Source organism: Streptococcus plurextorum DSM 22810 (genome assembly GCF_000423745.1).
GTDB lineage: Bacteria > Bacillota > Bacilli > Lactobacillales > Streptococcaceae > Streptococcus > Streptococcus plurextorum.
This window is the reverse complement of record NZ_AUIO01000001.1, coordinates 1-57671: the sequence shown is the minus strand read 5'-3', so window position 1 is coordinate 57671 and position 57671 is coordinate 1. Positions and strand designations below refer to the sequence as shown.

The 57671-nt window shown below is 40.1% G+C and carries 53 protein-coding genes (1 of these 53 running past the window's edge); 50 read left to right on the top strand and 3 right to left on the bottom strand.

Features of this window, described 5'->3' with window-relative positions:
- From G575_RS0100265 to G575_RS0100150, 24 genes are all read left to right on the top strand, one after another.
- Positions 1-935, top strand: the 3' portion of a protein-coding gene (locus G575_RS0100265; protein ID WP_027970932.1) for an ABC transporter substrate-binding protein. The gene continues 133 nt to the left of window position 1, outside the view; the window shows 935 of its 1068 coding nt (coding positions 134-1068); its start codon lies beyond the left edge, outside the window; its stop codon occupies positions 933-935.
- Between the two features lie 265 nt (positions 936-1200).
- On the top strand, positions 1201-2757 hold the full coding sequence (locus G575_RS0100260) for a 2-isopropylmalate synthase (protein ID WP_037622387.1): 1557 nt from the start codon (positions 1201-1203) through the stop codon (positions 2755-2757).
- A 103-nt stretch (positions 2758-2860) separates the two neighbouring features.
- Positions 2861-3901 (top strand): 3-isopropylmalate dehydrogenase, encoded by a 1041-nt coding sequence (gene leuB / locus G575_RS0100255; RefSeq protein WP_027970930.1) that lies wholly within the window; start codon positions 2861-2863, stop codon positions 3899-3901.
- Positions 3898-4164 carry a DUF1294 domain-containing protein gene (locus tag G575_RS0100250; RefSeq protein ID WP_027970929.1) on the top strand — a complete coding sequence of 89 codons (267 nt, stop codon included), beginning with the start codon at positions 3898-3900 and terminating at the stop codon, positions 4162-4164. The genes leuB and G575_RS0100250 overlap by 4 nt, the downstream gene beginning before the upstream one ends.
- A gap of 15 nt (positions 4165-4179) precedes the next feature.
- Positions 4180-5568 (top strand): 3-isopropylmalate dehydratase large subunit, encoded by a 1389-nt coding sequence (gene leuC, locus G575_RS0100245; protein ID WP_027970928.1) that lies wholly within the window; start codon positions 4180-4182, stop codon positions 5566-5568.
- 8 nt (positions 5569-5576) lie between these two features.
- A complete protein-coding gene (gene leuD / locus G575_RS0100240; protein WP_027970927.1) occupies positions 5577-6164 on the top strand; it encodes a 3-isopropylmalate dehydratase small subunit in 588 nt (195 codons plus the stop codon).
- Positions 6165-6245: 81 nt separating this feature from the next.
- A complete protein-coding gene (locus tag G575_RS0100235; RefSeq protein ID WP_027970926.1) occupies positions 6246-7031 on the top strand; it encodes an L-threonylcarbamoyladenylate synthase in 786 nt (261 codons plus the stop codon).
- A 177-nt stretch (positions 7032-7208) separates the two neighbouring features.
- Entirely contained in the window at positions 7209-8087 is an 879-nt protein-coding gene (gene truB / locus G575_RS0100230) for a tRNA pseudouridine(55) synthase TruB (protein WP_027970925.1), read from the top strand.
- Between the two features lie 2 nt (positions 8088-8089).
- Positions 8090-9022: a bifunctional riboflavin kinase/FAD synthetase gene (locus G575_RS0100225; RefSeq protein WP_027970924.1), complete on the top strand. Its 933-nt coding sequence runs from the start codon at positions 8090-8092 to the stop codon at positions 9020-9022.
- Between the two features lie 77 nt (positions 9023-9099).
- Positions 9100-9513: a Spx/MgsR family RNA polymerase-binding regulatory protein gene (locus G575_RS0100220; RefSeq protein ID WP_027970923.1), complete on the top strand. Its 414-nt coding sequence runs from the start codon at positions 9100-9102 to the stop codon at positions 9511-9513.
- Positions 9506-9784 (top strand): UPF0223 family protein, encoded by a 279-nt coding sequence (locus G575_RS0100215; RefSeq protein WP_027970922.1) that lies wholly within the window; start codon positions 9506-9508, stop codon positions 9782-9784. Before G575_RS0100220 ends, G575_RS0100215 begins: the two co-directional genes overlap by 8 nt.
- Positions 9774-10538, top strand: coding sequence for an inositol monophosphatase family protein (locus G575_RS0100210; protein WP_027970921.1), 765 nt, complete (start codon positions 9774-9776; stop codon positions 10536-10538). The genes G575_RS0100215 and G575_RS0100210 overlap by 11 nt, the downstream gene beginning before the upstream one ends.
- A gap of 241 nt (positions 10539-10779) precedes the next feature.
- On the top strand, positions 10780-16842 hold the full coding sequence (locus G575_RS0100205; protein WP_027970920.1) for a ZmpA/ZmpB/ZmpC family metallo-endopeptidase: 6063 nt from the start codon (positions 10780-10782) through the stop codon (positions 16840-16842).
- A 127-nt stretch (positions 16843-16969) separates the two neighbouring features.
- The gene (locus G575_RS0100200; protein ID WP_027970919.1) at positions 16970-18277 is read left to right on the top strand and encodes an RsmF rRNA methyltransferase first C-terminal domain-containing protein; all 1308 of its coding nucleotides are present in this window, start codon (positions 16970-16972) and stop codon (positions 18275-18277) included.
- Between the two features lie 113 nt (positions 18278-18390).
- Positions 18391-19269, top strand: a complete 879-nt coding sequence (locus G575_RS0100195) for a phosphate ABC transporter substrate-binding protein PstS family protein (RefSeq protein WP_037622384.1) — start codon at positions 18391-18393, stop codon at positions 19267-19269.
- Between the two features lies 1 nt (position 19270).
- Complete coding sequence (pstC, locus tag G575_RS0100190; protein ID WP_027970917.1) at positions 19271-20188, top strand: phosphate ABC transporter permease subunit PstC; 918 nt, start codon at positions 19271-19273, stop codon at positions 20186-20188.
- Complete coding sequence (pstA, locus tag G575_RS0100185) at positions 20178-21065, top strand: phosphate ABC transporter permease PstA (protein WP_027970916.1); 888 nt, start codon at positions 20178-20180, stop codon at positions 21063-21065. Before pstC ends, pstA begins: the two co-directional genes overlap by 11 nt.
- A gap of 11 nt (positions 21066-21076) precedes the next feature.
- On the top strand, positions 21077-21880 hold the full coding sequence (gene pstB, locus G575_RS0100180) for a phosphate ABC transporter ATP-binding protein PstB (RefSeq protein ID WP_027970915.1): 804 nt from the start codon (positions 21077-21079) through the stop codon (positions 21878-21880).
- 9 nt (positions 21881-21889) lie between these two features.
- The gene (gene pstB / locus G575_RS0100175; protein WP_027970914.1) at positions 21890-22648 is read left to right on the top strand and encodes a phosphate ABC transporter ATP-binding protein PstB; all 759 of its coding nucleotides are present in this window, start codon (positions 21890-21892) and stop codon (positions 22646-22648) included.
- 34 nt (positions 22649-22682) lie between these two features.
- Positions 22683-23336: a phosphate signaling complex protein PhoU gene (phoU, locus tag G575_RS0100170; protein WP_027970913.1), complete on the top strand. Its 654-nt coding sequence runs from the start codon at positions 22683-22685 to the stop codon at positions 23334-23336.
- Between the two features lie 59 nt (positions 23337-23395).
- A complete protein-coding gene (locus G575_RS0100165) occupies positions 23396-25930 on the top strand; it encodes a M1 family metallopeptidase (RefSeq protein WP_037622381.1) in 2535 nt (844 codons plus the stop codon).
- Between the two features lie 126 nt (positions 25931-26056).
- The gene (locus G575_RS0100160; protein WP_027970911.1) at positions 26057-26731 is read left to right on the top strand and encodes a response regulator transcription factor; all 675 of its coding nucleotides are present in this window, start codon (positions 26057-26059) and stop codon (positions 26729-26731) included.
- 85 nt (positions 26732-26816) lie between these two features.
- The gene (locus G575_RS0100155; protein ID WP_281168236.1) at positions 26817-28031 is read left to right on the top strand and encodes a sensor histidine kinase; all 1215 of its coding nucleotides are present in this window, start codon (positions 26817-26819) and stop codon (positions 28029-28031) included.
- Between the two features lie 11 nt (positions 28032-28042).
- On the top strand, positions 28043-28579 hold the full coding sequence (locus tag G575_RS0100150) for a GNAT family N-acetyltransferase (RefSeq protein ID WP_027970909.1): 537 nt from the start codon (positions 28043-28045) through the stop codon (positions 28577-28579).
- A 258-nt stretch (positions 28580-28837) separates the two neighbouring features.
- Here the strand turns inward: G575_RS0100150 and rpsT are convergent, their stop codons facing one another.
- Together rpsT and coaA are read right to left on the bottom strand one after the other, a co-directional pair.
- Positions 28838-29086: a 30S ribosomal protein S20 gene (gene rpsT / locus G575_RS0100145; RefSeq protein ID WP_027970908.1), complete on the bottom strand. Its 249-nt coding sequence runs from the start codon at positions 29084-29086 to the stop codon at positions 28838-28840.
- Positions 29087-29138: 52 nt separating this feature from the next.
- On the bottom strand, positions 29139-30059 hold the full coding sequence (gene coaA, locus G575_RS0100140; RefSeq protein WP_027970907.1) for a type I pantothenate kinase: 921 nt from the start codon (positions 30057-30059) through the stop codon (positions 29139-29141).
- A gap of 83 nt (positions 30060-30142) precedes the next feature.
- On the opposite strand from coaA, the gene G575_RS0100135 reads away from it, so the two are divergent.
- The 9 genes from G575_RS0100135 (at position 30143) to nox (ending at position 39472) form a co-directional block, all read left to right on the top strand.
- A complete protein-coding gene (locus tag G575_RS0100135; protein ID WP_027970906.1) occupies positions 30143-30742 on the top strand; it encodes a class I SAM-dependent methyltransferase in 600 nt (199 codons plus the stop codon).
- Positions 30729-32006 (top strand): pyrimidine-nucleoside phosphorylase, encoded by a 1278-nt coding sequence (locus tag G575_RS0100130; RefSeq protein WP_027970905.1) that lies wholly within the window; start codon positions 30729-30731, stop codon positions 32004-32006. Before G575_RS0100135 ends, G575_RS0100130 begins: the two co-directional genes overlap by 14 nt.
- 19 nt (positions 32007-32025) lie before the next feature.
- Positions 32026-32688, top strand: coding sequence for a deoxyribose-phosphate aldolase (gene deoC, locus G575_RS0100125; protein WP_027970904.1), 663 nt, complete (start codon positions 32026-32028; stop codon positions 32686-32688).
- Positions 32675-33067 (top strand): cytidine deaminase, encoded by a 393-nt coding sequence (locus tag G575_RS0100120; RefSeq protein WP_027970903.1) that lies wholly within the window; start codon positions 32675-32677, stop codon positions 33065-33067. Before deoC ends, G575_RS0100120 begins: the two co-directional genes overlap by 14 nt.
- Positions 33068-33140: 73 nt before the next feature.
- Positions 33141-34205: a BMP family lipoprotein gene (locus G575_RS0100115; RefSeq protein WP_027970902.1), complete on the top strand. Its 1065-nt coding sequence runs from the start codon at positions 33141-33143 to the stop codon at positions 34203-34205.
- Between the two features lie 139 nt (positions 34206-34344).
- The gene (locus G575_RS0100110) at positions 34345-35865 is read left to right on the top strand and encodes an ABC transporter ATP-binding protein (RefSeq protein ID WP_027970901.1); all 1521 of its coding nucleotides are present in this window, start codon (positions 34345-34347) and stop codon (positions 35863-35865) included.
- 14 nt (positions 35866-35879) lie between these two features.
- Positions 35880-36941, top strand: a complete 1062-nt coding sequence (locus tag G575_RS0100105) for an ABC transporter permease (protein ID WP_027970900.1) — start codon at positions 35880-35882, stop codon at positions 36939-36941.
- A 1-nt stretch (position 36942) separates the two neighbouring features.
- Positions 36943-37887, top strand: coding sequence for an ABC transporter permease (locus G575_RS0100100; RefSeq protein ID WP_027970899.1), 945 nt, complete (start codon positions 36943-36945; stop codon positions 37885-37887).
- 217 nt (positions 37888-38104) lie between these two features.
- Entirely contained in the window at positions 38105-39472 is a 1368-nt protein-coding gene (gene nox / locus G575_RS0100095; protein WP_027970898.1) for a H2O-forming NADH oxidase, read from the top strand.
- A gap of 99 nt (positions 39473-39571) precedes the next feature.
- Here the strand turns inward: nox and G575_RS0100090 are convergent, their stop codons facing one another.
- Positions 39572-40555: an L-lactate dehydrogenase gene (locus G575_RS0100090; protein ID WP_027970897.1), complete on the bottom strand. Its 984-nt coding sequence runs from the start codon at positions 40553-40555 to the stop codon at positions 39572-39574.
- A 196-nt stretch (positions 40556-40751) separates the two neighbouring features.
- On the opposite strand from G575_RS0100090, the gene gyrA reads away from it, so the two are divergent.
- The 17 genes from gyrA (at position 40752) to G575_RS0100010 (ending at position 57521) form a co-directional block, all read left to right on the top strand.
- Entirely contained in the window at positions 40752-43205 is a 2454-nt protein-coding gene (gene gyrA / locus G575_RS0100085) for a DNA gyrase subunit A (protein ID WP_027970896.1), read from the top strand.
- A complete protein-coding gene (locus tag G575_RS0100080) occupies positions 43192-43920 on the top strand; it encodes a class A sortase (protein ID WP_027970895.1) in 729 nt (242 codons plus the stop codon). Before gyrA ends, G575_RS0100080 begins: the two co-directional genes overlap by 14 nt.
- 476 nt (positions 43921-44396) lie before the next feature.
- Positions 44397-44705, top strand: a complete 309-nt coding sequence (locus G575_RS0100075) for a TIGR04197 family type VII secretion effector (protein ID WP_027970894.1) — start codon at positions 44397-44399, stop codon at positions 44703-44705.
- The gene (locus G575_RS0100070; RefSeq protein ID WP_027970893.1) at positions 44698-45042 is read left to right on the top strand and encodes a DUF3958 family protein; all 345 of its coding nucleotides are present in this window, start codon (positions 44698-44700) and stop codon (positions 45040-45042) included. The genes G575_RS0100075 and G575_RS0100070 overlap by 8 nt, the downstream gene beginning before the upstream one ends.
- A complete protein-coding gene (locus G575_RS11605; protein ID WP_051176855.1) occupies positions 45032-46591 on the top strand; it encodes an LXG domain-containing protein in 1560 nt (519 codons plus the stop codon). Before G575_RS0100070 ends, G575_RS11605 begins: the two co-directional genes overlap by 11 nt.
- Positions 46585-47268 carry a hypothetical protein gene (locus G575_RS0100060; RefSeq protein ID WP_027970892.1) on the top strand — a complete coding sequence of 228 codons (684 nt, stop codon included), beginning with the start codon at positions 46585-46587 and terminating at the stop codon, positions 47266-47268. The genes G575_RS11605 and G575_RS0100060 overlap by 7 nt, the downstream gene beginning before the upstream one ends.
- Positions 47269-47277: 9 nt before the next feature.
- Complete coding sequence (locus G575_RS0100055; protein ID WP_027970891.1) at positions 47278-47589, top strand: DUF4176 domain-containing protein; 312 nt, start codon at positions 47278-47280, stop codon at positions 47587-47589.
- 252 nt (positions 47590-47841) lie between these two features.
- The gene (locus G575_RS11770; RefSeq protein ID WP_083958793.1) at positions 47842-48042 is read left to right on the top strand and encodes a TIGR04197 family type VII secretion effector; all 201 of its coding nucleotides are present in this window, start codon (positions 47842-47844) and stop codon (positions 48040-48042) included.
- Positions 48035-48379, top strand: a complete 345-nt coding sequence (locus G575_RS0100050; RefSeq protein ID WP_027970890.1) for a DUF3958 family protein — start codon at positions 48035-48037, stop codon at positions 48377-48379. Before G575_RS11770 ends, G575_RS0100050 begins: the two co-directional genes overlap by 8 nt.
- A complete protein-coding gene (locus tag G575_RS0100045) occupies positions 48369-49787 on the top strand; it encodes a glycine zipper domain-containing protein (RefSeq protein ID WP_027970889.1) in 1419 nt (472 codons plus the stop codon). The genes G575_RS0100050 and G575_RS0100045 overlap by 11 nt, the downstream gene beginning before the upstream one ends.
- Entirely contained in the window at positions 49769-50467 is a 699-nt protein-coding gene (locus tag G575_RS0100040) for a hypothetical protein (RefSeq protein WP_027970888.1), read from the top strand. The genes G575_RS0100045 and G575_RS0100040 overlap by 19 nt, the downstream gene beginning before the upstream one ends.
- A complete protein-coding gene (locus G575_RS0100035) occupies positions 50460-50765 on the top strand; it encodes a DUF4176 domain-containing protein (RefSeq protein WP_037622378.1) in 306 nt (101 codons plus the stop codon). The genes G575_RS0100040 and G575_RS0100035 overlap by 8 nt, the downstream gene beginning before the upstream one ends.
- 231 nt (positions 50766-50996) lie before the next feature.
- Complete coding sequence (locus G575_RS11600; protein ID WP_051176854.1) at positions 50997-52361, top strand: hypothetical protein; 1365 nt, start codon at positions 50997-50999, stop codon at positions 52359-52361.
- 28 nt (positions 52362-52389) lie between these two features.
- Positions 52390-53109, top strand: a complete 720-nt coding sequence (locus tag G575_RS12405; RefSeq protein ID WP_245562357.1) for a DUF6572 domain-containing protein — start codon at positions 52390-52392, stop codon at positions 53107-53109.
- 281 nt (positions 53110-53390) lie between these two features.
- Positions 53391-53687 (top strand): WXG100 family type VII secretion target, encoded by a 297-nt coding sequence (locus G575_RS0100020; protein ID WP_027970886.1) that lies wholly within the window; start codon positions 53391-53393, stop codon positions 53685-53687.
- A 60-nt stretch (positions 53688-53747) separates the two neighbouring features.
- Positions 53748-57047, top strand: a complete 3300-nt coding sequence (gene esaA, locus G575_RS0100015) for a type VII secretion protein EsaA (protein WP_027970885.1) — start codon at positions 53748-53750, stop codon at positions 57045-57047.
- Between the two features lie 33 nt (positions 57048-57080).
- Positions 57081-57521 (top strand): type VII secretion EssA family protein, encoded by a 441-nt coding sequence (locus G575_RS0100010; protein ID WP_169365879.1) that lies wholly within the window; start codon positions 57081-57083, stop codon positions 57519-57521.
- Positions 57522-57671 lie beyond the last annotated feature (150 nt).

Sequence of the window (57671 nt, the reverse complement as noted above, 5' to 3'; positions counted from 1 at the left end):
TTGATCCGGACTTGATTGAGCAATTTACGGATGAGACAGGGATTGAGGTACAGTACGATACCTTTGACTCCAACGAAGCCATGTACACCAAAATCAAGCAAGGTGGGACCATCTATGACTTGGCTGTTCCTTCGGAATACATGATTTCCAAAATGAAGGAAGAAAACATGTTGATTAAGCTGGATAAGTCAAAGATTGTTGGTTTTGACAATATCGGAGATGACTTTAAAGGCTTGTCCTTTGACCCCAATAACGACTATTCTATCCCGTATTTCTGGGGAACTTTAGGGATTGTTTACAACAAGACCATGGTAGAAGAAGCTCCTGAACACTGGGAAGACCTTTGGCGAGAAGAGTATCGCAATGATATCCTACTTGTCGATGGGGCGCGTGAGGTCATGGGACTTGGGCTAAACAGCTTTGGCTACAGCCTTAATAGCAAGGACAATGTGGAGTTAGCGGTTGTTAAAGCCAAACTCAATGAGTTGACACCTAACATCAAGGCTATTGTTGGAGATGAGCTCAAAGGCTATATGATTCAAGGAGATGCGGCAATCGGAGTGTCCTTCTCTGGAGAAGCCAGTGAAATGCTAGATGGCAACGAAGACCTGGTCTATGTGGTGCCAAGTGAAGCTTCGAATCTTTGGTTTGACAACATTGTTATTCCAAAAACAGCTAAGCATATTGAGGAAGCCTATGCCTTTATCAACTTTATGCTTCGTCCTGAAAATGCAGCTCAAAATGCTGAGTATGTCGGCTATTCCACGCCAAATGCTAAGGCTAAGGAACTTTTACCAGAAGAAACCACATCTGATCTGGCTTTTTATCCTGACCAAGAAACCATGAAAAATCTTGAGGTTTACGATAATTTAGGTAAGGAATGGCTTGGCATTTACAACGATCTCTACTTACAGTTTAAGATGTATCGCAAATAAGATGACATAGAGTGGGAAATCCCACTCTATTTTTGTAAAAATCTTGAAAATTTCACTTGACAGAATTGTCAGAAAATTGTAGAATGTTCTATAAATTAACTAAAGGAGAAGTCAAATGGTATTCACGACAACAACTTTGCTATTGTGGATAGTGGGCTAGTGCAGAAGCATTAGTCCTGTTTGGCTTACCAAGCGGGTCCAAAACATCTCGCTTGGTGACCAGCGAGGTGTTTTTTAGTTAAAAAATAGAGAAAGTGGTATTGACATGCATCATAAAGTGGAATTTCTTGATACAACGCTTAGAGATGGTGAACAAACACCAGGTGTTAATTTTTCAATCAAAGAAAAAGTTGCTATCGCTAAACAGTTAGAGAAGTGGGGAGTCTCGGCGATTGAGGCAGGGTTTCCAGCGGCAAGTCCAGATTCTTTTGAAGCGGTGAGGCAAATTGCTAAAGCAATGACTAAAACAGCTGTTTCAGGCTTGGCACGTTCTGTGAAGTCTGATATTGATGCCTGCTATGAGGCGATAAAAGAGGCCAAGTTTCCTCAGATCCATGTTTTTATAGCAACCAGTCCTATTCATCGTGAGTTCAAGTTGAAAAAATCCAAAGAAGAGATTTTGCAGCTGATTACAGAGCATGTTTCTTATGCGCGAACAAAATTTGAGGTGGTCGAATTTTCACCAGAAGATGCCACGCGTACAGAATTGGATTATTTGCTAGAAGTCGTGCAAACAGCAGTGGATGCTGGTGCAACATATATCAACATCCCTGATACGGTTGGCTTCACAACTCCTGAAGACTATGGTTACATCTTTAACTATTTAATTGAAAATGTTAAGTCAGATCGCAAGATTATCTTTAGCCCTCACTGCCACAATGACTTAGGAATGGCGGTTGCCAATACGCTTTCTGCCATCAAAAATGGCGCAGGTCGCGTTGAAGGCACCATCAATGGTATTGGTGAGCGTGCTGGTAATGCTGCTTTGGAAGAAGTGGCGGTAGCCCTAAATATTCGTTCGGACTTTTATGATGTCGAAAGTCCTATTGTTCTGAGAGAAACGGTGAACACATCTGAAATGGTCTCCCGCTTTTCTGGGATTCCTCTTCCAAAGAATAAGGCTATTGTGGGGGGCAACGCCTTCTCACACGAATCAGGCATTCACCAAGACGGGGTCTTGAAAAATCCTCTCACTTATGAAATTATCACACCAGAGTTGGTCGGTGTTCAAAAAAATGCCTTGCCTTTAGGCAAGCTATCTGGACGACATGCCTTTGTTGAAAAATTAAAAGAACTCAATTTCAACTTTGAAGAATCCGAGTTAACCTTGTTATTTGCTAAGTTTAAAAAATTGGCAGATAAAAAACAAGCTATCACCGATGCCGATATTGTAGCCATTGTTAATGGTAATGACATTGAAAATCCAGAAGGTTTCCACTTCAATGACCTAAAACTGAGTTCAAACCTTGATGATTCCATCACAGCTCATGTTTCTATGATCAATATGGAGGCTGAGATTGTCAATGTCACTGCAGATGGTAAAGGCTCCGTAGAAGCGATTTACAATGCTATCGATCATTTCTTTAATCAGAACGTTAAGCTTTTAAGTTATAGCATGGATGCTGTGACTGATGGGATTGATGCTCAGGCTAGAGTATCAGTATCTATTGAAAATAGTGATACAGGAACTATTTTTAATGCCTCGGGTATTGATTTTGATGTGCTCAAAGCAGGGGCTATTGCTTATGTCAATGCCAATAGCCTGGTTCAAAAAGAAAATGCAGGTGAAATCAGTCGCAAACTCTCTTATCGAGACGTCTGATAAAAATATATTAGAAAGGATTGTTCAACCTTAGCTTAAGTGTTGAACAGGGAGAAATGTAGGCTTTAAATGGTCTTTATCATCTCTTCTCATTCTGACAAAGATGACAAAAAACATTATAAGTTTAGCTGGTGATGGTATCGGACCAGAAATTATGGCGGCTGGTCTGGAGGTGCTAGCAGCAGTCGCAGACAAGATTCATTTTGATTATCAGGTTCAAGAAATGCCATTCGGTGGGGTAGGTATTGATTGTGCTGGGCATCCTTTGCCAGATGCTACGCTAGCAGCTGCTAAGTCTGCGGATGCCATTCTATTGGCAGCAATTGGTGGTCCTAAATATGATACAGCATCGGTACGTCCCGAACAGGGGTTGCTTGCGATTCGTAAGGAATTGAATCTTTTTGCCAATATCCGACCTGTGCGCATTTTTGATGCCCTAAAGCATCTATCACCTTTGAAGCCTGAATACATTGAAGGGGTTGATTTTGTGGTGGTGCGAGAGTTGACGGGGGGAATCTATTTTGGTGACCATATCCTAAACAGCTCCTCTGCTTCTGATACGAATCATTATTCTTCAGATGAGATTCGTCGTATTATGCATAAAGCTTTTTCGATAGCGCGTGGTCGTCGTCAAAAGGTGACCAGTATTGACAAACAAAATGTGCTTGCTACGTCAAAATTGTGGCGTCAAGTGGCAGAAGAGGTCGCCAAAGATTACCCAGATGTGACTTTGGAGCATCAGCTAGTAGATTCTGCTGCTATGATTATGATCACGAATCCTTCTCGTTTTGATGTGATTGTCACAGAAAATCTTTTTGGTGACATTTTATCCGATGAAGCAAGTGTCTTACCTGGTACTCTAGGGGTTATGCCATCTGCCAGTCATTCAGAGACTGGGCCAAGCCTTTACGAACCTATCCATGGGTCAGCGCCAGATATTGCTGGGCAGGGCATTGCTAATCCTATCAGTATGATTTTATCTGTAGCGATGATGCTAAGAGACTCTTTTGGAGAAGAGGTTGGCGCAGACATGATTGAAAAGGCTGTTGAAAAAACGCTGGCACAAGGTGTCCTCACTAAAGATTTGGGAGGGAGTGCGATAACGGCGACGATGACCGCTGCTGTTATTGGGAATTTATCATGAGTCTTTTACTATATAGTCTTCTTTTCTGGAATCTCTTGGTTTTTCTCGTTTATGGCATTGATAAGCGTCGAGCCATTCGCCATTCTTGGCGCATTTCAGAGAAGGTGTTGTTGGTTATTGCCTTTTTCTTTGGAGGTTTGGGTGCTTTCACAGGAGGGGTAGTTTTCCATCATAAAACGCGTAAGTGGTATTTTCAGGTCGTCTGGCACCTGGGGATTATGGCAACCTTGCTACTTATCTATTTTGCTAGCAAGCATTTTTAAGAAAGGAGTGATCAGATGGCTTCTGGAAAATCGATTTTCGATAAAGTGTGGGAGCGACACGTTGTTACTGGTAAAGAAGGCCAGTCCCAGCTGATGTATGTGGATCAGCACTATATCCATGAAGTGACAAGTCCGCAAGCCTTTGATGGCTTACGTCAGGCGGGACGTAAGGTCAGACGGCCAGATTTGACTTTTGGAACTTTTGATCACAATGTTCCAACGGTTGATATTCACAATATTCGTGATGTCATTTCCAAGGCTCAAATGGATGCCTTAGCTAGAAATGTTATAGACTTTGGTATTCCTCATGCACCGCATGGTTCTCTGAACCAAGGTATTGTCCATATGGTCGGTCCAGAGACTGGTCGCACGCAACCAGGTAAGTTTATTGTCTGTGGTGATAGTCACACAGCGACACACGGCGCTTTTGGGGCTATCGCCTTTGGGATTGGGACGACAGAAGTGGAGCATGTTTTTGCCACACAGACCCTTTGGCAGGTTAAACCTAAAAAACTATTGATTAGATTGACGGGAACACCGCAAAAAGGGGTTTACGCTAAAGATTATGTTTTAGCCCTTATTGCAAAACATGGTGTGGCTCTAGGTGTTGGTTATGCTGTAGAATATGCTGGTTCGGCTATAGATGCCCTTAGTATGGAAGAGCGTATGACAATCTGTAACATGTCTATTGAGTTCGGTGCCAAAATTGGGATCATGAACCCGGATCAAAAGACCTATGATTATTTGTCAGATAAAGAATGCCGTCCAAGGGATTTTGCAAGTGCGGTAGCTGATTGGAAAACCTTGGTATCTGATAACGATGCTAGCTATGACAAAATGATTGAGATGGATGTCTCAGACTTAGCTCCTATGGTGACTTGGGGAACAAACCCTTCTATGGGGGTTGCTTATGGTGAGCCCTTTCCAGACATTAGGGATATCAATGATAGTAGGGCATATGACTACATGGGGTTAAAACCAGGCCAGACAGTAGCTGATATCACGATTGGTTACGTCTTTCTAGGCTCTTGTACCAATGCCCGGTTATCAGATTTAACCATTGCCGCAAAGATTATTCAGGGCAAAAAAGTGGCTGACGGTGTGACTGCGATTGTGGTTCCTGGTTCTCGTCCTGTTAAGCGAGCTGCCGAAGCTTTGGGATTGGATAAAATTTTCTTGGAAGCAGGCTTTGAATGGCGAGATCCAGGCTGCTCCATGTGCCTAGGAATGAATCCAGATAAGGTTCCTAAAGGAGTGCACTGCGCTTCAACAAGCAATCGGAATTTTGAAGATCGACAAGGTGTCGGTGCCAGAACTCATCTCTGTAGTCCAGCTATGGCAGCGGCAGCAGCCATAACAGGGCGTTTTGTAGATGTTCGATTATTAGCAAAAGTAAATGGGTAGGTGTTAAGGTGGAGCAATTTACAGTTTTTACAGGAACAACCGTTCCTCTCATGAATGATAACATCGATACTGACCAAATCTTACCCAAACAGTTTCTCAAATTGATTGATAAAAAAGGTTTTGGCAAGTACCTCATGTATGAATGGCGTTACTTAGATGACGCCTATACAGAGAACCCTAATTTCATTTTCAATCAAGCAGCCTACCGACATGCTAGTATTTTAATTACAGGTGATAATTTTGGAGCAGGTTCTTCCAGAGAACACGCTGCTTGGGCGCTAGCTGATTACGGTTTTAAGGTTATTATTGCGGGTTCCTTTGGAGACATTCATTACAATAACGATCTCAATAATGGCATTTTACCGATTGTACAACCGCTAGAGGTGAGAGAACAGCTAGCTAAGCTAGAGCCTACCCAAGAGGTAAAGGTGGATCTTTATGAGCAGAAGATTATTTCACCTGTTGGAGAATTTTCTTTTGAGATTGATAGTGATTGGAAGCATAAACTCTTGAACGGTTTAGACGATATCGGGATTACTTTGCAGTATGAGGAGTTGATTGCTGCTTATGAGAAACAGAGACCAGCATATTGGTGATTATTGTTTTGAATATTCAGAAAATTTCTTGAATTTTCTGCTCTGCCATGTTACAATAAATAATAGAAATGGAGAATCATTATGACAAAACAAGTACATTGGGATGGAAACCTTAATCAAGAAGGTTTTGACATTTTGAAAGGTGAGGGAGGATGTATCGTAACCCCAACTAAGGTCGGCTACATCATCATGACCAGTGACCGCAAAGGTCTGGAGCGAAAATTTGAAGCTAAAGAGCGCAATCGTAACAAGCCAGGTGTGGTTCTTTGTGGTAGTATGGAAGAGCTGCGTGCCTTGGCTCAGTTGACGCCTGAAATTGATGCTTTTTATCAAAAACATTGGGATGAGGATATCCTTTTGGGCTGTATCCTTCCTTGGAAAACAGAAGCTTATGAGAAGTTAAAAGCCTTTGGTGATGGCCGTGAAGAGCTCATGACAGATGTGCGAGGCACCTCATGCTTTGTCATCAAATTCGGTGTGGCAGGAGAACAAATTGCCAAAGAAATGTGGGAGAAAGAGGGCAAAATGGTCTATGCTTCCTCTGCTAATCCATCTGGAAAAGGTAATCGTGGTAAGGTCGACGGTATCGGTGAGCGCATTGCATCAATGGTGGATCTCATTATCGAAGCTGATGATTACGTGGCATCTATTCAACCAGATAAAACCATTGAAACACGCTATGAGCAAGGTGTGATGGTATCAATGGTCGATGCAGATGGTAAACTAATTCCTGAGCAAGGTGAGGGTAGTCGTTCTATCAGCAACTGTCCGGTAGTTATCCGTAAAGGGTTAGACATTGATAAAATTATGATGCATTTGTCTGACCACTTTAATTCATGGAACTATCGTCAGGGAGAGTACTATTAATCATAATCGCTCGTCAAATGGATGATTGATATGTGACGCTTCTTATGGAGCGTGGTGGATTGAATATGGTAGAATCAAAAAGCGCCAATTGGCGCTTTTTAGTGCTTATATCTGTTAGAGTGGGGGGCAAATAGTTTACCCTCGCTATCTCTAAAGATTTTTTGTATAATAGTAATTATGATTTCAGGAATTATTAATCTAAAAAAAGAGGCTGGAATGACTAGCCACGATGCGGTTTTTAAACTCCGTAAGCTACTGAGAGAGAAAAAAATTGGTCATGGTGGCACACTTGATCCGGATGTGACGGGTGTTCTCCCTATTGCTGTGGGTAAGGCTACGCGAGTCATTGAATATATGACAGAAGCAGGAAAAGTCTATGAAGGACAGATTACGATTGGGTTTTCCACGACGACTGAGGATACTTCAGGAGAAGTGCTTGATAGAACGCCTATTGATGGCTTAACAGAAGCAGACATCGATGAAGCCATGAAGAACTTTGTCGGAAACATTACTCAAGTACCTCCTATGTACTCGGCGGTCAAAGTTAATGGCCGTAAACTTTACGAGTACGCTCGCGCAGGGCAAGAAGTCGAGCGTCCCAGTCGCCAAGTGACCATCACTGAATTTATTCGAACTTCACCGCTTATTGTAGAAAATGGCAGAGCTGTTTTTGATTTTCGTGTTGCTTGTAGCAAAGGGACCTACGTTCGGACCTTGTCAGTAGACTTAGGGGCAGCGCTTGGCTATGCCAGTCATATGTCAGCACTCAAAAGAACAGCTTCAGCAGGACTAGAACTCCACTCTGCCCTGACTTTAGAAGAGATTGCTCAAAAAATCGCAGCAGATGAATGGGATTTTTTGTGGCCTATTGAATATGGCCTTTCTGATTTGCCTAAAGTTGAATTGACACAAGAACAAGTGACCGAAGTCTCCTTTGGGCGTCGTGTCTGTTTGGAAATTACAGCCCCCCTTGTCGCAGGATTTTATCAAGGTAAGGTCATTGCGATCCTAGAAGTCCGAGAGGATTACTATAAACCTAGAAAAGTATTGATTTGAGTATGGATATTAGATATATTAACGATTATCAGGATATTGTAGCGGCAGAGCCAACGGTTCTTGTCTTGGGGTATTTTGACGGCCTGCATTTGGGGCACAAAGTGCTTTTTGAAAAAGCTTGTGACATTGCAAGGCAGGATGGCTTGACCATAAGCGTCCTGACTTTTCCGGAATCTCCTCAGTTGACATTTGCGCGTTTTAGGCCTGATTTGATGATGCATTTGACGAGTGTGGAGCAGCGCTATGCCAAATTTGAGGAATACGGGGTTGACAAGCTCTATTTGATTCCTTTTACGAGTCAATTTGCAAAGACAAGCTCTGATGATTTTATTAGGTATTATATTCATGGACTAAAAGCTCAAGCTCTCGTGGTTGGTTTTGATTATCAGTTTGGTTCGGATTGCAGGGGGAGTAGCTACTTGAGTGAGCAAACTGGCCTCCCTGTAACGACGGTTTCTGAAGTAAGCTTAGGCGGAGAAAAGATTAGTTCAACCAGGATTCGTAAGGCCTTGTTAGATGGAAACATTGGTTTAGTCAATCAATTGTTAGGCTACACCTTTTCAACCAGAGGATTAGTGGTTCATGGTGATGCGCGTGGTCGAACGATAGGGTTTCCAACGGCCAATTTAGCTCCTGTCGATCGCACTCATCTTCCTGCAGATGGCGTCTATGTGTCAGAGGTTTTGATTGGTGGTAAAACCTATAGAGGGATGACATCTGTTGGCAAAAACACAACTTTTGGTGGAACGGAGCTTCGTATCGAAACTCATATTTTTGAGTTTGAAGAAACGATTTACGGTGAGACAGTTGACATTTTTTGGTTAGATAAAATTCGAGATATGGTGACTTTTGATAGCGTAGAAGACTTGATCAAGCAATTGCATCATGATCAAAATATTGCCAAAAAATGGACACAAAATGCAAAAAAAGTCTAGAAATTTGTTTGAAAATTTTGTATAATCTATATTGGAGTGAATAACAGGTAAGGATAAGGGCGAAAGGCGGTTTAAACATGATTACTTTATTTTTATCGCCAAGCTGTACCAGTTGTCGTAAAGCAAGGGCGTGGTTAATTAAGCACGAAGTTGCATTTCAGGAACATAATATTATCACCAGTCCTCTTACTCGAGAGGAACTTCTTGATATTTTATCTTTCACCGAAAATGGTACAGAGGATATTATCTCAACAAGATCGAAGGTCTTTCAGAAACTTAATATTGATGTAGAAGAGTTATCTATTTCAGAGCTAATTAGTTTGATTGCTGAAAATCCAAGTCTTCTTCGTCGTCCGATTATCATGGATAAAAAACGCATGCAAATTGGATTTAACGAAGATGAGATTCGCGCCTTTTTACCACGCGATTACCGAAAACAAGAGTTGCGACAAGCAACTATTCGAGCAGAAATTGAGGGAAGACATGACTAAGAATTATTCCTATCCACTTGATTTAACTTGGAGCACTGATGAGATTACTTCAGTGCTTTCTTTTTTGAACCAGGTTGAGTTGGCCTATGAATCAAAAGTTGATGCTGAAAAATTGCTAGAGAGCTATGCTCTTTTTAAAAAGGTAGTCAGCAGCAAGGGGCAAGAAAAGCAGATTGACCGAGAATTTGAAGCAACCAGCGGCTATTCTACCTATCGTGCTGTTCAAGCTGCAAAAGCTAAAGGAAAGGGTGTGATTTCCCTTGGAAAATAGATTTTCTTTCGCTAAAATATTGGTCAAAAAAGCTGGGGATCTTGTTTTGGAGCAACTATCGGAAAGCATTGAGGTGGCTGAAAAATCATCACCAGATGATTTGGTAACCTCAGCAGATAAGCAGATTCAAGCCTATTTGGTCAGTGAGATTCAGAAACGATACCCACAAGATGCTTTCTTGGCAGAAGAGGAAAATTTAAAGAGCTCTTTGTTGCAAGGAAGCGTATGGGTCATTGATCCCATTGATGGGACATTAAATTTTGTGACACAAAAATCAGATTTTGCAATCATGCTTGCTTATTTTGAGGAAGGCGTTGGCCGTTTTGGAATCATCTATGATGTCATAGGGGATAAGCTTTATGCAGGAGGAGGAGCGTTTCCAGTCACATGCAATGAGGCATTACTAAAAGCATTTGACGGTCGTCTGTTATCGCAGTCTTTAGTGGCTTGTAATACAGGCATGCTCTTGCAGAACGAGCACGGGATAGCTGACAGGCTCAAAACAGCCTTGGGGGTTCGAAATTATGGCTGCGCAGGACTTAGTATGGCAAAAGTGCTCAAGAACCAATTATGGGGGTATTTTTCCTCCCTCTATCCTTGGGATTACGCAGCGGCTATGATTATGGGAGAGTCTCTTGGTTATAGCTTGTTGACCATAGAGGGAGAGGTTCCTGATTTTTCTAGTCGCCAACAAGTGATGTTTCTTCCAAAACGTCATAGCCATTACTTTCAAGAGAGTCTGTTAAATCGCTAACTTATGATGAGAAGTATCTGATGAGATTCGCTTTTGCTCGTAAAATTTTTTAAGTCATTTAGTAGAGATTTTCAACTTATTTAAGCCCAAAATAAGAATTGTCTACGTGCTTAAAAATGCTCCTTGAGGGCATTTTTTGCTATCATCAGATATTTCAACCAAATCAATCTAATTTATTGTACAATTTAGTGTAATAAGATATAATAGATAGTATTACTTAAGGAGTTTAGTGACCATTTTTATGACTAAAAAATTTGGAGAAAAGCAGGAAAAATTTGCTTTTCGTAAGCTATCAGTAGGACTTGTTTCTGTTACAGTAGCCAGTCTCTTCTTGGGATTTGCCATAGCCAGCGCTCCCCAAGCTAAGGCGCAAACGATTCAGTATAAGTATGTGACAGAGCAAGAGTTGACAGATGCTGAAAAAGAGCAGGTGATTCATGAATTGCCAAATCTTGCTGAAGCAACAGATGCGAATTATTATTTGGTTTATAAGCCTGTTGATACGGCACAACCAGCTCTGCCAAAAACAGGTTACCTTGAAAATAGTTTTTTAGCTTTAGCTGGCTTAGGGCTGCTTGTCTTAGCTGTTAAAGTTGGGAAAAAAGGGAAAAAGGAATTAGCAGGTGTCTTCATTTTGACAGCCACTGGTGCGACTTTATTTGCTCCAAATGCGAGTGCCTTAACCAGTCACATCCTAGCGCAGTTTAATCATGCCATTGAAGCTAACCCAGGCGAGGCCCTACCAGCTCCTGGGGATATCGAAGGCTATGTCTATGTTGGTTATTTAAAGGATGGCAGGAATATTGCTGGTCAAGAGCAAGAAGCCATTAAATCAGAGGAGACTTCACAGCCTATAGCAAATCTGACAGAACAAGTTGTTACCAAGACAGAGGCTCTCCCTTTTGAAGTTCAAACTGTTGAAAATCCAGATTTACCAGCGGGCACTAGTCGTCTTGTCCAAGAAGGCCAAGATGGAGAAAAAACGCTTGAAGTTAAACAGACGTTAGTTAACGGCCAGATTGTAAAAGAGGAAATCATCTCTTCTACGATTACCAAAGCTTCTCTTCCTAAAATCATTGAGGTTGGACCTCAGAAGATTGTGGTTCCAACACCAGTTGTTTCAGAAGACATCGTGACTTCAACTGAGTCGATACCTTTTGAAACGCAAGTGGTCTACTCAGAAACTTTGACAGAAGGAACGCGACAAGTCGGCCAAACAGGTCAAGCTGGTCAGAAACGTATAGAGACTAAAAATATTTATGTTGACGGGAAGTTGGCAAGTTCAGAGGTGCTTTCTGAAGTGGTTATGACAGCGCCAATCCCTGAAATTATTTATCTTGGTGTCAAACCAATCACAGAAGTACCAGCAACAGCACCAAGTCATGAAGTTCCAGCTGCGACGATTACTGAGGAAACTACAAGTCACACGGAGTCGATTCCTTTTGAGGTTCAAGAAGTTTATCTTGATACCCTTCCAGAAGGAACGCGTCAGGTGTCTCAAACAGGCCAAGCTGGTCAAAAACAGATTGATACAAAAAATACTTATGTTGATGGGCAGTTGGTCAAATCAGAAGTGGTATCAGAAACCATTTTAACAGCTGCAAGTCCAGAGGTGGTTTATGTTGGTACCAAACCAATCACAGAAGTGCCAGCAACAGCACCAAGCCATGAAGTTCCAGCGCTAGCACTTACAGAAGAAACCACCAGTCGTACAGAGTCTGTCCCATTTGAAGATCAAATCGTTTATGACGATACTTTAGCTGAGGGCAGTCAAACCGTTGATCAACCTGGACAGGATGGGGTTCGTACTATTGTTACTCAGAACTACTATGCTGATGGCGTGCTACTTAAATCAGAAACGGTTTCTGATATGGTAACGACAGCACCGACTCCTAAAATCACAAGAATCGGCACTAAAAAACCTGATGTGATCACAAGCGAATCTGATTTCACGAAAGTAGCAATTGCTTTTGAAACCGTTTATGTCGATGATCCGACCCTACCAGTTGGTCAAGAAAAGGAACTGGTTCAAGGTGTAGATGGTGAAAAGACAATCACAACAACCTATCAAGTGATTAATGGTGTGCGTCAAGCTAATCCTACTATCACAGAAGACATCACTAAACCTGTTATTAATCGCCAAATAGCTCGTGGAACTAAGGTTGAAGAAGTACCGACCGTTGTGATTACAGATTTGATAGAAGCGGTAGATGCGAAGTCAGCGACCCTGACCTATGAACTGACCGATCCGACAACAAACTTTATCAGCGCAGCAGCTCTGCTTTATGATGAATCTGGAAATCTTGTTCAAGAGCAGGCTATTCCAGATGCCAATGGGCAGTTAACTCTGACAAACTTGGATTATTATAAAAATTACACCGTTAAAACTCGAATCACCTATACCATTGCTGGTCAGCAACGTGTCTCTGAGCAGGAATCGATTATTGAAAGCAAACGTGACTTTGATTTGCTTTACAAGAAGATTGAAGTTAAGGACATTGATGCGGTGACTATCTATCGTCGTAAGGATGGTACTTATGTAGGAAGTCAATTCCTTGATGCTTTGCCAACAGGAACAGATGATCTTTTCATTAAGGTAAGTTCTGATCGCTTTAAAGATGTCTATCTTCCTGTGACGCGCATCGAAGAAACGACCAAAGATGGCAAAGCTGCTTACAAAGTACTTGCTGCGATTGATGAGCTAGTGGAAGATAAAAATTCACAGTATGTTGCTAACCGTGAATTCTACATCCCTAAAATGGCATCAGATGCGAATACCTACACCTCATTTAAAGAATTGGTTGCTGCCATGAAGGCAAATCCTAGCGGTACCTTTAAGCTGGGGGCAGATCTTTATGCTGACGAAGTGGTTGTAGGCGATGTTGCTTCCTATGTTGGTAACTTTAGTGGTACCTTGACAGGAGCCAACGATGGTTATAATTTTGCCATTCATAATCTAAAAGCTCCCCTCTTCTTGAACTTTAACAACGGTACCATTTCGAATCTTGACATCAAGAATGCTAATTTAAGTACCTCGATTCAATACAAACTGGGAACGATTGCTCATATTACGAATGGTTCTAAAATTACAGATGTGTCCATTGAAGCAACTATTAAAGGCCCTCAAGATGTTGCTGGATTTGTCCACACAGCTTACTACACGACCTTTAAAAATGTTTCCTTCACAGGAACAATTGAATCCTATGGCACAGGGACAACACGCATTGGAGGAATTGTTGGTGACAGCATTCTAAGTCCGGTTGTACAAGCCAAAGTAGATGCAACCCTTATCTTGCCTGGCGCAACCAACCAATTTGCTGGTGGTATCGCTGGTCGTATGATGGTCCAACAAGAAGTTCCAGGCGCAACGATTCAAAATTCCTATGCAACGGGTTCGATTGTTACGACAGATACGGGTGGCTTTATCGGAGGAATTGCTGGTACTAACCAGGACGCTTACACAGGTGGTGGTAACGTAGGCAATGTCAATAATGTTGTTAGCGATATGACTGGTCCAACAAGTATTATCGGTAACTTCTTTGGAGCAAACACAAGAGTTGCCAACGCCTTCTCAACATCTTCAGATACGCATCCAAATGTCCAAACCATATCTGAAGCAGAAGCGCAAGCAAAACTTGCTGCCATGAACATCACAACTACCTTAGAGGACTCAACACCAATTAATTTAAACAACTACTCTGTTGATTACCTCTCCTTAGCGAATGCGAAAGCTTCGCATGCAACAGCTTACAACAACATGGAGAAAATCCTTCCTTTCTATAATAAAGAATTACTGGTTTACTATGGAAATAAGGTTGCCGTTGATGATAAGCTCAATAAGGTTCGTTTGGTTGATGTCATTGCCATGAAAGATAACTTAGTGGTTGCGGATGCCTTTGCGGAAAAAGCTAACATCAATAAAATCATGCTCCACTATGAAGATGGAAGCGTAGAGTACAAAACCGTTTCTTACCTAGAAGACTTCAAGAATAATTACGTTGTTGAGTATACCATAGATGGCACAGATTTGATTTACACACCAGAATCATTCCTTGGAAAACGTGAGACACTGGTTAACGATCTTGTTGCGACGCTTGCAGCAGTTACTCTTGATTCTCCAGAAGTTAAGGCATTAGTCAACTTCCCAACTACTCTGGATGCTAATCGTCAGAAAGGAACTGCTGATGACTTCTACTTTGGAGATAGTTTTGCAAATGTTCAAAACAACTTAGCAGCTTATGTTCGTAAGGTATTGGTTTCAAGTCTAAACGGACAGGGCGCTGCTTCTGAAGCCTATATTAAAGAACGCATTACAGCTAACAAAGAAGCCTTTATCTTAGGTCTTACTTATCTAACTCGCTGGTATGACATCAACTATGGTGATTTGAATACAACCGATTTGACGATCTTTGAGGGAGACTTCTTTGGAAATGAGTCAGCTTCAGCTCTAGAAGCTATTCTAGCGATTGGTAATGCAGGGTATGAAGCGATTCGTCCTTACAACAATGTCAAGACCTACGCAACAACCCTAGCGAAACAAAATCGACAAGAATCTGTCTTTAAATTAGTAGAGGCGTATCGTGAACGCTTCCTACCGACGAAGACCAACAATGAGTGGTTCAAAGAGACAACTAAAGCTTATGTTGTTGAGAGCAAGTCTCTGATTCCTGAAGTGGCTGCTAAGCAAGAAGCTGCTGATACCTATAGCAAGTATTCCGTTGGCGCTTATGACAAGATTGTTAATGATACAGTCACAGGACCAACTTGGAAGTACAATCACATGCTCTTACCATTATTGACCCTTCCTCAAGAAAATATTTACGTCATCACTAATATGAATACCGTTGCCATCGGTGCTTATGAGAAGTACCAAACGGATTATTCTGATCCAGCGCAACGCGATCAGATGCGTCAACGAATTGAGCTAGCCGCTGAACGTCAACGCGACAATGCGGATTTCTGGTATAAGATTGTAGACGATGAAAGTAAAGATAAGCTCTTTAGGTCGGTTCTTAATACAGATAGCTTCTTGATGTACGGCTCAGATGGTCAAAGAGCCTATCGTGATTTGACATCTAATATTGATGCCATTCAAGACTTCTTTGGTCCAATTAATAAATGGTACAATGATAAAGGTGTCAAAACGGCCTATGCGGATGGTAACGAGACCTACTATGTCCACTATGAGATGTTAAGTGACTATGGAACAGCCATCTATACCCACGAAATGGTTCACAATCAGGACGGTAGCATCTACCTTCTAGGCAATGGTCGTCGAAATGGATTAGGAATGGAGCTCTATGCGCAAGGTCTCTTGCAAAATGTCTTTAATCCAAATGAACTTAATCTTGGTTTCAATGCGATTTTTGAAAGTGATTCAAGTACTCGTGTTCATGCCGGAGATCCTGTTAACCGTTACAACAGCGAACAAGATCTCAATGATTACTTCCACCATCAATTCGATGTGCTTTACCTGCTTGATTACCTTGAAGGTATGGCTATCCTTGAGAAACCAGACGCTTTGAAGAAAGATTGGCTCAAGAAAATTGAAAACTACTACATTAAAACGAACAATGTAGATACACATGCTGGAAATAAAGCGAGAGCATTAACGGATGATGAAGTGGCTCAATTGAAAGATTTCAATGATTTGATTGACCAGAGCATCATTACCCATCGTCAGTTCTTTGGCGTTAACCAAACGAGCAAAGAGTGGGCGCGTAATAGCTATGTCAGCGTTCCGATGTTCTCTCCAATTTACTCAGCACTTTCAAATGCTAATGGAGCGCCAGGAGATGTGATGTTCCGACGCATGGCCTATGAGTTAATCGCTGCAAAAGGATACTCTGAAGGCTTTGTGCCATATGCATCTGCTCAATTGTCTGACTACGCTATCAGTCAAGGTTCTACAATCTATGATACATGGAGTAAGACGACGGTTGGCTTGGTGACAGATAAGCATGTATTAGACCAAGTGTTCCAAGGTCAATACAAGACATGGGAAGACTTCAAGAAAGCCATGTTTGCTGAGCGTGTTGCACAAGCAGAAGCTGGAAAACTGAAACCATTTACAATGCAATATGAAATGGGGGTTCCAGATTCAACTAAGGAAGTGACCGTATCAAGCTACGCACAATTGCAAGACTTGATGAGAGAAGCGATGGAAGCCGATACTAACGGTCGCATCTACTACTCAACCAATAACGTCAACCTTAGTCGCGTTCATGCTCTGAAAGTCAAGGTTTATCAAGCGATGATGAATGCTACCGATGACTTCAGAGAATCGATTTTCGAAGCTTCATAATCATAAAATAGAAGTTGGTATCAAACCAGCTTCTATTTTTGTGAAAAGAATAGAGAATAGACGTAGTAAAATCAGCAGAATAGCGTTTCTTTTTGCCTAACCGTCAGGATTCTAGTATAATGGAATTATGTATTTACCTGAAAAATTTATTGAAAAATACCAGCAAATCCTTGGGGATGAAGCGGCTGCTTTTTTAGAAACTTTTAAAGCAAATCCAGAGCCAGCTTTTCGTATCAACCCACTGAAAAGTTCCCAGCAACATTTTTCTAAGGCTATCCCTGATACCCCGTGGGGCTATTACGGAAAAGTTTCAGGGAAGTCTGCAGAGCATGTTTCAGGTTTGGTCTATTCTCAAGAACCAGCAGCTCAGATGGTTGGGCAAATCGCGGCACCAGAAAAAGGTATGAAAGTGCTTGATTTAGCCGCAGCACCTGGAGGGAAATCAACGCATTTGCTAAGCTATTTGCAAAACACAGGCCTATTGGTTTCAAATGAAATTTCAGCCAAACGTAGCAAAATATTGGTCGAAAATATCGAGAGATTCGGTGCTAGAAATGTGATTGTTACCAATGAATCTGCTGAAAGGATGGCCGAGACTTTTCCAGATTATTTTGATCTGATTGTTTTTGATGGTCCTTGTTCTGGAGAAGGGATGTTCCGTAAGGATCATGAAGCTACCCAGTACTGGCATGAAGATTATCCGGAAGAATGTGCGGATTTGCAGAAGTCTATTTTGAGAGATGCTATGAAAATGCTATCTCCGGGTGGTCGATTGGTTTATTCGACCTGTACTTGGGCACCAGAGGAAAATGAAGCAGTTGTGAGATGGCTACTAACAGAATATGATTTGGAGCTCATTGCTATTCCAAAAATCAATGGTATGGTATCTGGGATTGACTTGCCTGAGACAGCGCGCATGTATCCCCATCGTTTCAAAGGTGAGGGACAGTTTGTGGCTCATTTGAGGGATAGGCGTCAGCCAATTGTGACAAAGGTTAAGTCACCAAAAACCAACCTTAATAAGGAACAAGAAAAACTTTGGAATGACTTTGCTAAAAAACATCTCAAAGTGATCTTATCAGGATGTTTACAAACCTTTGGCGATAATCTTTACCTTCTACCTGATGGTCTTCCAGACTTAAGAAAGCTAAGAATTGCTAGGAATGGTTTGCATCTTGGAACTTTTAAAAAGAACCGATTTGAACCATCTTTTGCACTAGGGTTGGCTCTATCTCCTGATGATGTAGTACAGATTTTAGAAATTGATATAGAACAGTTTGAAAAATATGTTTCTGGAAATCCCATTAACCTCTCTCAAAGTATGCCTAATGGCTGGTATCAACTCTTAATAAAAGGCAATGGTATTGGTTTTGCTAAAGTTGTTGGTCACACGGTTAAAAATTACTTTCCAAAAGGCTTACGATTTACTCCCTAAGTGTTATGGAATACAAATTCCGTCATAGATGGTCAGATAGCACCTGCCATGTGTTATGATGGAAAGTGGAGTTTTTGCTCCGCACTTACTTTTTAAATATAAAAGGAAAAGCAATGAAAACAAGGAAAACATCTAGATGGCAAGCTCTTGCCATTATCGGGCTTGCGAGTCTTACTTTATCAGCATGCGCTAGTTGGATTGATCGTGGTGAATCCATTACTGCGGTAGGATCAACGGCACTTCAGCCACTTGTTGAGGCTGCAGCAGACGAATTTGGTTCAACTAATATTGGTAAGTCTGTCAACGTTCAAGGAGGAGGTTCGGGGACTGGCTTATCTCAAGTACAGTCTGGCGCTGTTCAAATTGGAAACTCAGACGTATTTGCTGAAGAAAAAGATGGTATTGATGCCTCAGCATTGGTTGATCATCAGGTGGCTGTTGCAGGGCTTGCGGTGATTGTTAATAAAGAAGTTACGGTTGATAATTTAACCACAGAACAATTACGAGATATTTTCTCAGGTAAAATCACCAATTGGAAAGAAGTTGGTGGAAGTGATCTTGACATTGCTGTCATCAATCGTGCCGCTTCATCAGGTTCACGAGCTACCTTTGATAATGTGATCATGGATGGTCAAGAGGCTAAGCGTGGTCAAGAACAAGATTCAAATGGAGCAATCAAATCTATCATCTCTCAGACTCCAGGAGCGATTTCCTATTTAGCTTTCGCTTATGTGGATGATTCGGTTGCTAAGATGAAGCTTAACGGGTTTGAAGCCAATGCTGAAAATGTAGCGTCCAATAACTGGCCAATTTGGTCATACGAGCACATGTATACCAAAGGCGAACCAACAGAATTGACCAAAGAATTTTTGGACTACATGATGACTGATGAGGTCCAAAAAGGTATTGTCGAAAGTATGGGATATATCTCAATTAATGACATGAAAGTTGTTAAATCAGCAGATGGTGTAGTGACTGAGAAGGAGCAATAACATGAGAAATGAAGAACTAGCAAAGAAATTATTATCCCCTTCTAAAAATTCACGACTTGAAAAATTTGGGAAAATCATCACATTTATGTGTTTAGCCCTAATTGTGTTTATCGTTGCTATGATTTTAATTTTCGTAGCACAAAAAGGGTTATCAACATTCTTTTCGGATGGCATCAATCTCTTCACCTTCCTATTTGATGGCAACTGGAACCCTAGCCAAGGGCAATTTGGGGCACTACCAATGATTACAGGATCATTTATTGTCACTATCTTATCGGCTTTGGTTGCGACACCATTTGCTATCGGAGCAGCTGTCTTTATGACTGAAATTTCTCCTAAATACGGTGCTAAGATTTTGCAACCTGCTGTAGAACTTTTGGTAGGTATTCCATCAGTTGTGTACGGTTTTATCGGTCTGCAGGTGGTGGTTCCTTTTGTCCGTTCTATTTTTGGAGGCACAGGTTTTGGGATCTTATCAGGAGTCTTTGTTCTCTTTGTTATGATTTTACCGACGGTGACTTTTATGACGACAGACACGCTACGAGCGGTTCCTCGCCATTATCGTGAAGCGAGTCTTGCTATGGGAGCAACACGCTGGCAAACCATTTGGCGTGTGACCTTGAATGCTGCTCGTCCAGGTATTTTTACAGCGGTTATCTTTGGTATGGCTCGTGCCTTCGGAGAAGCCCTAGCTATCCAAATGGTGGTCGGAAACTCTGCTGTTATCCCGACTTCCTTAACCACACCAGCCGCAACTCTAACGTCTGTCTTGACCATGGGTATTGGTAATACGGTTATGGGGACCGTACAAAATAATGTTCTTTGGTCACTAGCATTGGTGCTATTGTTCATGAGTTTGGCCTTTAACATGTTAGTTAAATTTATTACGAGAGAGAGAAAGAGAAACTATGCACGCTAAAAAAACAGATCGATTGGCGACAGGTGTTCTATATACGATTGCAGGTATTATTGTCACTATTTTAGCGTCGCTCATTCTTTATATCTTGCTTAGAGGAGTTCCGCATATCAGTTGGGATTTCTTAACTGGAAAATCATCGTCTTACAAGGCAGGTGGTGGGATAGGGATTCAGTTATATAATTCCTTCTTCCTTTTGGTGATGACCTTGATTATTTCCGTACCACTATCCTTAGGTGCTGGTGTTTATTTAGCAGAATATGCCAAAAAAGGGCCTTTGACGAACTTCATCCGTACCTGTATTGAAATCCTGTCGTCACTGCCATCAGTTGTGGTGGGGCTCTTTGGTTATTTGATTTTTGTTGTCCAATTTGAGTATGGGTTCTCGATTATTTCAGGAGCTTTAGCCTTAACCGTCTTTAACCTTCCGCAGATGACACGTACCGTTGAAGATAGTTTGAAAACGGTACACCACACACAGCGTGAAGCAGGTCTTGCATTAGGGATCTCGCGTTGGGAAACAGTGCTTCATGTGGTTATTCCAGAAGCTCTTCCAGGTATTGTGACGGGGATTGTTCTGGCTTCTGGTCGTATTTTTGGTGAAGCGGCAGCGCTTATCTATACAGCAGGGCAATCTGCTCCAGCTATGGACTGGAGCAATTGGAATCCATTAAGTGTTTCTAGTCCAATTTCACCGTTTCGTCAAGCCGAAACCTTAGCTGTTCATATTTGGAAGGTAAATAGTGAAGGAACTATTCCTGATGCTACTCTGGTATCTGCAGGTTCAGCAGCGGTCCTATTGATTTTCATTTTGATTTTCAACTTTGCTGCCAGACGCCTCGGAAAATATTTACACGCTAAATTGACCTCTGCTGTTTAAAAGGAGAAAACATGTCTGAATACAATTGGAATGAACGTCATATCATGACTTTCCCAGAAGAGAAGGTTATTCTATCGACAAAAGACCTTCATGTCTATTATGGGCAAAAAGAAGCTATAAAAGGCATTGATATGCAGTTTGAGAAAAATAAAATTACGGCCTTGATTGGACCTTCTGGATGTGGCAAGTCAACTTTCTTACGTAGTTTAAATCGGATGAATGATACCATTGATATTGCAAAAGTAACAGGAACTATTAATTACCAAGGGATTGACGTTAATGCCCCAGAAATCAATGTTTACGAAATGCGTAAACATATTGGTATGGTTTTCCAGCGTCCTAATCCGTTTGCAAAATCCATTTACAACAACATCACCTTTGCACATGAACGTGCAGGGGTACGCGATAAAAAAGTGTTAGATGAGATTGTCGAAACCTCTCTTAAACAGGTTGCGCTGTGGGATCAAGTCAAAGATAGCTTACATAAGTCAGCCTTTACCCTTTCAGGAGGTCAACAGCAAAAATTGTGTATCGCTCGTGCCATTGCAGTAAAACCAGATATTCTACTGATGGATGAACCTGCCTCAAACTTGGATCCAATTGCGACCATGCAATTAGAAGAGACCATGTTTGATTTGAAAGAGAACTATTCAATCATTATCGTGACGCACAATATGCAGCAAGCTGCTCGTGCCAGTGATTATACGGCATTCTTCTACCTCGGAGATTTGATCGAGTATGATAAGACATCGCATATCTTCCAAAATGCCACACTTAAGTCAACCAATGACTATGTAACAGGTCACTTTGGATAGGAGGAAGGAATGACAGAATCTATTTTACAAGTTAACGATCTTTCGGTTTATTATAATAAAAAGAAAGCCTTGAGTAATGTTTCAATTGCTTTTCAAGCCAATGAAATCACAGCTCTGATTGGACCATCTGGGTCGGGAAAATCAACCTTACTTCGTGCCATCAATCGTATGGGCGACTTAAATCCAGAGTGGACGTTGACGGGGTCAGTTTCTTATAATGGACATAATATCTACAGTCCTCGTACCGATGCTGTGGAATTGCGAAAAGAAATTGGTATGGTTTTCCAACAACCCAATCCTTTTCCAATGTCTATCTATGAAAATGTTGTCTACGGTCTACGCCTTAAAGGAATTAAAGACAAGGCACTTTTGGATGAAGCCGTTGAAAAATCCTTGATTGGTGCTTCCATCTGGGATGAGGTTAAAGATCGATTACACGATTCGGCTCTAGGGCTTTCTGGGGGACAACAACAGCGTGTCTGCATTGCACGTGTACTGGCTAATAGCCCGAAAATTCTCCTTATGGACGAGCCGACTTCAGCTCTTGATCCAATCTCAGCTGGTAAAATCGAAGATACCATGTATGAATTGAAAAAGCATTATACCTTATTGCTTGTCACACGCTCTATGCAACAAGCTTCGCGGATTTCAGATCGCACAGGCTTTTTCCTAGATGGTAACTTGATTGAGTTTAACACCACTAAACAGATGTTCCTCAGTCCAACCCATAAGGAAACAGAAGACTACATTTCAGGAAAATTCGGTTAAAAGAATTTGATTGACACAGAAAGGATATTAGGATATGTTACGTGCTCAATTTGAAGAAGAATTATCAAAACTTCACAATCAATTTTATGCTATGGGGACAGAGGTATTAGCTCAAATCAATAATTCTGTTCGTGCCTTTGTCAGTCATGACCGTGAAATGGCAAAAGAAGTCATCGAAAGCGATGCGATTGTCAATGAATTTGAAACCAAATTAGAAAAAAAATCACTTGAAATCATTGCGCTCCAACAACCTGTTGCTCATGACCTTCGTACTGTTATCACTGTTCTTAAAGCATCAAGCGATGTAGAACGCATGGGTGACCATGCCTCAGCGATTTCAAAAGCAACGATTCGAATGAAAGGCGAAGAGCGCTTACCGGAAGTTGAAGAAGAAATTCGTAAGATGGGTAAAGTGGTCAAACGCATGGTTGAAGATGCTCTAGAAGTTTACATGTCAAGTGATGATGAAAAAGCCTATGAAATAGCTGCTTCAGATGAAGTTATTGATGAAATGTTTAAAAAAATCCAAGCCTTAGCAGTGGAAGGGATTCGTGAGAATCCAAATACTGTTTTTGCAGGTAAAGAATACTTCCAAGTGATTATGTACTTGGAGCGCATTGGCGATTATGCTAAAAACATCTGTGAATGGGTAGTTTATCTCAATACAGGTAAAATTGTAGAACTATAAGAATTGTGATATAATGAGTAGATAACATCTACTCATTTTTGTTAGAATTGGAGAAAAACATGTCAGTAGAACGTCTAATCACTAAATTTATCCCTGAGAATTATAATCTGTTTTTGGATATTGATCGCTCAACGAAAACCTTTAGCGGTAACGTCGCTATTTTGGGAGAAGCCTTAGATCATCAGATTTCTTTGCACCAAAAAGAATTATCCATACAGTCAGTTCTTCTAGACAATGAGAAACTAGATTTTCAGATGGATCATGCTAATGAGGTTGTCCATATTGATTTACCTGAAACGGGCTCATTGACTCTTGTTGTAGAGTTTTCCGGACGTATCACAGATAATATGTCTGGCATCTATCCCTCTTACTATACGCTTGATGGCGTCAAAAAAGAGATTATCTCAACGCAGTTTGAGAGCCATTTTGCCCGCCAAGCCTTCCCATGTATTGATGAGCCTGAAGCCAAGGCAACCTTTGATTTTTCTCTAAAATTTGATCAGAGTGAAGAGGATATCGCCCTGTCAAATATGCCTGAGATTAATGTCGAACGTCGTCAGGAAACCGGTGTTTGGACATTTGCCACAAGCCCTCGCATGTCTTCTTACCTTTTGGCTTTTGCTATTGGAGAATTGCATGGGAAAACGACCACTACTAAAAACGGAACCTTGGTTGGTTCTTATGCAACCATAGCACATAAATTAAGCGAATTAGATTTCTCGCTGGATATCGCCAAACGTGTCATTGAATTTTATGAGGATTATTTTGGCGTGCCTTATCCGATTCCTCAATGTCTTCATGTTGCACTGCCTGATTTTTCAGCAGGCGCAATGGAGAACTGGGGCTTAATTACCTACCGTGAAGTCTACTTGCTCGTTGATGATAATTCAACCGTAGCAAGCCGTCAACAGGTTGCTTTGGTTATCGCACATGAAGTAGCCCATCAATGGTTTGGTAATCTTGTTACCATGAAGTGGTGGGACGATTTGTGGCTCAATGAATCCTTTGCAAACATGATGGAGTATGTTGCCATTAATGCTATCGAGCCTAGCTGGAATATTTTTGAAGATTTCCAAACCTCAGGCGTGCAAGCAGCCCTCAAACGCGATGCGACAGATGGGGTTCAGTCTGTTCACGTTGAAGTGAACCATCCAGATGAAATTAACACCCTTTTTGATGCGGCAATTGTATATGCCAAAGGTAGTCGTTTGATGCACATGCTTCGTCGTTGGTTAGGGGATGATGCCTTTAAAGCAGGGCTAAAAACTTACTTTGAGCGCCACCAATACGGAAATACTATCGGACGTGATCTTTGGAATGCTCTTTCAGAAGCTTCAGGACGCGATGTGGCTGCTTTCATGGATTCTTGGTTAGAACAACCAGGCTATCCTGTTGTAACAGCGAGTCTTGAAAATGATACCTTGACAATCCGTCAAGAGCAGTTCTTTATTGGCGAAAAAGAAGCTAAAGGACGCCTCTGGCAAGTACCGCTCAATAGCAATTGGTCTGGTCTTCCAGATACCTTGACTGAGGCTCAACTGGTTATTCCTAACTATTCAGCGCTTCAAGAGCAAAATGAAGGCGCTCTACGCTTCAACACTGGTAATACGGCTCACTATATCAGTCACTATCAGGGCCAACTCTTAGAGCAACTCATGACTAATTGGGATACGCTTGATAAAATTTCCAAACTTCAAGTTATCCAAGAACGTCGCCTTTTGGCAGAATCAGGTCTCATCTCTTATAGCGAATTAGTTGATTTAGTTTCTGATTTGACAAATGAGACGGATTACACGGTGCTTGATGCTATTATGTACGTGCTCTATGGTCTTAAACGGTTTGTTGATGAGGACAGTCCTGAGGAATTAGCTTTGAAACGACTTTTTGCTAAAATCTTTGCCAAAAACTATGCTCGACTTGGATTTGACAAGCAGGAAGGCGAATCTGACGAAGATGAGTTTATCCGTCAATATGCTATCGAAAGTATGCTTTATGCCGAAAATTCAGATGCCATTAATAAGGCTGAAGCCATCTTCCAAGATTATCGCGATAAAATCGAAGATATTCCAGCAGCTATTCGCCCTTATGTTTTAGCCAATCAAGTCAAACAAGCTGAAACCAAAGAACTGACAGCAGCCTTATTGGAGACTTATGTAACAACGACTGACGGTGCTTTCAAAAGACAGCTAGTCGGAGCGCTTGCTGAGACTAAGTCCTTAGAAATGCTAGAGACGATTATCCGTTCGTTCAAAGATAAAGATATCGTCAAACCACAAGATTTATCAGCTTGGTACGGAGCTTTCTTGCAGAAAAAATTTGCCCAGGAAAGCGTTTGGACTTGGGCACGTGAGGAGTGGGATTGGATCAAGAGTGCCTTGGGTGGAGACATGAGCTTTGATGCTTTTGTGGTCATTCCAGCTGCCATCTTTAAGACCGAGGAACGCCTGTCAGAGTACAAAGCTTTCTTTGAACCGCAATTATCTGATATGGCTCTTAGCAGAAATATCGCTATGGGAATGAAAGACATTGCTGCTCGTGTGACACTATTAGCAGATAACAAAGCAGCAGTATCAAGAGCTTTATTGAAACATTAAGATAAGAGATTGAGGTTTCCTCAATCTCTTTTAGCTGATTTTAAGAAATGTCCAGTAAACTTAAGATAATTTATGACTGGCAGGTTCAGGCATGATATAATAGATACAAATACAGTGGAGGTTGCTATGATTAAGATTTTGTTAGTAGAGGATGATTTAAGCCTTTCAAATTCTGTTTTTGATTTTTTAGATGATGGCTTCGCTGATGTCATGCAAGTCTTCGATGGCGAAGAGGGCATTTATGAGGCGGAATCTGGTGTCTACGACTTGATTCTTTTAGACTTAATGTTGCCTGAAAAGGATGGTTTTCAGGTGCTTAAAGAATTGCGTGCAAAAGGAGTCATGACACCTGTTCTTATCATGACAGCTAAAGAAAGTTTAGATGATAAGGGGCATGGATTTGAATTAGGAGCAGATGATTATTTGACCAAGCCATTCTATTTAGAAGAGCTTAAAATGCGTATCCAGGCGCTTCTAAAACGTTCTGGTAAATTAGTTGATAACCTTCTGACCTATGGTGATGTGACGATTGATTTAACCACAAATACCACTAAAGTCAATGATCAAGAAGTCGAACTCTTAGGTAAAGAATTTGATTTACTGGTGTATTTCTTGCAAAATCAAAATGTTATTTTGCCTAAAACTCAAATTTTTGATCGTATTTGGGGATTTGATAGTGACACTACCATATCTGTCGTCGAAGTTTACGTCTCTAAAATCCGCAAGAAATTAAAAGGGTCAGCATTTGGAGAAAATCTCCAAACCTTACGGAGTGTGGGGTACATTTTGAAAAATGGTTAAGGCATTTCAAACTTGGCGAAAGGATAAGGAAAATCCAAAAAGTTTTTTGCGCTTTTTCACGGTTTTTACCGGAATTTTCCTTGTTATGACGCTTATTATCCTACAGATTATCAAAACAGGTCTTTTTTCATCAACTGATAACAGCCTCAAAGATGCCGCCTCATCGGTTAATACTTATGTTGACATGGCTATGCAGCGCAGCTATTTTTTAGAGAAAACAGATGATGTTTTCATCGTAGGATCTGAGCCGAGCATGGAAAAGCCACATGATAAGATGGTCAATGTTGATGTTTTGCTTTATGATAAATCTGGAAATCTTTTTGGAACAGCAGATGCCTATTCTAAATTTTCAAGTGTAAAGCTCAAGAAAAATCAACTAAACCAAGTGATTAGTGGAGATACAGAGACGATTTATGGCCAAACGGAAGACTACCACGCCATTACTGTAGAGGTATCTAATGATTCCTATCCTGATGTAAAATATGCTACCTTTTTGGTCAGTGTTAAGCAGATTAAAGAATCTGCTGAGCGCTCATGTAATATTATCATTACCGTAATGGTTGTCTTTTGGATTCTTTCAATAGGTGCGAGCATGTATCTGGCTTATTGGTCACGAAAACCTATTTTAGAAAGTTATGAAAAGCAGAAGGCTTTTGTTGAAAATGCCAGCCATGAGCTGAGAACACCTCTTGCTGTTTTGCAAAATCGTCTAGAGTCGCTTTTTAGAAAGCCAGGGTCAACGGTGCTTGATAACAGTGAAAATATCGCTTCTAGTCTTGAAGAAGTCCGAAATATGCGAATTTTAACAACTAACCTGCTTAATCTAGCTCGACGAGATGATGGCTTGAAGGTTGACATTTCAGAGATAAACAGCCAGTATTTTTCGGACATTTTCGATAATTATGCTTTGATTGCAGAAGAAGCAGAGAAAAGCTTTACCTATCAGAATAAGCTGACGCGACCAATTAAATCAGACAAAGTCCTACTGAAACAAGCAATGACAATCCTCTTTGATAATGCCATAAAATATACAGGATTAGATGGACAAATTGCTATCGAAGTTCGAAATACAGAAAAACATCTGTTTATCAAGGTTAGCGACAATGGTTATGGCATCAGTGATGACGATAAGAGAAAGATTTTTGATCGTTTTTACCGTGTAGATAAAGCTAGGACAAGGCAAAAAGGTGGTTTTGGTTTAGGTCTATCACTTGCTAAGCAAATCATTGATACACTGGGTGGCAAAATCACTGTTAAAGACAACCAACCTAAGGGAAGTATTTTTGAAATCCGTTTGTAGAAGGAGAGCTGATGGCAGGTTTATTTGATAAATTTCCCTATTTAACTAGCAATCCAATCACCTTACGACAGATTTCAGAAAATGACCTAGATGCCATTTATGCCATCTATTCCAATCCTGAGCATTTTCGACATAGTCCAGATGTTTCAAGTCGTCATAAAGAGACCATACTAAAGCGAATAGATCATTTTAATCGTGATTTTCAAAAGAAAAAACGGCTTTTTCTTGGACTGGAAAAAGATAGAGAAATTGTTGGTATCCTTGAATGCTTTGATTATAAAAAAAGATTGTCTCAAGTGACTATTGGCTATCGCATCCATCACACCTTTTGGGGACAAGGTTTGGCAACAAAGGGTCTGGCTCTACTGACTGACTATCTTCATAACGATTGTCAAATCAAGACCATCAAAGCATATGTTATGGAGGAAAATATTGCCTCTAAAACTGTCCTAGAAAAAAACAACTTTTATGTCATTGGAAGAGAACATCAAAACTGGAAAGGTCACGGCGAAGTTGCTCTCCTAGTCTTTGAAAAACACTATCAATAAAGGCATGGCTAGTCGCGCCATGCCTTTTTACGATCCAAGGAAATCCTTAATTCAGATTTTAATCGTATTTTCAATAGTTCAGTCAATGTTTTGAGTCAAAAAATTAGGTTGCGAACCTTCATCTTCATAAAGCAAACAAGTTTCTAAAGGGACTGACATGGCAATAGTTCGCAGTTGATATGAATAAGGTAGCTACTAATTCTCTATAATATTAGTCAAAACAGCAATGAAAAAACGACCAAAAGGTCGCTTTTTATATTATCCAAGTTTAGCAGCAAGACGTGCTTTATCGCGACTTGCTTTGTTTTTGTGAATCAAACCTTTAGTTTCGGCTTTGTCGATGCTTGAAGAAGCAGCGCGGAAAAGCTCTTCAGATGGGTTTGCTTCAAAAGCTTTGATAGCAGTACGCATAGCTGATTTTTGAGCTGAGTTTTTAGCGTTTTGTTGAGCGCTTTTCTCAGCACGTTTGATAGCTGATTTAATGTTTGCCAAAGTTCTTACCTCCATATTTACTAACTCTATCATTATATAGAAATTCTTGTATTTTGACAAGTGGAAATCACTTTTTCAAGTAAATTTCATTAATTTTATGATTTTCGGATTTGTGTAGAATCAACTCAGCGCGGTTTCTAGTTGGTTCAATGTATTTTTTTAAATTGACCAGATTGATGGTTTGCCAAATATTTTTGGAGAAGGCTAGCGCTTCATCAGCAGATAAGGTTGTGAATTTATGATAGTAGTTGCTAGGGTCTTTTTCTGCTAAGGCTAAAAGTGCTTTAAACCGCTCTAAGTACCATTTCTCAATATGTTGACTGTCTGCATCAATATAGATAGAGAAATCAAAATAATCACTCATGTAAAGACGTTCATTTTGTGGATTTTGGAAAACGTTTATTCCCTCAACGATTAAGAAATCTGGTGCACTGATTTTTTGCTGTTTATTGGGAATAATATCGTATATTTCGTGTGAATAAACAGGAATAGAAGCATCAGCACCATTTTTCATAGCATCCAAAAAGTCTAAAAGAAGTTCCATGTTATAACTTTCTGGAAATCCTTTTTTATCGAGTAGGGCCCGTTCAATTAAAGTAGCATTGGGGTACAGGAAACCATCTGTTGTCACCATTTCAACTGAACTATGCTTAAACGTCCGGGAAAGAAGAAGTTGTAATAGTCTGCTCGTTGTCGATTTTCCAACTGCAACAGAGCCAGAAACCCCGATGATAAAGGGTCTTTTGGCTACCGTCTTTTGAAGAAAAATCCCTTTTGAAAAGGACAAACTCTCCTGGTTGTGTTTGTAAATTTGAATCAATCGAACAAGGGGTAAATAGATATCAATAACATCTTGGATGTTAATTTTATCATTGAGAGACTTGATATTTTCAAGTTCACTTTCAGTTAAAAGAGGCTTTGTTGACTGATGAAGTTCTTGCCAGCGTTCACGCGAAATGTTTTCAAAGTTAATCAATTCTTTAGTCATGGTACAAATTATATCATAAATTTATTGAGAACCCTTACAAAATATGTTAGAATGAAAGCACTTTATAAAGATGAGTGTGTTTTATGTCAAATATGTATTATACAGAAAATCCTGACAGTGCTCATGATTTGCAGGAGCTTCATGTCACCTTATTAGGGCAGAACTTTCGATTTCTGACGGATTCAGGGGTCTTTTCTAAGCGAATGATTGATTTTGGCAGTCAAGTATTGCTGAATTGTTTGACCTTTAATAAAGGCGATAGCTTATTGGACGTTGGGTGTGGCTATGGTCCACTAGGGATTGCACTAGAAAAGGTTCAGGGAGTATCAGCGACCATGATTGATATCAATAATCGTGCCCTTGATCTAGCAAAAAAAAATGCTGACAAAAATGGTGTGAGCCCAATGATTTTTCAATCAAACAGTTATGAAAATGTCAAAGATCGCTTCGATCATATCATCTCCAATCCTCCTATTAGAGCTGGAAAGGCTGTTGTTCATGAGATACTTGAGGGGGCTTTTGAACACTTACATCAAGGAGGTGACTTGACAATCGTTATCCAGAAAAAACAAGGAGCCCCGTCTGCCAAAAATAAGATGGAAGAAGTTTTTGGAAATTGTGACATCGTCAAAAAAGAAAAAGGTTATTATATTTTAAGGAGTGTCAAACATGCGGACAGTTGATTTAATTCAAAAAAAACGTGACGGCAAAGAATTGTCAACAGAAGAAATTAAATGGTTAATTTCCGGTTATGCAGAAGGAAGAGTTCCTGACTATCAAATGTCAGCTTTAGCAATGGCTATTTACTTTAAAGGAATGACCATGAGAGAGACTAGAGACTTAACCATGTCTATGGTGGACTCTGGTGAGCAGATTGATTTGTCTGCAATTTCAGGTATTAAAACCGATAAGCATTCAACAGGCGGTGTTGGGGATAAGGTCACTTTGATATTAGCACCACTAGTTGCCTCATTTGGCGTACCAGTTGCTAAGATGAGTGGTCGTGGTCTCGGTCACACTGGTGGAACGCTTGATAAACTAGAATCCATAAAGGGTTATCAAATTGAACGCAGTCAGGAAGAATTTATCCAGCAAGTTCAAGAGATTGGCCTATCCGTTATTGGACAATCTGATAATATGGTTAAGGCAGATAAATTACTTTATGCCCTACGGGATGTGACAGCTACTGTAGATATCATCCCTCTTATTGCAAGTTCAGTGATGTCCAAAAAAATCGCCGCTGGTGCAGATAGTATTTTGCTAGATGTGACTGTTGGTGATGGTGCCTTTATGAAAACATTAGAAGAAGCCGAGCAGCTCTCTGAAACCATGGTTGCTCTTGGTAAGGAGGTTGGACGACAAACAGTAGCTGTTATTACCGATATGAGCCAGCCGGTAGGACGGGCTATCGGTAATCGTCTAGAAGTTCTTGAAGCTATTGAGATTATGAGAGGAGAAGGACGCGAAGACGTCACTCACTTCATTTGTGAGCTAGCTCAAATTATGCTCAGCCTAGCAGGTCTTGAAAAGTCCTTAGAAGCTATTCATCACCACTTAGTCAACGGTGAGGCCCTACAGAAATTTGAGGCTATGGTCAAAGCTCAGGGAGGCGATTTAGAAGACTTGTACAGGCCATCTAGCGCAGCCCATGTCATTGACGTAAAAGCTGAAAATGATGGCTATATTAGAGAGCTTCCGGCTCTAGAATTTGGCTTATTTGCAATGAAACTTGGAGCGGGCCGTTCCGTAAAAACCGATAATTTGGACTATGAAAGCGGAATAGTGTTCGATAAAAAGGTGGGAGATTTCGTGAAAACGGATGAAATTATTGCAAAAATTTACACAAACGAAATTTTATCTGAAAAAATGCTTTCAGAATTCAAAAAAAATGTTATAATAGACGAAGAGCAAGTCACACCAAAAGAAATTTTAAAAATAATCCGTTAAACAGTTAATGGGGGAAATTATGCTTATCAATAAATACATCGATCATACACTTTTGAAGCCCGAAAGCACCAGAGAACAAATCAGCAAATTGCTTGAAGAAGCTAAACAATACCAATTTGCAAGTGTCTGTGTCAATCCAACATGGGTCAAGTACTGTGCTGAAACTCTAGCAGATACAGATGTCAAGGTGTGTACCGTTGTTGGTTTCCCACTTGGGGCTACGACACCTGCTGTTAAAGCTTTTGAAACTAAAGAGGCTATTCAAAACGGTGCAGATGAAATTGATATGGTTATCAATATTGGGGCTTTAAAATCTGGTGAGTATCAACTGGTTGAAGATGATATTCGAGCAGTTGTCGAAGCTTCAGGAGATAAAATCGTTAAAGTCATTATTGAGGCTTGTCTCTTGACAGACGAAGAAAAAGTAATGGCTAGTGAATTATCTGTCAAAGCTGGAGCTGATTTTGTTAAAACCTCAACAGGCTTTTCAACAGGAGGAGCAACTGTTGCAGATGTAAAATTAATGCGTCAAACCGTAGGTCCTCACATCGGTGTTAAGGCTGCTGGGGGAGCACGTTCCCTAGCAGATGCTCAGGCATTTATTGAAGCAGGAGCAACACGACTAGGAACTTCTTCGGGCGTAGCAATCATTGAAGGAGAGAGCGTCAATGGAGGTTACTAATCCTTTAGTTGAGCTTGCTATTGAAGCCAGTCAACGTGCTTATGTACCCTACTCACATTTTCCAATTGGGGCAGCACTCTTAACCGAGGATGGCACAGTCTATACCGGGTGTAATATTGAAAATGCTAGTTTTGGATTAACAAACTGTGGTGAGCGAACAGCCATTTTCAAGGCTGTTTCTGACGGCCATCAAAAATTGGCTGAGATTGCCATATATGGTCAAACAGCAGAGCCGATATCTCCTTGTGGTGCTTGTCGTCAAGTGATGGTGGAGTTTTTTCAACCTAGTGCTAAGGTTACTTTAATTGCTAAAAATGGTCAGACGGTCGAGACGACGGTCGGGGAGTTATTACCATACTCTTTTACAGATTTGACCTAATCTGTAGTCAACCTTCGGGTTATCTTAATCTTGCAACCTTGTTGCAAAAAAATATTTAGGAGGGTTCATTCACATGAACAAAAAATTTGTTGGACTCAGTCTAGCTACTGTTGCTGCCTTGTCACTTGCTGCTTGTGGAAGCAAAAAAGCAGACTCTTCAAATTCAGATACATCAACAGCTGAATCAAGTATCAAAGCGGCTATCGTTACCGATATCGGTGGTGTTGATGACCGTTCATTTAACCAATCTGCTTGGGAAGGTCTTAAAGAGTGGGGAGATGCTGCTGGGCTATCAAAAGGTAATGGTTATGATTACTTCCAATCTTCTTCTGAGCAAGACTACGTTACAAACCTTGACTCTGCTGTAGCTGGTGGTTATAACCTTGTCTTTGGTATTGGTTTTGCCCTTGAATCTTCAATTGCTGAAGTTGCTCCAAATAATACTGACACACACTATGTTATCGTAGACAGTGTTGTTCCAGATCAAGATAACGTTGTAAGTGTTGGCTTTGCTGACCATGAAGCATCATACCTTGCAGGTGTTGCAGCAGCTAAATCAACTAAGACAAAAACAGTTGGTTTTGTTGGCGGTATGAAAGGTGAAGTTATTGATCGCTTTGAAGCTGGTTTCGTAGCAGGTGTTAAATCAGTTGATGAAACGATTAAGATTGACGTTCAATATGCTGGTTCATTTGGTGATGCCGCTAAAGGTCAAACAATTGCAGCAGCACAATATTCAGCAGGTGCGGATGTTATTTTCCATGCTTCTGGCGGTACTGGTAACGGTGTTTTTGCAGCAGCTAAAGCAGTCAACGAAACACGCGATGAAGCTGATAAAGTATGGGTAATCGGTGTAGACCGTGACCAATCAGCAGAAGGTGCTTATACTTCTAAAGATGGTAAAGAATCTAACTTCGTATTAGCTTCAACACTTAAACAAGTTGGTGCTGCTGTTAAAGATATTGCTACAAAAGCAGCAGAAGGTAAATTCCCTGGTGGAGAAATCGTTCGTTACACTCTTAAAGATAAAGGTGTAGAATTAGCTGAAACTAACCTTTCTGAAGACGCTTCTAAAGCAGTAGCAGATGCTAAAGCTGCTATCTTAGATGGTACAGTTGAAGTTCCAGAAAAACCTTAATGAAATAATGAATCCCGAAGCGGCGACTGACATCGGTCGCCCTTTTTGGGAGTTGAGATATTTTATCTCAATAAAGCCTATCCTAATTTAGTAGGTAGGTTTTATTGATAAAAAATAGACCTTTTGAAAGGAAAAGATTATGGCTCATGATTATGTCATCGAAATGCGGGACATAACTAAACGATTTGGCGAATTTGTAGCAAACGACCAAATCAACTTGAATGTCAAACCAGGCGAAATTCATGCTCTTCTTGGAGAAAATGGTGCAGGAAAATCCACGCTTATGAATATGCTTGCGGGGTTATTAGAGCCAACAAGTGGCGAAATTTTAATCAATGGTTCGACTGTAACGATTGATTCTCCCTCAAAAGCGGCGAAATTGGGTATCGGAATGGTGCATCAACACTTTATGTTGGTAGATGCCTTTTCAGTAGTCGAAAATATTATTTTAGGCAGTGAAACGACAGGTCTCGCTGGTACAATCGACTTGAAGGCTGCCACTGCTGAAATTACTGCCCTATCAAAGAAATATGGACTCGAAGTTGATCCTACTGCTAAAGTTGCAGACATTACGGTAGGTGCTCAGCAACGTGTGGAAATTTTAAAAACACTCTACCGAGGTGCGGATCTGTTAATTTTTGACGAACCAACAGCCGTTTTGACCCCTGATGAAATTGCAGAGCTTCTCAAAATTATGAAGGTTCTTGTGTCAGAAGGTAAGTCCATTATTCTCATTACTCATAAACTAGATGAAATTCGTGCCGTCGCGGACCGTGTCACCGTTATTCGTCGTGGTAAATCTATTGAAACTGTAGAAGTTGCAGGAGCTACCAATGATGATTTGGCAGAGTGGATGGTTGGACGTTCTGTTTCATTTAAAACAGAAAAAATTGCGGCTAATCCTAAAGAAGTTGTGCTGTCGATTGAAAACTTAGTGGTTAATGAAAATCGTGGCATCCCAGCAGTTAAAAATCTCTCTCTTGAAGTTCGTGCAGGTGAGATTGTCGGTATTGCTGGTATCGACGGTAATGGTCAGAGTGAGCTTATCCAGGCGATTACCGGACTTCGTAAAGTTAAATCTGGAAAAATTACGATTAAAGGACAAGATGTTACGCATTCGACACCACGGAAAATTACCGAATTAAGTGTTGGTCATGTTCCTGAAGATCGTCATCGTGATGGCATGATTCTAAACATGACTGTTGCAGAAAACTTTGCATTGCAAACTTACTACAAAGAACCTATTTCTAAAAAAGGCATCCTAAATTACTCTAAGATAAATGAAAAAGCGCGTCAGCTGATGGAAGAATTCGACGTTCGTGGAGCAGGAGAACTAATCCCTGGCAAGTCTCTTTCAGGAGGAAACCAGCAAAAAGCGGTTATCGCCCGTGAAATCGATCGTAATCCTGATTTATTGATTGTCAGCCAACCGACGCGAGGACTCGATGTTGGTGCGATTGAATATATTCGAAAACGCTTAATTGCAGAGCGTGATAAAGGTAAGGCAGTCCTTGTTGTCAGCTTTGAATTAGATGAAATTCTCGATGTTTCCGATCGTATTGCCGTTATTCATGACGGAAGCATCCATGGCATTGTATTACCGGCCGAAACCACCAAGCAAGAACTTGGTAAACTTATGGCTGGCGGCCATCTTAAGTAAGAAAGGAAGTTGACATGTTAAAAAAATATGAAAGTATTTTGATTCCCTTGATGGCAGTCTTTTCTGGCTTGCTTCTGGGGGCTGTTATCATGCTCATTTTTGGATATGATCCACTGGCTGGCTACCAAGCACTCTTTGGAACAGCCTTCGGTTCAGTAAAAAATGTCGGTGAGATTTTTCGTGCTGTTGCCCCATTGATTTTTACAGCACTTGGTTTTGCTGTGGCAAGTAAGGCTGGATTTTTCAATATCGGTCTTTCAGGACAAGCCTTTGTTGGATGGGTCTTTGCAGGGTGGTTCGCTCTTGAAAACCCAGATCTTCCACGCCCCATTCTTTTGATTGCAACGATTCTGATTGCTATGATTGCTGGGGGAATTGCTGGCGCGATTCCGGGGATTTTACGAGCTTATTTAGGGACCAGTGAAGTTATCGTGACAATCATGATGAACTATATCCTGCTCTATTTTTCAAACTATCTTATCCGAAATGTATTTGCAGCAGATTTGATGAAAAATGCAGATTCTACCATATACGTTTCAGAAAACGCATCCTATCGAACAGAGTGGCTGAGAGTTTTGACTGAAAACTCTCGGATGAACTTAGGTATCTTTTTTGCCATTATTGCTGTAGTGGTTATCTGGTTCTTGTTTGCTAAAACAACCCTTGGTTTTGAAATTCGTGCAGCAGGTCTTAATCCAAATGCTGCTGATTACGCTGGAATGAGCACTAAACGCACAATTGTGATGTCAATGGTGATTTCTGGTGCCCTTGCTGGTCTAGGTGGAGCAGTACAAGGAATTGGAACATTCCAAAATGTCTACGTTCAAGCATCGAGTATGGATATTGGTTTCAATGGAATGTCAGTAGCTCTTCTAGCATCTAATTCACCATTAGGTATTCCATTTGCGGCCTTCTTGTTCGGTACAATGTCTGTCGGTACGCCAGGAATGCAACGTGCACAGGTTCCACCAGAATTGATTAACGTTGTGACTGCTTCGATTATTTTCTTTATTGGAGTTAAGTTCGTCTTCGAACAAGTCTTGAAATCAAAACGTTTTGCGAAAGGAGACCAATAATATGGATTTTAATTATATTATTTCGCAGATGTTGGTTTACTCGGCGCCGCTTATTTTTACCAGTCTTGGTGGAGTTTTCTCTGAAAGAGCAGGTATTGTTAACGTAGGACTAGAGGGAACCATGGTTATCGGAGCCTTTGCAGGCGTTCTCTTTAATATCGAATTTGCTAATCAATTTGGAGCAGCGACCCCTTTGTTAGCAGCTCTGGTCGGTGGAGTAGTGGGGATTCTGTTTTCACTGATTCATGCGACAGCAACCATTATTTTTAGAGCTGACCACATTGTTTCAGGTACTGTTCTTAATTTGATGGCTCCTGCTTTAACCGTTTTCTTAGTCAAAGTGATTTATGGAAAAGGTCAGACAGATGGTATTCCAAAAACTTTTGGATTCTTCTCCTTCCCTCTGTTAGAAGATATTCCCGTTATTGGAGACATCTTCTTCAAAAATACCAGTTTGATGGGATATGTGGCCATTCTTACAGCATTTGTTGCATGGTTTATCCTATATAAAACACGTTTTGGCTTACGTTTACGCTCAGTTGGTGAGCATCCTCAAGCCGCTGACACGCTAGGTATCAATGTTTATCGCATGCGTTATGCTGGTGTTATGATTGCAGGTTTTCTTGGTGGTATCGGTGGTGCAGTCAATGCACAGTCTGTAAATATCAACTTCTCAGCAACCACTATTGTAGGATCTGGTTTCATTGCCCTTGCGGCAGTTATATTTGGGAAATGGAATCCTCTAGGCGCAATGCTTGCTAGTTTGTTCTTTGGATTTTCGCAAATCCTTCCAATTATTGCAAAGAACATTCCAGCCTTGCAACACGTTCCGGAAGAATTTTTCCTCATGGCACCTTATGTGATTACAGTAGTGACTCTTGCCGCTTTCTTTGGTAAGGCTGTTGCTCCAAAAGCAGACGGTGTTAACTACATCAAGTCTAAATAATTGTCAAAAACCGTTAGAATGCTCCAGCGGTTTTCTGGTAATTTTCATGAAAATTGTTATAAAACAGCTTGCAGAATCCTTAAATGAAAAATTTCAAGAAAACTGTCACAACGGGAATGGAAAGGTTTTCAAAAAATAAGCAAAATAGTGGAAGATAGGTCTCTGCTGTGCTATAATAGCAGAGTAAACTATTATTTATTTTGAAAGAGGATTTTTTATGTCAAAAATCGTTGTTATTGGTGCAAACCACGCAGGTACTGCAGCTATCAAAACTATGTTGAGCACATATGGTGATGCCAATGAAGTTGTTGTCTTCGACCAAAACTCAAACATTTCATTCTTAGGCTGTGGTATGGCGCTTTGGATTGGTGAGCAAATCTCAGGTCCAGAAGGCTTGTTCTACTCTGATAAAGAGCAGTTGGAAAGCATGGGAGCTAAAGTGTATATGGAAGCTCCAGTCTTGTCTGTTGATTACGATGCTAAAACGGTAACAGCACTAGTTAACGGTCAAGAGCATGTTGAAAGCTATGACAAACTGCTTTTTGCAACAGGTTCTCAACCAATTTTACCACCAATCAAAGGTGCTGAAATCAAAGAAGGGTCATTGGAATTTGAAGCAACTCTTGAAAACCTTCAATTTGTAAAACTTTACCAAAACTCAGCTGATGTTATTGAAAAATTGAAAAACAAAGACATCAACCGTGTTGCAGTAGTAGGAGCAGGTTATATCGGTGTTGAGCTTGCTGAAGCTTTCCAACGTAAAGGTAAAGAAGTTGTTCTTATCGATGTTGTTGATACTTGCTTGGCAGGTTACTACGATAGAGATTTGACCGACCTTATGTCAAAAAATCTTGAAGACAACGGTATTAAGCTTGCATTTGGTGAAACCGTTAAAGAAGTTGCTGGTAACGGCAAAGTTGAGAAAATCATCACTGATAAGAACGAGTACGATGTTGATATGGTCATCCTTGCAGTAGGTTTCCGTCCAAATACAGCTCTTGCTAATGGTCAAATCGAACTCTTCCGCAATGGTGCCTTCCTTGTTAACAAGCGCCAGCAAACATCAAATCCAGATGTTTACGCTATCGGTGACTGTGCGACAATCTATGATAATGCAACTCGCGACACAAGTTATATCGCGCTTGCTTCAAACGCAGTACGTACTGGTATCGTAGCCGCTCATAACATCTGTGGTACTGACCTTGAAGGTATCGGTGTTCAAGGGTCTAACGGTATTTCAATCTATGGACTTCACATGGTGTCAACTGGTTTGACACTTGAAAAAGCCAACCGTCTTGGATTCAATGCTGCAGTGACAGAGTACACTGATAACCAAAAACCAGAGTTTATCGAGCACGGTAACTTCCCAGTAACCATTAAAATCGTTTACGATAAAGATTCACGTCGTATCCTTGGTGCACAAATGGTGGCTCGTGAAGATATCTCAATGGGTATCCACATGTTCTCACTTGCGATTCAAGAAGGTGTGACCATTGAGAAACTTGCTTTGACAGATATCTTCTTCTTGCCACACTTTAATAAGCCATACAACTACATTACAATGGCTGCTCTTGGAGCAAAATAACAGAAGACAAAACGCCAAATCGATATTGATTTGGCGTTTTAATATCCTCTTGCTAGTCAAATCAAAAAAGAGATTTCATTTGAAATCTCTTTTATAGTATTAGTTTTTGCAAGCTGAAGCAAATTCTTCTTTAGCGAATGCTTCTTGAATGATTGCTTTTAATTCGTTAGCAGAAGCTTGCATTTTTTGTAATTCTGAATCGCTGAGTGGGATATTAACCGGGCGAACGATACCGTGTGCTCCGATGATAGCTGGTTGACCGATAAAGACATCATCAACATCTTGGTATTGACCAGCTTGGAAAACAGAAAGTGGAAGTACTGCATTTTCATCATCAAAGATCGCTTTGGTGATACGAGCAAGAGCTACGGCGATACCATAGTAAGTTGCACCTTTTTTGTTAATGATAGAATAAGCGGCATCACGAACAGAGATGAAGAGATCAACAAGACCTTGCTCATCGATGTCGCGGTTAGCTTGAAGCCAATCATAAAGTTTTACACCCGCAACGTTAGCGTGTGACCAAACGGCAAACTCTGAATCACCATGCTCACCCATGATGTAAGCGTGAACGGAACGTGCATCAATACCGATTTTCTCAGCCAAAGCTTGACGGAAACGAGCAGAATCAAGAGAAGTACCTGAACCGATAACGCGCTCTTTAGGGAAACCTGAGAATTTCCAAGTTGAGTAAGTCAAGACGTCAACTGGGTTTGCTGCAACAAGGAAGATACCGTTAAATCCTGAAGCAACGATTTGAGTAACAACCTCTTTGTTGATGCGGAGGTTTTTCTCCACAAGGTCAAGACGTGTTTCACCTGGTTTTTGAGGTGCACCAGCTGTTAGGACAACTAGGTCAGCATCGTGGCAGTCTGAGTATTCTGCAGCATAAATCTTTTTAGGTGACGTAAATGCCAAAGCGTGTGAAAGATCTTCTGCATCACCTTGTGTTTTTTCTTTGAAAATATCGATAATACCTAATTCTTGGCCGATATTCTGAGTTACCAAGGCAAAAGCATAAGATGATCCTACGGCACCATCACCGACAAGGATAACTTTTTTGTGTTGTTTAGTTGTAGTCATGTGAAACATCTCCTTATAAATTTGTGGAACACAGCGATTCCATTCCTTGACTATTTTACCATGTTATGAGGGGTTTGTCACGGAAGAATCATCAAAATTGAAAATTGCTTACAGAAAACGCTACCAACTAAGCGTTTTAAGCTTTTTTATGATATAATAGAATAGACTTTTGAAAAGAAAAGAGGCATTTGTTAGAATGCAAGATAAACATTTAGTTGACGTTAACCTTGCCACGGAAATGAAGACATCCTTCATCGATTATGCCATGTCGGTTATCGTTTCACGCGCACTTCCTGACGTTCGTGACGGCCTTAAGCCTGTGCATCGTCGTATTCTTTATGGAATGAATGAACTGGGAGTAACACCAGATAAACCTCATAAGAAATCCGCTCGTATCACGGGTGATGTCATGGGTAAATACCATCCGCACGGAGATAGCTCCATTTACGAGGCCATGGTGCGTATGGCTCAGTGGTGGTCTTATCGTCACATGCTAGTTGATGGTCACGGAAACTTTGGTTCCATGGACGGAGACGGTGCAGCGGCTCAGCGTTATACCGAAGCTCGTATGAGTAAAATTGCTTTGGAAATGCTGCGCGATATCAACAAAAATACCGTAGACTTCAGAGACAACTATGATGGTTCTGAACGAGAGCCTTTGGTTTTACCAGCACGCTTTCCTAACCTCTTGGTCAACGGTGCGACAGGTATTGCGGTAGGGATGGCAACCAATATTCCACCTCATAACTTGGGAGAGTCTATCGATGCTGTCAAACTTGTTATGGATAATCCAGAGGTGACAACTCGAGACTTGATGGAAGTTATTCCTGGACCTGATTTCCCTACGGGAGCTTTGGTTATGGGGAAATCTGGTATTCACCGTGCTTATGAGACTGGAAAAGGCTCTATTGTCCTACGTTCTCGTACAGAAATTGAGACCACAAGCAATGGGCGTGAACGTATTGTCGTCACTGAGTTTCCTTATGGTGTCAATAAGACTAAGGTGCATGAACACATTGTTCGTTTAGCCCAAGAAAAGCGTATTGAAGGCATTACAGCTGTCCGTGATGAGTCTAGTCGTGAGGGCGTTCGCTTTGTCATTGAGGTTCGTCGAGATGCATCTGCTAATGTGATTCTTAACAACCTCTTTAAGCTAACTCAATTACAGACAAACTTTAGCTTCAATATGTTGGCGATTGAAAAGGGAATCCCTAAGATTCTCTCCTTAAAGCAGATTATCACCAACTACATCGAGCACCAAAAAGAGGTCATCGTTCGCCGGACACGCTTTGATAAAGAAAAAGCAGAAGCACGTGCGCATATTTTAGAAGGGTTACTGATTGCCCTTGATCACTTAGATGAGGTTATTGCCATTATTCGTGGTAGCCAGACAGATGCCGAAGCACAAGCGGAATTGATGAGTCGCTTTGATTTGTCCGATCGTCAAAGTCAAGCCATTCTCGATATGCGCCTCAGACGTTTGACCGGTTTGGAAAGAGATAAAATTCAGTCAGAGTACAATGATTTAATCGCATTAATTGCTGATTTGGCTGATATTTTAGCAAAACCTGAACGTGTTGTCCTTATCATCAAAGAAGAATTAGATGAGATTAAACGTAAATACGCTGATAATCGTCGCACGGAGCTCATTGTGGGTGAAGTATTGACGTTAGAAGATGAGGATTTGATTGAAGAAGAAGATGTTTTAATTACCCTTTCTAACAAAGGTTATATCAAACGTCTAGCCCAAGATGAGTTCCGTTCGCAGAAGCGTGGCGGAAGAGGAGTTCAAGGGACTGGAGTTAACGATGATGATTTTGTTAAAGATTTGGTGTCAACTTCAACCCACGATAACCTTCTCTTCTTTACAAATCTAGGCCGTGTTTACCGTCTCAAAGCTTATGAAATTCCTGAATATGGGCGTACAGCTAAGGGCTTACCAATTATCAACCTCTTAAAACTAGAAGAGGGTGAGCATATTCAAACGGTTATCAACTTGCGTCTGGAAGATGCAGAGGATAAACATTTCTTCTTCACAACGCGTCAAGGTGTGGTTAAACGCACCAATGTGACAGAATTTGCCAATATCCGTCAAAATGGTCTGAAGGCACTTAATTTACGTGAAGATGATCAGCTAATCAATGTTCTTTTGACCAATGGATCAGACGATATTATCATCGGTACGAAGACAGGTTATTCTGTGCGCTTCCGTGAAGATAGCATTCGTAGCATGAGTCGCGTGGCAACAGGGGTAAAAGGAATCACTCTTCGTGATGAAGATTTGGTCGTGGGAGCGTCAGCTATTTCTCAAGATCAAGAGGTACTAGTCATTACTGAAAAAGGTTATGGTAAGCGTACAAGCGCCACTGAGTACCCAACCAAAGGTCGTGGGGGTAAAGGGATCAAAACAGCCAATATTACGGATAAAAATGGGCCGCTAGCTGGATTGTTGACCATCTCAGGTGATGAAGATATTATGATTATTACTGATACAGGCGTGATCATTAGGACTAGCGTTGCCAATATTTCACAAACCGGCCGCTCTACACAAGGGGTTAAGGTTATGAAACTAGCTGACGAAGCTAAAATCATGACATTTGCCTTAGTAAAGGCTGAAGAAACTGAAGAGGTAAACCATGAAGAAGAATAAAATAAAAGGATTTTTCCGATCAGCGCTTATTTTCCTTTTAGTTGTCATTGGTATTGCCTTAATATTTAATAAGACGATTAGAAACACCTTGATTGCTTGGAATACAAATAAATATCAAGTTGCTCAAGTGTCAAAAGAAGCCATTGATAAAAACAAGACAGCAGAGACGACCTTTGATTTTGAATCCGTTCAATCCATTTCTACAGAGTCTATCTTAGCTGCTCAGATGAATGCGCAAGACTTGCCTGTTATTGGTGGTATTGCAATTCCGGATTTAAAAATCAATCTACCGATTTTTAAAGGACTCGGAAATACCGAACTTTCTTATGGTGCAGGTACCATGAAAGAAAGTCAAGTCATGGGCAAAGGAAACTATACTCTAGCGAGTCACCATGTCTTTGGAATCACTGGATCTTCGCAAATGCTTTTCTCTCCATTGGAAAATGCTAAAAACGGAATGAAGATTTACCTGACGGATAAGGAAAAAATCTATACCTATAGCATTACGAGTGTTGAGGTGGTGGATCCGACAGCCGTTTATGTTCTCAATGATCAAGAAGGCGTTAATGAAATCACCTTAGTCACTTGTACGGATGCAGAGGCCACACAGCGTACCATTGTCAAAGGTACTTTTGAAGGGGAAGTATTATTTGATGAAGCTGATGCAACAGTTCTAAAAGCTTTTGAAATGCAGTACAACCAAATGGTTTGGTAACTAGATGGTCAATGCACTTCCTACTATCAAGATTATTGACAAAAAAGCTAAAAATCAAAAATGATTTTTAGCTTTTTTTAATTCTGTAAATCAATAATAGAACCTGTGCGCATTCGATAGAAGCTTAATGGATAAATACACCTCATATCAATTTTAATGGGGCGTTTGTAATCACCTTCCATACCTAAAACTAAGGGACAAATCGAGATTATGCTATTAAAACTAGGGTTAATCATGATGCACCATTTAACTGATTATTATATTTGTTATTCGCCTTTCACATTATGACGAGCAAAAGTCTCCTATTACAAATGAACCACTCTATTCTAAAAAAACAAGAAACTGTAGGATATATTATAATCCCTAAGAAGCCACTATTTCTTTTGTTGCTAATCACTTGTTAGAGATGATTAGGTCTGAATTTTTTAACTTTTTTGTGTTATAATATTGATAGTAAATCTTAAGGGGGATAGGAAATGGGTGAGTTAAAGAATAATACAACTTTAGCTGTAGAGCGTGCAACAGCTTTGGCAAGGGCCATAGAGAGTCTGTCTAATAGTGGGCAAATCAGTAAGGATAGTCAATCGACCATTTCGGGAAATAGTAAGGCCCATGATGCGATTGATTTAGCACAAAGGACTGCCATTCAAATGAACACAGTTGTTTCGGCTATGTCACAAAATATCAACCATCTGTCATCGGCTTTTCATGCCATGGATCAGAGAGTGGCTGCTCAATTGTCGCGTTTAGAGGATGCGAGTAAGAGGTTTCGGCTAAATGACTAATCAGAACGTTACAAGTTTGGAGCAATCCCTAAAAAGTAAAGAAGAAGGTCTAAGGCATGCGAAAGAACGCCTTCAGGTCATGCAAGATGACTACGAAGAAGTTTCTAGAAAGAGTCAGAGGTTTTTAAGAGAGGTTTCTGAAATGATGATGGGATCTGAGGATAGCTTCTATTTCCAAGATTTAGCAGACCAAGACCAAGAGACCTCGCGCAAGGTTTATCGCTATTTCCAGGAAGCAGAGGAAGAGCTTAATCAGTCAATGAAGCGCTTGGAAGGTGAGAAAGAAAATCTTGCATCGTTAGAACAAAAACAGAAGGAGGACAGTTATGGGCGTTGATATGTATCTAGAGTCGTCTCAGAATCAGGCAAATAGTGCCACTCGAGTCTTGCAGAGGCAGAATGCAGCTTATGCGAACTTGCAAGAAGCACTAAGAGCCTTTGCCTTTAGCAGTGAGGGCTTGTCAGGTATCGCCTATGATTCGGCTAAGGCTTACTGCAGTCAATTGCTCATCCCCTTGACACGGGCTTGTATCTTATTAAACGAAGCTATAGAGACAGCGACTAAGAGCCTACCGAAGACCTATACCATTACGGTAGATAGTGTCAGTCTGAGAGAGGATGATCTGCATCAAAAGATTGCGCAGGCAAATCGTCATATTACATACTATCAAAGGTTGTGCAATCTGGAGTACTACTCAGACCAGCCCAACTATTCCTTTATCAATAGTTTGAACCGTCAGATAGCCATTCAGGAAGAAGTCAGGCGCCAATTGGAGGAGAAGCTTCGAAAACTGCTAGCCTTTCATGCCTCCTCGCCAAATCTCTTCACAACCATTGAAAGCCTCTATCAAGCAGTCAACCAAGGCTTATCACAGGCCAGAACCTCATGGAATGGCGAGACCCAAACCTTTGTGATTCCCTCCCGAGACGACTTGATGTGGGTCAAGCAGGTCAATGAGACCTGGGCTAATCGGAAAACAAGTTTTGAGAATACCAAGAAGATGGAGCGGGATTATCAGGCTGTTATTAGGAAGTTAGAAAATGGAGGGGAATTGACGGAAGAGGATTTGCTTGTGATTAGGGAATATGTACAAGTAAATTCGCAAAATAAATTACCAGCATCACTAAATTCAGCAGTTGAAGATTTTTTACAAAATTTAACCATGATAAAAACCGCAGCTGATTGGAAGCAGGCAAAGCAATTTTTTGAACTTTTTGAGGCGGTTATTAATCCAGCAAGTATATCGATCAATAATATTGAATCTGGAGTAGATTCAAACGACTTATATAGGCTATATAAAGAGTTGAGCTCCATACAGAGGAAGCTTTCGAGTAATCCTGCTAGTTTTGCAAGAGGAACTGTTTTTTCTAGAGGAGGTGCTCAGATTTCAGATTTGAAAATATTTGGAAAAAGTATTTTTGATAATAATTCTACAGTCGGTAAGTTGTATAGTAAGCTTCCCTCTTATCAACATGGGACTATTGCTAGAGATCTAAGCATGATGAAAGAAAATAGAACAGCGTTTTCATCATTGAATAAGGTAGGTAAGGCTTTTAAAGTTGCTGGTTGGATTGGAACAGCCGTTAATGCTGCGGGAGATTTCTCTGATCTCAAAGCCAAAGGATACTCAAATGAACAATCAACAGTTATAACTGCTCGTAAAGTTGCGGTTGATGTAGCTACTTCAAGTGCAGGAGCTACTGTAGGAAAATTAGCTTTTGCATCTATTGGTTTGGCTGTAGGTGGACCAGTTGGGGCCGCAGTGGGTGCTGCTGTAGGTAGCGTAGTAGGTGGATTTATTGGTGGATTCATAGGAAGTGCGATAAATAATCATCTTGATTCAGGAATAAGACCACAAAAGAAAGGATGGAGTTGGCCATGGTAAAGCTATTTTCAAAATTATTAATTTTTGGCGGTGTTCCTATCAGAACAAAATTACCTGAGCAAGGCATTTTTGCGGAGTATGATCTTCTAACAAAGAGTTTAATCTGGAAACAACGAGATGAAGGTGACACGAAACAGACACAAGTTTTTATTAACGTAGTATTGATTATATTTGTTCCATTAGCCGGAGCCCCATTGCTCTTATCTTATATATCTAGGTTATTTGGAGAGTATGGAAGCGAGGCGATTATTCCTATAGAGAGGTTTGGACTTGGGATCGCGGTACTTTTGCCTATCATTGCAATGTTTATCATGAGTGTGGTTTTTGAGTATTTAATGCACTATTTCAAGAAGAATGCTCGCAGAATAGAACCACCTGCTGTTTCCGAACAGATTATTTATTTGGAGGACTTGTATACCTCAACTATTCGCCAAAATGCAGCTTTAGCTCAGTATAAAACTCCCTATGTAGCGATGATCATTAGTATGTCAGGGCTTGTTTTGTTAGATGTAGCTATGTACTGGGTTTATTGGCAGGAATCAACATTAGCCAGTTTTCTATTAAAATTAGTCATTTTAGGAATATTGCTTACTGTGACCTTTCCAATAAATTTTAGATACATCATATTGAGAACAATTATTATTAAGAAATTATTGAAAGAATTATACAAAAGATAAGGAGAAAAAATGCAAGATAGAATTTTACCAATTGGATCAGTGATTACAATAAAAGGTGGCAATATTCCATTGTTAATAGTTAGTCGAGCAGCTTTATTTGAATATAATGGAGAGTTAGGCTATTTTGATTATTCTGCGGTGTTATATCCAGAGGGGATAACTGATGGTAAAGAATTTATATTTTTCAATAGAGAAGATATAGAATCGGTTATATATTTTGGTTATGTTAATTCTGAGGAACAGATTTTTGCGGAAAATTATGATCGGTTAGTTTCAGAGTCAACATATCCTAAACTGCAGAGCGATAAATTTGATATTTAAATTTTATCTTTGATAAAGAATTATTTTTAGAGATTAACATTACAATGTAAATCTCAGTTTTTCTCAATTTTGTGAACAATAGACAGTGATTTAGATATCCTGTAAATGTTGTTAGGAGTGAGAGACAATTCGTTATAAACATATTAAACAATGTTCAGGTATTTTTTTGCTTAAGAAAGAGTAATTGTATAACCTTATGAAATCATCTAGAATTTTCTAGGTGATTTCTTTTTGATATGATAAAATAAACCTATAACCATTTCGGGAAATACTAACGCCCATGATGCGATTGATTTAGCACAAAGAACTGCCATTCAAATGAACACAGTTGTTTCGGCTATGTCACAAAATATCAACCATCTGTCATCGGCTTTTCATGCCATGGATCAGAGAGCGGCTGCTCAATTGTCGCGTTTAGAGGATGCGAGTAAGAGGTTTCGGCTAAATGACTAATCAGAACGTTACAAGTTTGGAGCAATCCCTAAAAAGTAAAGAAGAAGGGTTAAGGCGTGCAAAGGAACGCCTTCAGGTCATGCAAGATGACTACGAAGAAGTTTCTAGAAAGAGTCAGAGGTTTTTAAGGGAGGTTTCTGAAATGATGATGGGATCTGAGGATAGCTTCTATTTCCAAGATTTAGCAGACCAAGACCAAGAGACCTCGCGCAAGGTTCATCGCTATTTCCAGGAAGCAGAAGAAGAGCTCAATCAGTCAATGAAGCGCTTGGAAGGTGAGAAAGAAAATCTTGCATCGTTAAAACAAAAACAGGAGGAGGACAGTTATGGGCGTTGATATGTATCTAGAGTCGTCTCAGAATCAGGCAAATAGTGCCACTCGAGTCTTGCAGAGGCAGAATGCAGCTTATGCGAACTTGCAAGAAGCACTAAGAGCCTTTGCTTTTAGTAGTGAGGGCTTGTCAGGTATCGCCTATGATTCGGCAAAGGCTTATTGTAGTCAATTGCTCATCCCCTTGACACGGGCTTGTATCTTATTAAACGAAGCTATAGACACAGCGACCAAGAGCCTACCGAAGACCTATACCATTACGGTAGATAGTGTCAGCCTGAGAGAGGATGACCTGCATCAAAAGATTGCGCAGGCAAATCGTCATATTACATACTACCAAAGGTTATGCAATCTGGAGTACTACTCAGACCAGCCCAACTATTCCTTTATCAATAGTTTGAACCGTCAGATAGCCATTCAGGAAGAAGTCAGGCGCCAACTGGAGGAGAAGCTTCGAAAACTGCTAGCCTTTCATGCCTCGTCTCCAAATCTTTTTTCGTCTATTGAGAGCCTCTATCAAGCAGTCAATCAAGGCTTATCACAGGCCAGAACCTCCTGGAATGGCGAGACCCAAACCTTTGTGATTCCCTCCCGAGACGATTTGATGTGGGTCAAGCAGGTCAATGAGACCTGGGCTAATCGGAAAACAAGTTTTGAGAAAAGCATTGATGAGATGAGCTTAGCGGAAAACACTAAGCAGATAGATTCGAAGCATATCTATAATAGTATTGAAAGCAGCGCCAAAATAATTAATCCGATACAATTTACGATATTTGGCCATGATGCAAGCATAGAAACCAAAGATATGTATAAAGGCTATAAGGAGTGGATGTCGATTTTAAGGAAGCAAAAAAATAATCCAGTTAGCTTTACAAGGGGAACTGTTTTTTCTCGAGGTGGTGCTCAGATTTCGGATTTAAAAATTTTTGGAAAAAGTATTTTTGATAATAACTCTGCAGTCGGTAAGTTATATAGTAAACTTCCTTCTTACCAACACGGTACTATAGCTAGAGACTTAGGTATGATGAAAGAAAATAGAACAACGTTTTCGTCATTGACTAAGGTAGGTAAGGCTTTTAAAGTTGCTGGTTGGATTGGAACAGCATTGGATGCGGCATCAAATTTTGGCACTCTAGAAGAAAAAGGTTATTCAAATGAACAAGCTGCTGCAATGACTGTTCGAAAGGTATCTGTTGATGTTGTCAGCTCTACAGCTGGATCGGCAGTGGGTAGAGTAGCAGGAGCTGCAATTGGGCAAGCAATACTACCAATCCCTGGTGTAGGAGCAGCTGTAGGTGCTGTCGTAGGTGGAATAGTTGGCGGAGCTATCGGTTCTTGGATAGGATCGGCAATAAACAATAAACTGGATGAAGGAATAAAACCTAGGAAGAAAGGATGGAGTTGGCCGTGGTAGTTCCATTGACAAAATTGATTATACATGTTGATAATGGAGGAGGAACAAATCTAAAAGGAACTGGTTTGGCCGCAGAATATAATATTTTTACTCGTTCTTATACTTGGCGTCAGTTGACAAAGAAACAGGTTGAGGCTGATCAAAAAAGAGTAGGCTCAATACTGAATCTTATTCCTTTTACCTCCCCGTTCTTAATATTAGGAGGTATGAGTTTGTTGAATAGGAGTAGCAATGTAGAGGCGACTCCTTTCGAAAGATTTGGATTCTGGGGATACATTATTCCAATGTTACTTAGTCTTAGCCTATTTATACTGTTTGAACATATTATGATTTTGATGAGAGAGTCTATTCCCATAGTAAAAGAACCTAGCTTGCAGGAACAAATTGATTATTTTACTTCAATAAATAATATTGCATTTAGATACAATGATGTCCTAAAGAGTATTCGTACACCATATCTGGCAAATATCTTAGTTTGTTCTTTCGTTATATTTGTGACTTTACCACTGATTCATTATTTTTATATATCTGAAAGTAATTTTGCAGAATTTGTACTAAAATTGCTAATATATAGTATGATTTTATCATTGATTCCTAATTTTTTTTGGAATATATTTGTTAAAGCTATGGTTATAAGGAAAACAATACAAAAACTAGAAGAGAGAACTGAAAATGAATAATGAAATTTTACCAATTGGAACAGTAGTAATTACAAAATCCGGGAATATCCCATTAATGATTGTTAGTCGTGCGGCGTTATTTGAAGAAAACGGAGAAATCGGGTATTTGGATTACTCTGCTATTCCCTATCCTATGGGAATTACTGACGCAAAAGAATTCGCCTTTTTTAATCATGAAGATATTGAGTCAATCATTTATATTGGATATATTAATTCTGATGAACAGTTATTTTCGAATGATTACAATAAACTAGTTGAAGAATCAGGTTATAAAAAAATAACATTACAGAATAAGTAAATCAAAATGAAATAGAAAGTTATACTTATAATACAAAAAATTCTTATTAAAAAGAGTTGAATTTGCCTAAACACGCTAGTTATGTTTAGGCATTTTTGATATACTTTACTCAGTATTAAGGTGTTAAAGCATTCCCTCTTCACTTCTTTACACAACCAAGGCTTATCACAGGCAAGAACCTCCTGGAATGGCGAGACCCAAACCTTTGTGATTCCCTCCCGAGATGACTTGATGTGGGTCAAGCAGGTCAATGAGACCTGGGCTAATCGGAAAACAAGTTTTGAGAAAAGCATTGATGAGATGAGCTTGGTAGAGCTTGAAAAGCGCTACGGACAAGTCATTCAAAGCGAACAGAATCTCCGTCGTACCGGAAGTAACTGGTCTCTTCCAAGTGGCATGAGCTATGAAGAGTATCGCTATATCATAAAGCGCTATGACCAACTTGTGGCAGCAGGTGATTTATCACTGGCGGGAATGAAAACCTTGGACAAGATGTTTTCAAATCTCCGAGTAGGGGATAAGGTTGAGATAGACGCTTTAAGCCGTCAGGAGCTCATGGAAAAATATAGCTATGTCTGGCATGGAAAACCAAGCATCGACTATGAGTACCTCTTTCTGTCTGATGCCGAAAAAGCCAAAAAAGACTATATCTATTATCGATTTGAAGCGTTAATGGCGGAGGAGCCTATTGACTTTCGTGACCCAGCATTCACTGAAAAATATATTGCCCATATCAATGCGACTGGAAAGAATCCATTTACAGGCGAACCAGTGTCAAGTGATGTCAAATTCATGGCTAAGCACTATAATACAGTGCAAGCCTGGAGCATACTTGGCGCTAGTCTGGCCGGAGGCTACATGGATTACAGTGACCTGACTTCATCTTCAGGTCTAGGAAGCCTTTCTGATGATATGGATGAAATTAGCAAGTCTACCAAGGTTTCCATCCAGACGACCACGTCAGATACTAAAGGCACACGGATTAATGTCATATCGCAAAAGACGGGGAATGTTACTATTAAAGATGGTACAAGTGTTCAAAATACTGGGAAATTTAATCCTTTAGATCAGGAAATTGTAACGTTTACTAATCAGGAGTTCTCCCCTACAGCAAAGGCCCAGTCATGGCAAGGTGATGGTTTATATCCTGGAATTGATAACTATGTGGATGTACGTTTGAATAAGGGAGATAAAATTTATATCTTAGAATCGGACTTTGAAGTGGCAAACAAAATGCAGTCTGGTTATGCGACGACTTGGGAAGCTGTCGAGCAGTCTGGTTATGATTCGAGGAAACTATCTGACAGTCTGCAAATAAAGCCTTATTACAATGAAGATAGTAGTTCAGATATTGCCGAGTATCGTCAACAAGTGATAGAGTATACTGTAACATCTGACGATTTATACGCTGCATTCGGAGAGAAAACCTTAGCGAATCCTCATTTTGGTAAGGGAGGAGCTCCGCAATATTTTGTTAAAGATATTCAAGAACAGATATTGGCTGGGAAATTAAGTAGAGGAGAGTCTATGCCATTAAATAATTTCGAGATTAGTGTAGAGGAATATGATAGAATGGTTAATCAAGTGAAAAAATAGAAAAATAGACTTTGGAGAGGTGAAAATAATGGAATTATATATAGATGGAACTCCTATCTATCTTGGCATGACCTATGAAGATGTGCCTATAAAGAGCAGAGATGGCTTTAGGATTACAAATTTTGAATCAGAAGATATAATCCTATTGAGGACAAAACATCCTGTATTATATAAAAATAGAGATTTTAGGACAAAATTAAAGTTTGTTGAAGGTATATTAGCAAGTGTTACTTTAGATGGTAGACTAGGAAATCCTAACTTTTATGAAGTGCATGAAGAGGATAAGAGATGGCTTCACACTAATTTTGGGAAACCGACAGAAGAGAAGCAGTGGGGAGAGATTTATAATTTTGAAAAATTTCAAATTATTGCTGAGGTTGACCCTCGTGGGATGGATGCACAGATTACATTTAGTCTCAGAGAGGATTCGCCAATTTTTGACACAACCACCATCGACTCTATCGGCATCGTAGACGGTCATCTGGAACTATTACTGGTCGATGGGAACGAATGGCTTCCTGACACTGAACAAGACCACTTGCTCAAACTCCAAGAAAAGTTGAACAACTACATCCACTTTATTGAAAGTAAGCAGTATGTGGAAAGTTACGGGGATGACTTTACAGAAAAAGTTATCAACCTGACTTTTCAGTATGCTCCGTCAGACAATGGCCTTGCTTTCATTGTACAAGTTCAAAAAGTACTACAGCCGACTGATATTCGTTTAAAAGTTGTTGTGCCAGAATAAATTTTTTACTTCCCCAGCTCCTTATAGCTGGGGAAGTTTGGTATAATGATAGCAAGGATTGGTTTCTATATTAAAACCAGCTCTCGCATGGTACAGCACTGTTCCCATAAAACGAAAGAAAAGATGAATCCATCAATAATGCTTTATACATAGTCATTCAATTGTCAAAGTAGCTGTTAGGGATAAAATTAGAGTAAATAGTAAAGTTATTCCATAAAGCACTTGCAAATTGCTGAAAATAGTAGTAGAATAGTTATATCAAAATATAAGGAGACAATGACATGTCAGGACAAATTCGTGTATCCCCAGAAACCCTTCAATCACGTGCTCGTGAGTATGGTAAAGCTTCCAATGATATCAATACAATCTTGAGCAATCTTCAACGTTTGCAAGATACTCTTCGTACAGAGTGGGAAGGTGCGGCATTCCAAGGGTTTGATAATCAATTTAATGAATTGAAACCTAAAGTACAAAACTTTGCGGAATTGATGCAACAAATTAATACACAACTTGATAAGACTGCTCAAGCAATGCAACAAAATGACCAAGATTTGTCTCGCAACTTCGGTCTTCAATAATTGAGAAACTGGTAAGGTTGGGGAGGAGTCCTCAACCTTTTTAATTGTAAGGGAGAAAAAGTGAATAGAAAAGTATTAATAAGTTTAGGTGGATTACTATTGGTTGTAACGGTGCTTTTTTCGTTTTTTGCGATCATAAAACCTACTCCAATAACTCCTACTGCAACACAGACCCCAATTCAATCCGATAGTATTAAGATTGCTGTCGTTAATGAAGATACAGGAATGTTATACAATGGAGAGCAGTACAATATGGCCTCTACATTGTTAGCATCATTTGCCAAAAATAGTAATTATAATATCGAAGTGGTCACAAGAGCTATTGCGGAGCGTGGTATTGAAAATGACACCTATCAGCTGATGATTGTATTGCCAAGTAAATTCTCAGAGGAAACTCTAGCTCTAGAGTCTATAAACCCTGTCAAGGCAAATTTTCAATATCAAATCAAAGCAGATAAACAATTGACTATAAAACAAGCTGAACAGGCTGTCGTTGATTTTAAGAGTTTATTTAACAAGGATTTAATCAACGTATATTTTTCAAGCATTATTGGAAATCTACATACTGCGCAACTACAAGTCTCTGATGTGGTCTCTAAAGAAAGCCAAGTCTTGAATGCTTTCAATACAAGTCTGGCTGACCCCCTTTCTTTGTATTCACAACAGTTTACAGGGATTGGAAGTTCGCCAGATTCGCTTTTGTCTGCTTATTCGGTGTTTAATAAAGACTTGTTAAATAGTAATGAAGCGTTTACGTCTATTATTGATGTCGATAAAACCTACGAAGCGACCATTGAGCAAGTTAAAGGCCAACAAGATGCTTGGCAACAGTCTATAGATAATAGAGAAAAAGCTTTGGCAGACTATGACGATTCTTTATCGAAGATGACCGTTGAAGACCAACTGACTAGATTATCAGAACTCAATACTTACTTGACAAAAGACTTAAGCGAGCCTGTTGTCTGGAAAGAGACTACTGAGAAGGCTGAGGCATATAATGTGGTTATCGAAGCACTTCTTGAAAAATTGAATCAGCTAAATACGGAAATTGATACGACTCTGTCAGATTATGATGTTAAAATAAAAGAAGCAGTAAGTGCCTCTCTTGCGAATAATAGCCAAGCTCTTTCGGGGACCACACAAACACTTGGTAACTACGTGAAAAGTCTAAATGAAAGCATGGCAAGTCAGATTAAACTCAAATGGCCATCTAAATATTTTGAAGATAGTACGATTGATAACTTATCTCTCTCTGCTGAAGATAGGAGACACTTGAAAAATGTCAGCTCCTTCATGGAATGGTACCATAAAGCGAATCATTTAGAATTACCAGAAGCTTCCATATTAACTCTGGAACAAGAACAACTCAATGCTCTAAAAGAGAAGATTAAGGAAGCAATTGAGAAACCTCGCACACTAAAACTCCCTTCCTTTGAAGGTGAATTCGAGTCACTAACTCTTAAAGTTCCAAATGGTGTTACCCTTATTTCAGCGAGTGGATTTACTGTAGGTGCCAAAGATAGAGATGGATATCAGCAGCTCCAACCAAATGCTACTGTATCTTCAGGAACAACTTTAACTTATCAATTAGCCGTAGATAATGATAACGATCTGAGTGTTTTTAGTCCAGTAACGGTTTTAGCAACTATTCACACAAATGAGTCAGTTGAATTTTTGACAGGTGAGACTCCTGAAACAAGCGTTTCCTCCTCTATTTCTGAAAGTTCAAATATGGAGACAACAGCAGTAACTCATCCAACAACTACAGATACTTCAAACACGTCAACAACTACAGATGCTTCAAGTACATCAACTGCTGGAGGCGGAAATACAGGTTCTGTGACAACCGAAGCAGGGACGCTTACAAAAATCATTACTATCACCAATACCATTACAGAAATTCCTAAGACGGATACTAAAGATGTAAAACGTCAATACGAGCATGTGGATGTTATTAGCAATTGGTCTGATATTCCAAGCAACATATCTGGTGCTATTTTCCAAGATGTGGTTGAATATTTGCAATTATCAGGATTGGTAACTGGCTATTACGGACTTGATTTAGCAAAGAAGACCTATTCATCAAGTGCGTTTGTTCCAGCTGATGGCTCACTGATGGCTTTGGCTAATAGTGACGATCTGCGTTCCATTGTTGTCAATCTAATCAAGACGACAACTGTTGATGCTTTAAAATCAGATTTGAAATTTTCAGAGGATGACTTGTTAAGTATTGAAAATCAATTGGCAAATACTAAAGGTTTAGTAGCATCTATTGAAGATCTGAGAAAAACAACAACTGATTTGCAGACACAATTGACACAGCTGTTGACAGAAACAGAAACAATTCATAAAACCCTTCAAGAAAAACCGACCTTCACTGAGTCAGAAAAACGAGATAATACCGATATAGTTACTGTGACTATGGATATGAATGCTGATTTATCTAAATTAGTAGCAGCAAGTCAAACTCTGATGACAAATACTAAGTCTAATCAAGCTGTTTCTGAATCCATTGAAGGAAGTATCAAGAAATTATCTGAAGATGTCGCAACCCTTGAAAAAGATGGCGAATCACTAAGTGCACGGGTGGCTGAACTGAAGGCAATCATGACTGGTCAGTATGGCTCAAATGAAGCTTTTTTACAGAAATTCTCAACAGTTTTAGGTAATACAAAAACAGGTAATGTTAAGAATGAAGCTGTTTATGAATATCTTTCAAACCCTGTTGATGCAACAAAGGTGGGGCAAGTTTTATCTGTCGCTTCTTCAACGCCACAAGAAGCAACTCGTCAAGATGAGCGATCAGGACTTTTAATCATCCTAATCAGTTATCTAACAAGCCTTGTGATTGCATATTTGATGCAACATGCAGATAAAGAAGCTTTGCAAAAACACTTACAGCTGTCTGAACGATTGTCTTGGAGAAACGCCCGTGGTCCAATGATTTACTTAACACTCGTTGCCAGTCTATCAGGTTTGTTAATTGCTTTTGTAGCAGGATTCAAGCTCGCCTTTACAGTAAGTCAATTGACTCCATTTATCCTTTTGGTTATTTTGATGCTATTGACAATGACTTATGGTGTTAACTTATTGATGGAAAAACTCAGAAGCTTAGGATTTTTACTAAGTGTTACCCTGCTGATGCTCTACATCATAACGGCGACACAACTCTTTGATGCTTACTATGTTAATTCGACTCAGTTATTGGCAAATCTATCACCACTAACTTATATGGAGAATGTGATTAGATCTTTTATTAACCAGCAAACAAGCCTTGTTGTACCAATTAGCGTTTTAATTATCATAGTAACTGGTTTGGGTGTTTTAAACAGCTATTTTTACAGACGTATTAAAGAATAAGGACAAAAAATGAAGACAATAAGTAAACTATTTATGTTGATTTTACTTTGTCTAGCGACAGGAACCGTTGTTTATGCAAACGACGGTTCTTTGCGCATAGACACCTCTCTAAATCAGTCAACTGAGAAGACTGATATACAGTATTTTGAGCAAGAAAGTGACCTAGCCAAGCTTTTCAAAGTTGAGACAACAACATTGGTGGAAAAGCTCCAAAAAATATCCCAAGAGAATTATGCTCAGGACAAAACCAGTATTTTTACGGAGACGATTAAGATAGAAAATATTGTTGAAAATTATCAACCGCTGCTATTTACCCCAGAAACTATGGTCAAATCGAAGGATAGCTATGGCGTGTCTCTGAATCAAAAAATAAGTGTGATATCCTGGCAGATGGTACTTTTATTTGCTGGAGGTGTGTGCGTCATGATTTACTCAGTTATTAGTGTGAGAGGGCGCCATACTACAGATAGCTAGATGTTTTAGGAGGCAAACGATGAAATCATGGCAAAAATGGCTGTTAGGCATAGCCATCGCATTTGTGGGAATAATAGGAATAGGAGTGACATATCAGATGAATAGACAGGCACAATTAAAAGAAGAAATGATTAAAATTGTCGAGAGTGA

What these genes read in the sequence shown, in the direction of transcription:
- G575_RS11600 (WP_051176854.1), top strand. Translation starts at nt 50,997, where the DNA reads ATGTGGGTCAAGCAGGTCAATGAGACCTGGGCTAATCGGAAAACAAGT.
- phoU (WP_027970913.1), top strand. Translation starts at nt 22,683, where the DNA reads ATGTTACGTGCTCAATTTGAAGAAGAATTATCAAAACTTCACAATCAA.
- G575_RS0100100 (WP_027970899.1), top strand. Translation starts at nt 36,943, where the DNA reads ATGGATTTTAATTATATTATTTCGCAGATGTTGGTTTACTCGGCGCCG.
- G575_RS0100200 (WP_027970919.1), top strand. Translation starts at nt 16,970, where the DNA reads ATGTATTTACCTGAAAAATTTATTGAAAAATACCAGCAAATCCTTGGG.
- G575_RS0100135 (WP_027970906.1), top strand. Translation starts at nt 30,143, where the DNA reads ATGTCAAATATGTATTATACAGAAAATCCTGACAGTGCTCATGATTTG.
- G575_RS12405 (WP_245562357.1), top strand. Translation starts at nt 52,390, where the DNA reads ATGGAATTATATATAGATGGAACTCCTATCTATCTTGGCATGACCTAT.
- G575_RS0100050 (WP_027970890.1), top strand. Translation starts at nt 48,035, where the DNA reads ATGACTAATCAGAACGTTACAAGTTTGGAGCAATCCCTAAAAAGTAAA.
- G575_RS0100090 (WP_027970897.1), bottom strand. Translation starts at nt 40,555, where the DNA reads ATGACTACAACTAAACAACACAAAAAAGTTATCCTTGTCGGTGATGGT.
- G575_RS0100150 (WP_027970909.1), top strand. Translation starts at nt 28,043, where the DNA reads ATGGCAGGTTTATTTGATAAATTTCCCTATTTAACTAGCAATCCAATC.
- G575_RS0100250 (WP_027970929.1), top strand. Translation starts at nt 3,898, where the DNA reads ATGAGTCTTTTACTATATAGTCTTCTTTTCTGGAATCTCTTGGTTTTT.
- truB (WP_027970925.1), top strand. Translation starts at nt 7,209, where the DNA reads ATGATTTCAGGAATTATTAATCTAAAAAAAGAGGCTGGAATGACTAGC.
- G575_RS0100260 (WP_037622387.1), top strand. Translation starts at nt 1,201, where the DNA reads ATGCATCATAAAGTGGAATTTCTTGATACAACGCTTAGAGATGGTGAA.
- nox (WP_027970898.1), top strand. Translation starts at nt 38,105, where the DNA reads ATGTCAAAAATCGTTGTTATTGGTGCAAACCACGCAGGTACTGCAGCT.
- deoC (WP_027970904.1), top strand. Translation starts at nt 32,026, where the DNA reads ATGCTTATCAATAAATACATCGATCATACACTTTTGAAGCCCGAAAGC.
- G575_RS0100080 (WP_027970895.1), top strand. Translation starts at nt 43,192, where the DNA reads ATGAAGAAGAATAAAATAAAAGGATTTTTCCGATCAGCGCTTATTTTC.
- gyrA (WP_027970896.1), top strand. Translation starts at nt 40,752, where the DNA reads ATGCAAGATAAACATTTAGTTGACGTTAACCTTGCCACGGAAATGAAG.
- G575_RS0100060 (WP_027970892.1), top strand. Translation starts at nt 46,585, where the DNA reads ATGGTAAAGCTATTTTCAAAATTATTAATTTTTGGCGGTGTTCCTATC.
- G575_RS0100075 (WP_027970894.1), top strand. Translation starts at nt 44,397, where the DNA reads ATGGGTGAGTTAAAGAATAATACAACTTTAGCTGTAGAGCGTGCAACA.
- G575_RS0100235 (WP_027970926.1), top strand. Translation starts at nt 6,246, where the DNA reads ATGACAAAACAAGTACATTGGGATGGAAACCTTAATCAAGAAGGTTTT.
- leuB (WP_027970930.1), top strand. Translation starts at nt 2,861, where the DNA reads ATGACAAAAAACATTATAAGTTTAGCTGGTGATGGTATCGGACCAGAA.
- G575_RS0100110 (WP_027970901.1), top strand. Translation starts at nt 34,345, where the DNA reads ATGGCTCATGATTATGTCATCGAAATGCGGGACATAACTAAACGATTT.
- pstA (WP_027970916.1), top strand. Translation starts at nt 20,178, where the DNA reads ATGCACGCTAAAAAAACAGATCGATTGGCGACAGGTGTTCTATATACG.
- G575_RS0100225 (WP_027970924.1), top strand. Translation starts at nt 8,090, where the DNA reads ATGGATATTAGATATATTAACGATTATCAGGATATTGTAGCGGCAGAG.
- G575_RS0100220 (WP_027970923.1), top strand. Translation starts at nt 9,100, where the DNA reads ATGATTACTTTATTTTTATCGCCAAGCTGTACCAGTTGTCGTAAAGCA.
- G575_RS0100035 (WP_037622378.1), top strand. Translation starts at nt 50,460, where the DNA reads ATGAATAATGAAATTTTACCAATTGGAACAGTAGTAATTACAAAATCC.
- G575_RS0100020 (WP_027970886.1), top strand. Translation starts at nt 53,391, where the DNA reads ATGTCAGGACAAATTCGTGTATCCCCAGAAACCCTTCAATCACGTGCT.
- pstC (WP_027970917.1), top strand. Translation starts at nt 19,271, where the DNA reads ATGAGAAATGAAGAACTAGCAAAGAAATTATTATCCCCTTCTAAAAAT.
- G575_RS0100205 (WP_027970920.1), top strand. Translation starts at nt 10,780, where the DNA reads ATGACTAAAAAATTTGGAGAAAAGCAGGAAAAATTTGCTTTTCGTAAG.
- pstB (WP_027970914.1), top strand. Translation starts at nt 21,890, where the DNA reads ATGACAGAATCTATTTTACAAGTTAACGATCTTTCGGTTTATTATAAT.
- G575_RS0100040 (WP_027970888.1), top strand. Translation starts at nt 49,769, where the DNA reads ATGGAGTTGGCCGTGGTAGTTCCATTGACAAAATTGATTATACATGTT.
- G575_RS0100160 (WP_027970911.1), top strand. Translation starts at nt 26,057, where the DNA reads ATGATTAAGATTTTGTTAGTAGAGGATGATTTAAGCCTTTCAAATTCT.
- coaA (WP_027970907.1), bottom strand. Translation starts at nt 30,059, where the DNA reads ATGACTAAAGAATTGATTAACTTTGAAAACATTTCGCGTGAACGCTGG.
- G575_RS0100045 (WP_027970889.1), top strand. Translation starts at nt 48,369, where the DNA reads ATGGGCGTTGATATGTATCTAGAGTCGTCTCAGAATCAGGCAAATAGT.
- G575_RS0100130 (WP_027970905.1), top strand. Translation starts at nt 30,729, where the DNA reads ATGCGGACAGTTGATTTAATTCAAAAAAAACGTGACGGCAAAGAATTG.
- leuC (WP_027970928.1), top strand. Translation starts at nt 4,180, where the DNA reads ATGGCTTCTGGAAAATCGATTTTCGATAAAGTGTGGGAGCGACACGTT.
- G575_RS0100215 (WP_027970922.1), top strand. Translation starts at nt 9,506, where the DNA reads ATGACTAAGAATTATTCCTATCCACTTGATTTAACTTGGAGCACTGAT.
- G575_RS0100155 (WP_281168236.1), top strand. Translation starts at nt 26,817, where the DNA reads ATGACGCTTATTATCCTACAGATTATCAAAACAGGTCTTTTTTCATCA.
- G575_RS11605 (WP_051176855.1), top strand. Translation starts at nt 45,032, where the DNA reads ATGGGCGTTGATATGTATCTAGAGTCGTCTCAGAATCAGGCAAATAGT.
- G575_RS0100165 (WP_037622381.1), top strand. Translation starts at nt 23,396, where the DNA reads ATGTCAGTAGAACGTCTAATCACTAAATTTATCCCTGAGAATTATAAT.
- G575_RS0100105 (WP_027970900.1), top strand. Translation starts at nt 35,880, where the DNA reads ATGTTAAAAAAATATGAAAGTATTTTGATTCCCTTGATGGCAGTCTTT.
- G575_RS0100195 (WP_037622384.1), top strand. Translation starts at nt 18,391, where the DNA reads ATGAAAACAAGGAAAACATCTAGATGGCAAGCTCTTGCCATTATCGGG.
- rpsT (WP_027970908.1), bottom strand. Translation starts at nt 29,086, where the DNA reads ATGGAGGTAAGAACTTTGGCAAACATTAAATCAGCTATCAAACGTGCT.
- G575_RS0100055 (WP_027970891.1), top strand. Translation starts at nt 47,278, where the DNA reads ATGCAAGATAGAATTTTACCAATTGGATCAGTGATTACAATAAAAGGT.
- G575_RS0100010 (WP_169365879.1), top strand. Translation starts at nt 57,081, where the DNA reads ATGTTGATTTTACTTTGTCTAGCGACAGGAACCGTTGTTTATGCAAAC.
- G575_RS0100070 (WP_027970893.1), top strand. Translation starts at nt 44,698, where the DNA reads ATGACTAATCAGAACGTTACAAGTTTGGAGCAATCCCTAAAAAGTAAA.
- G575_RS0100115 (WP_027970902.1), top strand. Translation starts at nt 33,141, where the DNA reads ATGAACAAAAAATTTGTTGGACTCAGTCTAGCTACTGTTGCTGCCTTG.
- G575_RS0100120 (WP_027970903.1), top strand. Translation starts at nt 32,675, where the DNA reads ATGGAGGTTACTAATCCTTTAGTTGAGCTTGCTATTGAAGCCAGTCAA.
- pstB (WP_027970915.1), top strand. Translation starts at nt 21,077, where the DNA reads ATGTCTGAATACAATTGGAATGAACGTCATATCATGACTTTCCCAGAA.